The sequence below is a fragment of the Arthrobacter sp. MMS24-T111 genome (genome assembly GCF_054888995.1).
Genome location: NZ_JBTZRO010000001.1, coordinates 1256420 through 1312742, shown reverse-complemented (window position 1 = coordinate 1312742; position 56323 = coordinate 1256420). Strand labels below are relative to the sequence as shown.

Genomic DNA, 56323 nt, shown 5'->3' with positions numbered 1-56323 from the left:
CCCAGGGCATGAAGTACTGCCGCGCCCACACCAGGTCCTCCGCCCGGGCCTGCGTCCACCCGTGGGCCGGCAGCGGCCTTGGCTGCAACGGCTTAAGCGCATGCTCCACTCCCAGCGCATCCAGGGTTGCCACAGCAACCACATGGTGGCCCAGCGGCGACAGATGCAGCCGGTCCGGGTCCCACATTGACGCATGCTGAAGCTCCGGCAGGCACCACAGGTCAACCATGATGGCGTGATGCCGGGCCCCGATGGTGTGCAGGTGCTCGTTGTAGATGGCCACGCGGCCGCGGATTTTGCCGAAGACCGGCGTGTTGCCCCAGTCCGGGCCCGCAAAGAGGAGCACGGTGGCACCGGTGGCCGCGAGCGTGCCGATGGCCTGGTCCAGCTTCCCGGCCAGTTTGTCCGGATCGCCGTGCCTGAAGATGATGTCATTGCCACCGGCGGCAATGGCGACAAGGTCCGGCTTCAGGGACAGCGCTGCGGCCAGTTGCCCGTCGAGGATCTGCCGCAGCAGCATTCCCCGGATGGCAAGGTTGGCGTACGCAAAGTCGGGACGGCCGGACGCCAGTTCCTCGGCCACACGGTCCGCCCAACCCCGGAGGCCGCCCAGGCTGAGCGGTTCCGGATCGCCGATTCCTTCGGTGTAGGAATCTCCCAGCGCAACGAACCGGTGCCAGGGGTGGCTGTCCGGCCCGGCCGCGATGAATCGCGGCTCCTGCTTCTGGATGGTCATGCTGTCCTCCCCTCTGCGGGAGGCGGGGTTTCCGTCTTCACCGCAGCGTTCCTGCGGGGTTGCTTTCCGGTTGGGAAGCCCCGCCCCGCCGCCGACGGACGCGGCAGCTCCGCGACGCCGTCGTACGCTTCCTGCCGCAACGCGGACGGCGGTGCGCCGCTCCGGTCCCGGCCGGTCCCCGGGGCCACGACGTTCAGGGCCGCGTCCCGGAAGCCAAGCTCATGGTGCAGTGCCTGCGTCTGCAGGAAAAGCAGCGCCGCCTCCCTGCTGAGGCCGTATTCGCTGGTGAGGCTGCGCACGGCCAGGTCCACCAGGACCAGGGAGCTTTGGACGACGGCGAGGCCGGCCGTCGCTTCGGCCCGCTCGGCCACGCGGAATACGAGGCGAAGGGCCCGGGCCATCTGGCGCGCAAAGCCCTGAATCCTGACCAGGTCGTCGCTGGCAAACGCATGCGGCACGCCCGCGTAGAAGGTGATGGCGGCGCTCGTCCCGCCTTCAGACATGATGGGCACGGAAAGCATCGACTGCACCCCGTGGCCCGACGCCGCACTCGCGTAACCAGGCCACCGACGGTCACGGCTGAGATCGGATACCAGGACGAAGGACTCGGTGCGCATGGCCTCCATGAGGGGCCCGTCGGCGAACGAGCACTGTTCCCGGTCCGCCTCCTGCGCCTGCTCCGTGCTGGCCGCAAGGGTGTGCCCCTGGCCCAGGTGGAAGAGCGTGGCGGCCCAGCCGATACCGCGGCGTTCACCCTTGATCTCGCTCATGAAGTCATGGGTGACTTCCCGGAGGAAGGTTTCGACATCCTTGCTGTCGAAGACCGGCTCCGGGGTAACTGGAAGCAGCCCCCAGCCAACCTGCCCCGAAGGTTCAGCCGCCATGTTCCAGCCCTGTTCGAAGCGCTTCGGCCTACTACAAAACCTGGTTCCCAGAATACGTCCGAACCGGGCCCTGGCGGGAGTGGCAGCAGGAATAAGCCAAAAAGAGGAAGAAATTGTTCGCTGATAGGGTCCCTGTACGGCAACAGCTGCACCGCAGCACAGGTCCGGCCGGAGAGGAGCCCCGTTTGGACACCCGGAAGCTGAAATATTTCCTGGCGGTGGTGGACCACGGCGGGTTCAACCGCGCGGCCGAACACCTGCTGATCGCCCAGCCCTCACTGTCCCAGACCATCGCGGGCCTGGAAAGGGAACTGGGTGTTCCGCTGTTCCACCGGATTGGCCGCCGCGCCGTCCTCAGCGACGCGGGCAGGGAGCTGGTGGGGCCGGCCCGGCTGGTGATGCGGGACCTGGACGCCGCGCAATCCGCGGTTCAGGCGTTGCGCGGCGTCCGCAGCGGGCAGCTGGACATCGTCACCATGCCCTCGCCCGGAATCGAACCGCTGACCTCCATGATCGCCGCGTTCACCCGGTCCTATCCGTCGGTGAGGCTGAACGTGGAGGCAGCCTTCACGCCGGAGGAGGTCATCGAGTCGGTGCGCAACGGCAGCACCGAGATCGGGCTGGCCGGTTCTGCCACCGCCATCCGCGTGCCCGGGGTGGAAGTGCTTGGGCTGGAGCGCCAGCCGCTGATCCTGATCGTCAATCCGCAGGCAGACACCTTTGGCCCGGGTAAGGCCATCGCGCGGGAGGACCTGAACGGGCACCGGCTCATCGCCAGCCAGCGGGGCTCCCTGATGCGCTGGCTGGTGGATGACGCCCTGGCGCGCGGGGTCAATGCCGAGATCGTCGTGGAAGTGGCCCACCGCACCTCGGTCCTGCCCCTCGTGCTGGCAGGGGTGGGGCACGCGGTGATGCCTTCCTCGTGGGCCCCGACCGCCGGGAAGGCCGGCTTGCGCACGCTCCTCATTGAGCCGGTTTCCCACCTGGAGGTGGCCATCCTGAGCCGCAAGGACGACCTCACGCCAGCGGCGCGCGCCTTCTTGCAGGTGGCCAAGGACCACGCGGAATAGCCACCCATCGTTGATAGGCCCTTCCTATCAGCAGGATCGAATCTTGGTCTTGGACGCCCAACCCGCTGCGCCCGTCTACTTGAAGAGGAAGAAAGCAGTGTGACCGGGGCGACACCCGCACACTGCCCACACTCAACGAGGAGGTAGGCACATGAGCGCCAACCAGACATTCAGCATCGCTTCGATCCCGGCCGACGGCGTGGGCAAGGAAGTGGTGTCCGCAGGCCGCCGAGTCCTGGACGCCCTGGCCGAACACTCGAACGGAAAGTTTGCCTTCGACTGGACCGAGTTCCCTTGGGGCAGCGAGTACTACGCCAGGACCGGCCAGATGATGGACCCCAAGGGCCTGGACGCCCTGAAGGACTTCGACGCCATCTACTTCGGGGCCGTCGGCTGGGAAAACGTCCCGGACCACATCAGCCTCTGGGGCCTGCGCCTGAACATCACCCAGAACTTCGACCAGTGGGCCAACATCCGCCCGGTGAAGTTCCTCCCCGGCGTGCAGTCCCCGCTCCGCAAGGCCGACACCACCGAATTGGACTGGGTGGTGGTCCGCGAGAACAGCGAGGGTGAATACGCCGGCCTCGGCGGCAGGAACCTCAGTGGGCGCGGACCCGGCAATGAGGTGGCGCTGCAGACCGCCCTGTTCACCGAGAAGGGCTGCGAGCGCATCATGCGGTTCGCCTTCGACCTGGCCCGGACCCGGGCCGTCAAGAAGGTTTCCTCGGTCACCAAGTCCAACGCGCAGCAGTACGGGATGGTCCTCTGGGACGAGGTCTTCAACCGCGTCGCCCTGGACTACCCGGACGTCCAGACCGAAAGCGTCCTGGTGGATGCCATGAGCGCCAAGTTCATCCTCAAGCCCGAGGACCTCTCCGTCGTCGTCGCCTCCAACCTGAACGCCGACATCCTCTCCGACCTCGGCTCGGCGCTGGCCGGCAGCCTGGGCCTGGCGGCCAGCGCCAACCTGAACCCGGAGCGCCGCTTCCCGTCCATGTTCGAACCGGTCCATGGCTCTGCCCCGGACATCGCCGGCCAGGGCATCAGCAACCCGATCGGCGCCATCGCCAGCGCCGCCCTGATGCTGGACCACTTCGGCCTGCACGCGGAAGCCCGCCAGGTGGAAGCCGCCATCGAGGCGGCCACCGGCGCCGGCCACCTGACCCGCGACGTGGGGGGCAAGGCAAACACCGGGGACGTCACCGAAGCCATCATCAAGGCCCTGACGCTCACTCCGGCAGCGGTCTAGGCACGCAGTAGCCCCCGGCGCCGCCATTCGGTTGCCGATTCCAAGCACGGGGCGGGCGGTGAAGCAGTACCGCCGGCCGCCCCGCACCAACTTTCTTCAGAACATCCTCCAGCGACATTCCACAATGAGGTAGGAATCATGGACCACACCAGCACCGCCGCGGCTACAACAGCGGCCCCGAAAACCCGGTGGTACCGCCAGCTGTACTTTTGGGTACTGACGGCGATCGTCATCGGCATCCTGGTCGGCTGGCTCGCCCCGGCAACCGGTATCGCGATGGAACCGATCGGCACCACTTTCGTGAACGCGATGAAGATGCTCATCGGGCCCATCGTGTTCCTCACGATCGTCGGCGGCATCGCCAGCGTGGCTGACCTGAAGAAGGTGGGCATGACCGGGCTGAAGGCGCTGACCTACTTCCAGGTCGGCACCATCTGCGCCCTGGCATTCGGCCTGGTAGCCATCAACGTCTTCCGGCTCGGCGAAGGCGTGAACGCCGATCCGGGCGCCATCAAGACCTCGGACTCGGCCGCCAAACTGATCGATGCGGGCCAGCACCAGGAATGGTGGCAGTTCATCACCAACATCGTCCCCACCAGCGTGGTCCAGCCCTTCGTCGTTGGCGACATCCTGCAAATCATCTTCATTGCGGTGGTCTTCGGAATCGCCCTGAACGCCCTGGGCAAGGTGGGCGCCCCGGTCCTTGACGGGGTGCAGCGGCTGACCGGGGTCATGTTCAAGATCCTCGGCTTCATCATGAAGGCCGCGCCCCTGGGAGCCTTCGGCGCCATGGCCTTTGCCGTGGGCAAGTACGGCGTCTCATCGCTCACCAGCATGGGCGGCCTGATCGCCCTGTTCTATGCCACCTCCATCCTCTTCGTCGTGGTGGTCCTCGGCTCGGTCATGGCGTTCCTGAAGCTGAACATCTTCAGCATGATCCGGCACCTCAAGGAGGAATACATGCTCATCCTGGGCACCTCCACCGCCGAGCCCGCCCTTCCAGGCCTGATGCGCAAGCTTGAGAATGCCGGAGTCAAGAAGGAAACGGTCGGCCTGGTGGTCCCCACCGGCTACAGCTTCAACCTGGACGGCGCCGCCATCTACCTGTCTTTGGCCGCCCTCTACATTGCACAGGCCACCAACACCCACCTGAGCATTGGCCAGCAGCTGGGCCTGCTCGCGGTCATGCTGCTCACCTCCAAGGGCGCGGCAGGAGTCGCCGGCGGCGGCTTCATCGCCCTAACCGCCACCCTGGCCACCATCGGGACCATCCCCGCCGCCGGAATCATGCTGATCTTCGGCATCGACAAGTTCATGTCCGAATGCCGGGCCCTGGTCAACTTCACCGGCAACGCCGTAGCCACCCTGTTTATCGCCTGGTGGGACCGCACCCTCGACGCGGACCGTGTGCGCCGCGTCTTCGCCGGCGAAGCCGTGGACCCGCTTCCGGCCCCGGCGCCGGGCCACCTCGAGGCCGCCGACGGTTCAGGCGCCCACCCCCACAAGGAGCCGGCCCTCCAGGAAAGTACCGCCGGCGTCGAACCTTCCCTGCCTGCCCGCAGTCCCGCCTACTCCGAAACCGCCTGACATGCCCGCCAACACCACGGTCCGCGCCCTGATCGCACCTGACAAATTCAAGGGCAGCCTCACCGCAGGCGAGGTGGCACACGCCCTGGCGGCCGGGCTCCGGTCCACCGCCGGGGCCGCCCGGACCATCGAATGCGAGCTGCTTCCGCTGGCCGACGGCGGGGACGGCAGCGTGGACGCGGCCGTCTCGGCCGGCTTCGCCCGGCACGCCTGCACCGTCACGGGCCCCACGGGGCAAACGGTCCGGTCGTCCATCGCTTTCGACGGCGTCACCGCCGTCGTCGAAGTCGCCAACACCTGCGGGATCGCGCTCCTGGCGGACGGCTCCCTGGATGCCCTCAATGCATCCAGCCGCGGTTTCGGTGAGGCGGTCCGGTTCGCCCTGGGCCTGTCGCCCGCGCGGATCGTCCTGGCCTTGGGCGGCAGCGCCAGCACCGACGGCGGCATGGGAATGCTGACCGCCCTGGGATACGCCTTCCTCGCGGCCGACGGCACGGAACTGCCGGGGACCGGCCACGCACTCGGCCGGATCCACGCCGTCCGGGGATCCCTCCTGCCAGGCCTGGCAGGGACGGAACTGGTGGTCGCCAGCGACGTCTCCAATCCCCTCACCGGACCGGCCGGGGCAGCGGCCGTCTTCGGGCCGCAAAAAGGCGCCGGCCCGGCGGATGTCGACGCCCTCGACGCCGGGCTGGAACATTTCGTGGGGAGGATGGCGGACGCGGGGTTCGGCGCCGCGGCCGGCCTGGCACGGCATGACGGAGCCGGCAGCGCCGGGGGAATCGGGTTCGCGTGCCTGCTCCTGGGCGCGCGCCAGGTCTCCGGAGCGGACTTCTTCCTTGACCTGCTGGACTTCGATGCCCGCAAGGACAGCTGCGACGTCGTCATCACGGGCGAAGGCAGCATCGACGCGCAGACCCTCGCCGGCAAGCTGCCCGCCGCGGTGGCCCGGCGCTCCGGCACCCGCACCCTCATCGCCGTTGCCGGCCGCTCCCTGCTCCCCCGGAACGCTGGGCGGACCTGTCCCTGGCGCAGGTCTACGCCCTGGCCGACTACACCAGCCGGGACTCCGCCAAGGACCCCGTGCTGTCCGCCGCCCTGCTCACCCGGATCGGCCGCGACATCGGCCGGCAGATCGGCCAAGGCATCCGCCAGCCCGGCACGTTTGTCCCGTCCACCGGTTGCACCGCCCAGTAGCATCGGGAGAGGGAACACCGAATACTCCCTGTCCGGCTGGGTACCTTTCCACGGGCAAGGGGCTACGGAGCATCCATGCCAGCACGGAGACGAGCAGTGGAAAGAGGAGCTTATGCGGGAGCCGGGGACCAGCGAGCGCGTTTCGGATGCGGATAACACCGCCGGAGTGGGGGAAGGGGAGGCAGCCGCCACGGAGCCGGCAGCGGACCTGGAAGTCACTTTCGACGAACAGTTCTTCGCCGCCCGGCCAAAAGCGCTGCGGCCCGTCGCGAGGCGGCGCCAATTCGTGGGCAACAGGCCCTCCTTCGAATTCGACGGCCGGAACGCTGCGTACGTGGATTGGCTGCGCAACCAGGCCATGCTCGGTGACGCCAACGTCCTGGCCCGGCAATTGTCCGGCCAGGCCAGCATGTGGCAGAACTCGTACGCGCATCCGAACCCCCGGGCCGCCGTCGAACGCGCCCCTGTCTGGTTCACCGCTTACCCGCTGTCCTTCATCACCGAGCCGGGCCGGTCCTTCCTCTCCGCCCTGGGAGACAAGGCCATGTGGGAAGCCTTCCGCGAGATCGGCATCCGCGGCATCCACACCGGGCCGGTGAAACTGGCCGGCGGCATCAGCGGCTGGTCGCACACGCCCAGTGTTGACGGGCACTTCGACCGGATCAGCATGGCGATCGATCCGGTCTTCGGCACCGAAGAAGAGTTCCGCAGCATGTGCGAGGTCGCTGCCGAGCACGGCGGCACGGTCATTGACGACATCGTCCCGGGCCACACCGGCAAGGGCGCCGACTTCCGGCTGGCCGAAATGAACTTCCGCGACTACCCCGGGATCTACCACATGGTGGACATTCCGGAGGAGGACTGGAACCTCCTGCCCGATGTCCCGGAGGGGGCGGATTCGGTCAACCTCAGCCCTGATTCTGAACAGGCGCTGCAGAAAGCCGGGTACATCATCGGCAGGCTCCAGCGCGTCATCTTCTACGAACCCGGGGTGAAGGAAACCAACTGGAGCGCCACCCGGCCCATCGTGGACACCACCGGCAAGACCCGCCGCTGGGTCTACCTGCACTACTTCAAGGCCGGGCAGCCCTCCATCAACTGGCTGGACCCCACCTTCGCGGGCATGCGGCTGGTGGTGGGCGACGCCCTGCACTCCCTGGTGGACTTGGGTACCGGGGCGCTCCGCCTCGACGCCAACGGGTTCCTGGGCGTGGAAAAGAGCGCCGAGGAACAGCCCGGCTGGTCCGAGGGCCACCCGCTGTCCGAGGCAGCCAACCAGCTGATCGGATCCATGATCCGCAAGGTGGGCGGGTTCTCCTTCCAGGAACTGAACCTCACCATCGACGACATCAAGGCAACCTCCGAATCGGGTCCCGACCTGTCGTACGACTTCATCACCCGGCCCGCGTACCACTACGCCCTGGTCACCGCGGACACCGAATTCCTGCGGCTGACGCTGCGCCTGTCCATGGAGATCGGGGTGGACCAGGCGTCCCTGGTCCATGCCCTGCAGAACCATGACGAACTGACCTACGAGCTCCTGCACTTCGCCGCCGGGCACCGGGAGGAGATGTTCGAACTCAACGGTGAGGAACTCACCGGCGCACAGCTCGCCGAGCAGGTCCAGCAGACCCTGCGGGACCGGCTGACCGGTGAGAACGGACCGTACAACGCCGTCTTCACCACCAACGGCATCGCCTGCACCACCGTCAGCTTCATCATGGCCGCCCTGGGCATCCAGGATCCGGACGCCGTGACCCCGGAGCAGGAGGCACAGATCCGGGACGTCCACATCCTCCTGGCCATGTACAACGCGCTGCAGCCGGGAGTCTTCGCCCTCTCCGGCTGGGACCTCACGGGCATCCTGGCCCTGGACCGGAGCAGCGTCCGGGAACTCACCTCCCAGGGCGACACCCGCTGGATCAACCGCGGCGCGCACGACCTCATGGGGACCAGCCCGGACGCCACCACGTCCTCGGCGGGCATGCCGCGGGCGCGCAGCCTGTACGGCACGCTGCCGGAGCAGCTTCAGGATGCGAACTCGTTCGCGCGCAGGCTGCAGCGGATCCTTGCCGTCCGCGAGGACAACGGCATTGCCACGGGCACGTTGCTCGATGTCCCCGAGGTCTCCAACCGCGGGGCACTGGTGCTGGTCAACCGGCTCCAGGACGGCGCCTTGCAGGTCACGGCGCTCAACTTCTCCGGGCAGGACATCGCCGGCAGCATCCAGTCCAACGAGCTGCCCTCCGGGGCCAACGTCAAGGACCTCTTCAGCGGCGAGACGGTGGGGCAGGTGGATGACCTGCACAGCTTCTTCCTCGAACTGCCGGCCTACGGCGGGACGGCACTGCTCCTTACCGAGGCACCGGAGCCGGACGCGGAGGCATAACGGAGGACGCCGGGCGGCGCCGGAGGATTCGTTCCCGGCGCCGCCCGGCGCTGCTTTTTGCTACCCCGCGATCGCGCCCGAAAGCGTGGCTTCGATGATGGCCGGCGAGAGGACGTACTGGGTAACCAGCTGGCTCGCGCCGAGGACGGCCGCCTGGTCGCCTGCCCGGGAGACATTGATGCGCAGGTGCGAGGTGGCCAGCGGCGGGGAGCGCCGGTACACCACCTCACGGATTCCCGCCACCAGGTGCTCACCCGTTTCGCCGAAACTGCCGCCCACCACGATGACGGACGGGTTGAGCAGGTTCACCGCGGTGGCAAGCACCTCACCGATGTCCCGGCCGGCCTGCCGCAGCGCCTGGATGGCCTGCAGGTTGCCGTCGGCGGCGAGCCGGAGCACATCCGCGCCCCTGGCGACGTCCACGCCCTGGTCCCGGAGGGAGCGTGCGACGGCGGGCCCGGACGCGAGTGCCTCAAGGCACCCGTAGTTTCCGCAGGCACACAGGACCTCCGCACCGCGGGCCACCTGGACGTGGCCAAGGTCGCCGGCCGTGCCGTTCGCCCCGCGCTGCAGCTGCCCGTTGCTGATGATGCCGGACCCGATGCCGGTGGCCACCTTCACGAAGAAGAAATTGTTGTGCTCGGGCCAGTGGGCGGACTGCTCCCCCAGCGCCATGATGTTCACGTCGTTGTCCACGAGCACATGGACGGGCAGGGACCGCTGGACGTAGCTGACCACGTCGAACCCGTCCCAGCCAGGCATAATGGGCGGCTTGACCGGTTTTCCGGTGTCGTGTTCCACCGGCCCCGGAAGCCCGATGCCAATCCCGGCAAGTTCGGTGACGCTGCGTCCCGCGGACGCCAGCAGTTCCTTGCCCTGCGCAACCACCTGGTCCAGCACGGCTTCCGGCCCGTCTGCCACCTGCAGGGACAGCCGATGCTCGGCGAGGATTGTCCCGCCAAGGTCGGTGACCGCGACAATCACGTGCGTGGCACCGACGTCGACGGCCAACACCAGGCGGGCGGACGGGTTGAAGGCAAAGCGCGACGGCGGCCTCCCCCCACTGGAGAGTGCCTCACCGGCGGGTCCCACCAGGCCGGAGAGCATGAGCGCGTCAATCCGGGAGGCAACCGTGGACCGGGCGAGGCCCGTGCTCAGGGCCAGCTCGGCACGGGTACGGGCCCTGCCGTCCCGCAGCAGCTGGAACAGGTCCCCCGCGCGCGACAGATTGCCGGCGTCGGATTCCTTCCCGAGCTGTTTCCCGGCGGGTGAAGAAGTCATGCACTAAGTCATAACACTCTTACTTAGCACTGTCATCACGCCAGAAGAATAACGAGAAACAAGCAACTTTTGCTTGACGGGCGGCAAAAGTAGTTCTACCTTGTGACTCGGGGCACATTCGTGAATCCGATGGCTGGTATCCACCACGGTGATCCCAACCACTGCAGAGTCCGCTTACGAAGAGGTAATTGAACTTGTCCCATCACACCGCGCCGACAGACCGGCCCTTGGGGGTTGGCATCCTGGGGGCAGGACCGGTGACCCAGGCTATCCACCTTCCCGCCCTGGCCCGGCTCCGCGATGTCCTCGAGGTACGGCACATCATGGATGTCGACGCAGCAGTTGCGTCTTCCGTGGCGGCGCGCGTCGGGGCAACGTCAAGCTCGAGCATGGACGAGCTGCTGGGCGATCCGGCCGTGGACATCGTCGCGATCTGCAGCCCCCACCAGTTCCACGCGGACCAGGTCATCGCCGCCTGCCGGGCCGGCAAGAAGGCCGTCCTCTGCGAAAAGCCGTTCGCAATGAACGCCGAGGAAGCCACCCGCATCTCCGCGGTCAGCACCGAAACCGGGGTCCCGATCGTCGTCGGCGCCATGCACACCTTCGATCCGGGCTGGCTCGCCGCCGAACAGAACTGGGGCGACCTTCCCGAAACGGCCCACACCATCCGTTCCTCCATCGTCCTGCCACCGAACGCCCGGTTCGAAGACTTCGCCACGGAAATCCTCACCCGCCCCGCCGCCGGCCGGCAGGACTACTCGGACATCGAGGTCCTCAAAGCCGCCCTCCAGGGCGGGATCATGGGCCTGGCCATCCACGACCTTCCGCTGGTGCGCCGGTTCACGCCCGATTTCGAGCACGTCGAAGTCCTGCAGGCACGGCACGTCCGCCCGTTCGGCTACGCCGTCTCCCTCCGGACCCCCTCCCGGGTCATTGAACTGCGGGCCGTCATGAACGGCACCTGGAAGCCCGAGTGGACTTTCGAGGCCATCGCCGACGATTCCGCGCTCCGGATCGACTTCACGCCCTCCTACGTCCAGGCCGGCTCCGCCGTGGCCACCTTCACCCGCAATGACGGCAGCGAGACCTCCAGCTTCGGCCCCTTCGGCCACAACGGCTACGAGGGCGAGTGGCGCGAACTTGCCGGGCTCGCCAATGGAACCCGGCAGGCCCCGCCCGCCCAAACCCTGATCGACGACCTCACGTTTGCCCTGGCCATCGCCGGGGCCACAGTGGAAAGCGCCGCCCGGGACCATGCGGCCGCAACCGACACGGCAGGAGTTTCCGCATGAGCGCCCACTTCACGGTGCAGGCCACGCCCGCAGCCAGGGAGGCAGGCGCGGTCACCGAGACGGTGGCATCGCTGCCTGCAACGTTCGGCCCCATGCCGGCCGGGCATTCCGGCCAGGCCGACGTGCTGGTGGTTGCGGGCAGCCGCGGATGGGCCGCCGAAGCCGCCGGCGCCGTGCAGGCAGGGGCCCGCGGCGTTGTGGTGGCCAACCCCGTGCCCGAGGACACTTCGGAGCTCGCGGCTGCGGCAGACGCGGCGGGGGCCGTCGTCGTCCTCGATCTCCGATGGGCCGCGAACCCGGCCCTGGTTGCCGAAGGTTCCGGCACGGATGCCCGCGGCGCAGTGCGCAGCGGGCTTGGCAGCGCCTCGCTGCTGGACAGCGTGGCGACGGCGGCGCCCGGCACCGATCCACGGCAACTCCTCAGCGACCACCTCGCCGCCCTGCTTGCCGTGGCAGGCCGGCTGGACGGCGTGGCCGTCCTGCGCCTGGACGCCTCCGGTTACACGGCCAGCGGCAGGCTGGCGAATGGCGCGCCGTTCACCGCCCAGGGCGTGCTTACCGCCGCCCGGCCGGCCGGCGTCGACATCCGCCTTTACACCGCCGACGGCGGGGTTGCCGTCCGGGTCCCCGATCCGGACGCCGCCTGGCCTGCGGAGGTCCGGGTCACCGGGCCGCACGGCGACCTCCTGCTTCCCACCCTGTACGAATCCGCCCACCGGTTTGCGTGGCGGCGGCTGAAGGAGCACCTCAGCGCCGGCACCAGGCCGGACGATCTGGCCGGGTTCGCCCGGCTGACCGACCTCTACGCAACCCTGACCGCCACGTAACCAGCCTTCAGATACGCAACCGAACACAGCAGTCCAGTCCCACCTCCACTCTCAACGATGAGCAGGACCGTACCAACGGCACACTGCGCCCGACGGTCCCGAAAGGACACACCATGAATGCATCTTCCGAACCACGCCGCTCCTTCTCCCGCCGCGGCTTCCTGGGCCTGACGGCTGCCGCGGCCTCCGTGCCGCTGCTGGCAGCCTGTGGTGGCGGTTCGGCGTCGCAGGGCGGCGGAGGCGGAGCCGGCGGGACCGTCAAGTTCTGGGACATGCCTTGGGCAACGCCGGCCTACAATGATGCCGCCAAGAGCATCGCCGAGGGCTTCTCCGGTGCCAACGGCAGCAAGGCCAGCTACCAGATCATCCAGTGGAACAACTTCTACCAGACCTTCTCCTCCGCGATTGCTTCCAAGACCGGTCCCGCGGTTTCCACCGGCGGCGGCTTCCAGGCGTTCCAGTTCGAGCAGCAGGGCCAGATCGCCTATGCGGACAAGGTGATTGACAAGCTGAAGGCGAACGGCCAGTTCGACGACTTCCTGCCCGGCGTGCTGGACCCGTTCAAGTCGGACAAGGGCTATGTGGCTGTTCCCTGGCAGCTGGACATGCGCGTCTTCTGGTACCGCAAGTCCCTCTTCGAGAAGGCAAACGTTGCCCTGCCCACGGACTGGCCGTCCCTCCTTGAAGCCGGCAAGGCCCTGAAGAAGGTCGGCGCCTTCGGCTTCACCACCGGCGCAGGTGCCGGCAACAACTACGCCAACCACTCCATGATCATGATGATGGTCAACAACGGCGGCGGCGTGTTCAACAAGGACGGCGAGCTGGACCTGTTGAACGACCGCAACGTCGAGGCTATGGAGTTCGTCCTGGAGCTCGTGTCCAACGGCATCGTGGACCCCGCCGCGGTCAGCTACACCACCGACAACATGTCAGCCCAGTGGAAGGACGGCAAGGCAGGCTACGGCCTCTTCCAGGTGAACGTTCCGCAGCGCGTGGGCGACACCTCAGGCGACCTCCTGGTGGCTGACCCGATCAAGGGCCCGCACGGGGACAAAGCCACCATCGTGTTCCCGAACAACATCATGATGTACACCAACACCCCCTCCCAGGACGCCTCCGAGGAGTTCCTGGTGTACTACCTGGGCCAGCTCAAGCAGCTGTGGCAGAAGAAGCTCATGTCCGCACTGCCGGTCTTCAAATCCATCACGGAGATGCCCGAGTTCGCGGACGACCCCAACAACGTCAAGATCGTCAAGGACTGGCAGCCGATCGCCAAGACCTTCGCCTCCCAGGGCAGCAAGCTGAACGCCAACCTGGCCGCCCTCGACGGCGGCCAGGCCCTGAACCAGTTCAGCCAGACCATCATCACCGGAAAGGCCGACGCCAAGACCGCCCTGCAGACCTTCCAGTCCGGCCTCGAGTCCGTCCTGAAGAAGTAAGCGCCCGCCATGTCCTCCACCACTGCACAATCCGGCCTCGCCCGGGCCCGCCGCGGGCTTGCCCCCGGCGGATCCGGGGCCGCCCCCGGCAAACGCAAGAGCAAACTCTCGGCCCAGGCCACCAGGACCTTCTTCTGGCTCCTGCTCCCCTCTGTGGTCCTCCTGGTCCTGATCCACGGCTACCCGCTGATCTATGCCGCGGTCCAGGCGACGCACGACGGCGACCTGCTCCAGACCGGCAACTTCGTCGGCGTCCAGAACTTCACCACCGTCCTGACCTCGCCGGCGTTCTGGAAAGCCGCCCAGTTCACCCTCTGGTTCACCATCGTCGGCGTGTTCGGATCCTGGCTCGTGGGCCTGGGCCTCGCCCTGCTCCTGCGCACCAAGATCCCCGCCGGCAACACGTTCAAGGTCCTGCTGCTCCTGCCCTGGGTGGTGCCGATCGTGGTGTCCTCCACCGCCTGGAACTGGCTGGTGGCCACCCCGGACAGCCTGATTCCCGCACTGTTCCGGAACCTCGGCCTGGGCACCCCGCTGTTCCTGGCAGACCCCACCCTGGCCTCCATCACCGTGATGGTCTTCAAAGTCTGGGTCAGCTTCCCGTTCATGATGATGATGATCTCGGCCGCCCTGGCGTCCGTGGACACCACCGTCTACGAGGCCGCCAGCATGGACGGCGCCAGCCGCTGGCAGCAATTCACCCAGATCACCCTGCCGCTGATCGCCCGCTCCACCTACATCAGCTGGATCCTGATGACCATCTTCTGCGTCAACGACTTCCCCACCATCTACCTGCTCACCGGCGGCGGACCCGTCAACGCCACCACCTCCCTGGTGGTCCTGGCCTACCGCACCGTGTTCCAGGACTTCGCCACCGGCCCCGGCGTGGCCATCGCCTTCCTCATGACCATGACCCTGGTGGTCATCTCGGTCATCCTGTACCGCCAGATCCGAAAGTCGAGTGTCGAATAATGAGCGCAGCAGTCCACGCCCATCCCCAATCCGGCCCGACCCTCGGCGTCGGCCAGGCAGGCAACACCCGCCGGGTACTCTCCGAAGCCGGCCAACGCGGCCGCTGGTGGCGGTTCATCGCCATCCTCATCATCACCGCGATCGTACTGGTACCCATCATGGTCACCATCGTGCTCGCCTTCACCCCCGGTCCCAACAGCACCGCCACCGGCCTGACCTTCGAGAACCTCAGCAACGTCTTCTCCAAGACCCTTGCCGCCACCTGGCTGAAGAACAGCCTGGTCACCACCCTCTCCACCGTGGTGGTATCGGTGGCGGTGGCCGCACCCGCCGGCTACGTCCTCTCCCGCGGCCGGTCCAAGGCCGTCTCCGGCTACTCCCTGCTCCTGTTCGTCATGCAGTCGCTGCCCATCATCACCTCGGTGGTGCCGCTGTTCATCCTGTTCGCCGGGATGGGCCTGGTGGACAACCTCCTGGGCCTGACCATCATCTACGTCGGTTCCACCATGACGGTGGCCACCTGGATGATGGCCGCGTACTTCGACTCCATCCCCATCAGCCTCGAGGAAGCGTCCTGGATCGACGGCTGCTCCGTCTTCGGATCCTTCACCAAAGTGGTCCTCCGGAACTCCCTCCCCGGCGTCCTCTCCACCGCCATCTTCGCCTTCCTCCTGGCCTGGAACGACTACCTCGTGGCCATCGTCTTCCTCCGCTCCAACGAAATCTTCACCCTTCCCATGGGCGTGCAGTCCTTCTTCCAGCAAAACGCGACAGACTGGACCTCAGTCATGGCCCTGGCCGTGGTCATGATGCTCCCGCCCGTCATCGTGTTCGCCGCCCTGAACAAATACTTCAGCGTCGGTGGCATCGGCGGCTCCCTCGCGGGCCGCTGACCTCCGGCATTCGTCCAACCGCTTCCCAACACCGTTAAGGAAACCCATGTCCTACTCGCTTCAGCTCTACACGCTCCGCAACGCCATCTCCGAGGACCTGCCCGGCACCATCAAGAAGGTTGCCGATATTGGCTTCACCCAGGTGGAGCCCTACAACTTCGTGGCCACGGCCAAGGAACTCGGCGCAGCCCTGAAAGAGAACGGCCTCACCGCACCGTCCGGGCACGCCCCGCTGATGAGCCAGGACCAGGACGAAATCTTCACCGCGGCCAAGGAACTGGGGATCAGCACGGTCATTGACCCGTTCCTGCCTGCCGAGCACTGGCAGAAGGCCGAAGACATCCAAGCCACCGCCGATAAGCTCAACCAGGCTGCCAGGAAGGGGGCCGAATACGGCATCCGGGTGGGCTACCACAACCACGCCTGGGAACTGGAGTCCATCATTGACGGCCGCACCGCGCTGGAATACTTCGAATCCCTGCTGGACCCGGAACTCGTCCTCGAAGTGGACACGTACTGGGTAGCCGTTGGCGGGCAGGACCCGGTGGACATCCTGGCAAAGCTGGGTGACCGGGTGAAGTTCATCCACATCAAGGACGGCCCCCTCACCAGGGACAACAAGGCCCAGCAGCCGGCAGGCCAGGGCAAAGTGCCGGTCATGGACGTGATCGCCGCGGCCACGTCGCTTGAAGTGGGAGTGGTGGAGTTCGACGACTACGCCGGTGACATCTTCGAAGGCATCGCCGAAAGCCTCGCTTTCCTGAACAGCAACTCCGCAGCCGAGGGGGCCAACGCGTGAGCACCCCCGCAGCAAAATCTCCCCGCAAGGGCCCGGTGGGCGTCGGCGTGATCGGCGCCGGCGTGATCAGCAAGCAGTACCTGGACAACCTCACGGCGTTCCCGGACCTGAAGGTCCACGTCATCGCGGACCTCTTCGAGGAAGCCGCCGAGGCGCGTGCCAAGGAGTACGGCGTCCCCGAGTGGGGCGGGGTGGAGAAGGCCCTGAACCATCCCGACGTCGAAATCATCGTCAACCTCACCATCCCGGCAGCACACGTGGAGGTGGCCACCGCCGCCGTCAACGCCGGAAAGCACGTCTGGACCGAAAAGCCCTTTTCCCTGGACCGCGAGTCCGGGCTTGGCCTGCTCAAAACGGCGGACACCGCCGGTATCCGCCTGGGCTGCGCCCCGGACACGTTCCTCGGTGCCGGGATCCAGACCGCCCTGCGCCTGATCCAGGGCGGCGACATCGGCACCCCGCTGACGGCAATGACCACGTTCCAGACCCCCGGCCCGGAGTCCTGGCACCCCAATCCGGCGTTCCTCTTCCAGCACGGTGCCGGCCCGCTGTTCGACATGGGCCCGTACTACCTCACCACCCTGGTCCAGGCGTTCGGCTCCATCCGCAAGGTGGCCGCCGTCGGGTCCAAGGCCAAGGATGTCCGCGTGATCGGTTCCGGCCCCAAGGCGGGCGAGGAATTCACGGTCGAGGTGCCCACGCACGTCTCGGCCATGGCGCAGTTCGAGTCCGGCGCCTCCTCGCACAGCGTCTTCTCCTTCGAGTCCCCCGGACCCGGATGGGCTTCGTGGAGATCACGGGCACCGAAGCGACCCTGTCGCTGCCGGATCCCAACTACTTCACCGGCGACATCAAGCTCTGGCGCGCCGGCGACGAGGACTGGACCACTGTTCCGGCCACCGGGCCTGCCAACGGCCGCGGCATGGGCGTCCTGGACATGGCACGGTCCATCCGCGCCGGCGTCCCGCACCGCGCCACCGGAGACCTGGCGTACCACGTGCTGGACACCATGGTTTCCATCAGTGAGTCCATCGACTCCGGCACGTTCATCGACGTCGAGCAGCCGCCCCGGCATCCTCCGCCATCCCGGAGGACTGGGCTCCGGAAACCGCCACCCTCTGACAGGCAGCAGGAACGCATCATGAGCACACCCGCACACCCCTCCGAATCCACGCCCTCCCGCCCGTTGGGGGTCGCGGCGATCGGTTACGCCTTCATGGGCAAGGCGCACTCCAACGCATGGCGGAACGTGGCCAGCTTCTTCGACGTCCCGGCCTTCGAGCAGAAAGTCCTCGTGGGCCGGGATGCCACCGCCGTGGCCGAGGCCGCGGCCGCGTACGGCTGGGCGGAGTCGGCCACAGACTGGCGCACCGTGATTGAACGGGATGACATCGACATCGTGGACATCTGCGCGCCGGGCTGGATGCATGCCGAGATTGCCATCGCAGCGCTGGAGGCGGGCAAGCACGTGCTGGTGGAAAAACCGCTGGCCAACACGCTGGCCGAGGCCGAACTCATGACGGCCGCGGCCGCGAAGGCACGTGCCCGGGGAGTGCAGTCGATGATCGGATTCAATTACCGGCGCGTCCCGGCGCTGGCCCTGGCCAGGGAACTGATCGCCGAGGGCCGCCTGGGCACGGTCCGGCACGTCCGCGCCGCCTACCTCCAGGACTGGCTCGCCGATGCGCAGGCGCCCATGACCTGGCGGCTGCGGAAGGAAACCGCCGGGTCCGGCGCGCTCGGGGACATCGCCAGCCACGCCATCGACCAGGTCCTCTTCCTCCTTGGCGACCAGGTCAGCGAGGTCAGCGGCCGGCTGCACACCTTCGTGGACCGCCGCCCCGGCACAAGTGGTCCCGCAGGCGGCCTAGAAGAAGTGACGGTCGACGACGCCGCCTGGGCCACGCTGTCCCTCACCTCCGGGGCGGTCGCCTCAGTGGAGGTGTCCCGGGTGGCCACCGGCAGGAAGAACTCCCTCCAGATCGAGGTGTACGGCGAGAAGGGCAGCCTCCTGTTCGACCTGGAAAACCTCAACGAACTCGGCTTCCTGGACGCCACCCTCCCGGTCCGTGAGCAGGGCTTCCGCCGCATCCTGGTCAACGAGCCCGAGCACCCCTACCTGGAAGCGTGGTGGCCGCAGGGCCACATCATCGGCTGGGAACACACCTTCACCCACCAGGTCCGCGACTTCCTGCTCGCGGTCCGGGACGGAACCCAGCCCTCGCCGTCGTTCGAAGAAGGCCTGAACGTCCAGCACATCCTCAGTGCCGTGGAGGAATCCGCAGCCAATAAGAGCACCCTCACCGTCGTGCGCCACTAGCGCCCCACCATCAAGGAGCCCCCATGCCCCGCCCCTTCACCCTGTTCACCGGCCAGTGGGCCGACCTGCCCTTCGAAGAAGTCGCGCGCCTGGCCTCCGGCTGGGGCTACGACGGACTGGAAATCGCCGTGTCCGGCGACCACCTGGACGCCTGGCGCTGGGACGAACCCGGCTACGTCGAGTCCAAACTCGAGATCCTGGACAAGTACAACCTCAAAGTCTGGGCCATCTCCAACCACCTCAAAGGCCAGGCCGTCTGCGATGACCCCATCGACTTCCGGCACCAGGCCATCGTCGGCTCCAAAGTCTGGGGCGACGGCGACCCCGAAGGCGTCCGCACCCGCGCCGCCGAGGAAATGAAACACACCGCCCGGCTCGCCAAAGCACTCGGCGTAGACACCGTCGTCGGGTTCACCGGCTCCGCCATCTGGCAGTACGTGGCCATGTTCCCGCCCGTCCCGGAAAAAGTCATCGACGCCGGCTACCAGGACTTCGCCGACCGCTGGAACCCCATCCTGGACGTCTTCGACGAACAAGGCGTCCGGTTCGCCCACGAAGTCCACCCCTCCGAGATCGCGTACGACTACTGGACCACCGTCCGCACCCTCGAAGCGATCGGCCACCGCGAAGCATTCGGCCTGAACTGGGACCCCTCGCACATGATGTGGCAGGGCATCGACCCCGTCTCCTTCATCTGGGATTTCAAGGACCGGATCTACCACGTGGACTGCAAGGACACCAAGATCCGCCAGACCGGACGCAACACCGTGATGGGCTCCCACCTGCCTTGGGGCGACCCCCGCCGCGGCTGGGACTTCGTCTCCGCCGGACGCGGCGACGTCCCGTGGGAAGCCTCCTTCCGCGCCCTGTCCGCGATTGGCTACAACGGCCCCATCAGCATCGAATGGGAAGACGCCGGCATGGACCGCCTCCACGGAGCCCCCGAAGCCCTCGCCGCCCTGAAGAAGTACGACTTCCCCGCCTCCCAAACCAGCTTCGACGCCGCCTTCAGCAGCAACGACTGACGCCGCATGCGAACCCTCCTACCGGGCCAGCAGTGCCAGGTGTGGATCGCGTCGTTGACCGGGGAATCGACACTGCTGTTCAGCACGGACCGAATCCTCCTTGAGGCGCCCAACTGGTCCCTCGATGGATCATCGCTGATCCTGAACGGGGATGGGAAACTCTGGAGCCTTAACGTTGCCTCCGGCGGGCTTGCCGAGGTCCCGCTCACGGGCATCCCCGAGATCAATAACGACCATGTCCTGGCCCCTGATGGCGAAACCATCTTCCTGTCCGCCAATGACGGCCACATCTACCGGGGCGCACTCACCGGCGGCGCCGTCCAACGCATCACCAGCGACGACGGCTCACTCCACTTCCTGCACGGGGTGAGCCCGGACGGCAAGGATCTGGCCTACGTGGGAATCGAGGCGGGAGACTTTACCCGGGCCGGCCGGCTGATGACCATGCCGTCTGCCGGCGGTGCCGCCACCGGCGTGGACGTCGGGCCGGGCCACTGCGACGGGCCCGAATACTCGCCGGACGGGAAATGGCTCTACTTCAACACGGAGTCTTTCTCGACCACGCACGGTCATGCCCAGCTCGCCCGCATCCGTGCAGATGGCACCGGCTTCGAACAACTCCTCGAAAGCCGCACCGTCGACTGGTTTCCGCACCTCTCCCCCGACGGGCGCTGCGCCACGTATGTCCGGTTCCCGGGCGGCACGGAAGGCCATCCTGCAGACCGGCCGGTCGCCGTCGTCCTTGTCTCGACAGATGACTGGACCACTCCGCTGCACACCTGGCCGCTGTCCGGCGGCCAAGGAACCCTCAACGTCAACAGCTGGTCCCCGGACTCGACGCGCTTCGCGTTCGTTGCCTACCCGCTTGCCAGCCCCACGGAGGCCGATACAGCATGACCGAATCCCAGCGGCTCACCGAATTTCGCCGGCAGGAAGAGGAACTCGTCTTCGAAAGCTTTGACCACCATGCCGCCTGGCGGCTGGGATCGTTGATAGCCGGCCATAACGGAAGGCTTCGGCGTGGCCATTGATATCCGCCGCCACAACGTGGTCCTCTTTCGCTGCATCCTCCCCGGCGCTACGGCAGACCAGGAGGAGTGGATCAGGCGAAAGTCCAACTCCGTGCTGCGGTTTGAACACAGCACCGCTTTACTCGCGGAGCAATTTCCGGACCGCAACCCGCTTGGAGGCGGCTGGCTGGACCCCGCCGACTACACCCTGGCCGGCGGCTCTTTCCCCTGCGGGTGCGTGGAGCCGGCGTCATCGGCGCGGTTACTGTGTCCGGGCTGGCCTCCGATAAGGACCACCAGTTGGTGGTTGGCGGGATCCGGAACTACCTCAAAACGGTGGCCCCTGGAACCAGTATCTGATCCAGGGGCCACCGTCTTAGGTCCCTTTATCCGGCGTCGAAGCTCTCGTCGTCGTCATTGGGCGATTCCTCCTGCGGGAGGTCGTTTCCGCTGCCGTCCGGAAGGCCCGCGGCTTCCTCGCCGGATTCGGAGGAAACCGGCGACGAGCCCTGGGAATCGTCATTCGACTCATCGATTTCCGCGGCGCTGGAGGGGAGGTCCATGTCGTGCGGAACGGGTTCCTGGCCCGCTTCCTGTTGGGGTGAGTTGGTGTCTGCCCCGGCGGAAGACCCGCCGCCGGACTGCTGGCCCTGCGTACCGGCCGCTTCCTGCTCGGCCGTGGGGGTGCCGTAACCGCCCGGGGCGGACTCGGGTTCAGCCTGCTGGTTTTCCTGCGTCATGCTTCCTCCTGCGTGCCAACTTCGGGTGATAATCAGCAAACTTATCAAATATGGGTGCAAGTGCAACGGGGGCGCCTTGTTTCCGGGTACGGGAGGAGTAGAAAGAAGACCTGGGACGTGGCCTGCGAGGAAGGAGGACCGGTGTCCGATGTGGAGGACTATACGGGCCGTACGGGACGGAATGAGACCCGCGAGGAGCAGCTGGACCGCAACTGGGCAGAACTCCTGCAGGAGCTTCGTGTGCTCCAGACCGGGGTGCAGATCCTGGCCGGCTTCCTGCTGACGCTGCCGTTCCAGCAGCGGTTTGCAACGCTTGATGACGTGGAGGTGGGCCTCTACCTCGCGAACGTCGCGGTGGCGGCCCTGACCACCGCCTTCATCCTCCTGCCGGTCAGCGTGCACCGCAGGCTGTTCCGGAAACGACTGAAGGAAACACTGGTATCCAGCGCGGACACCATCACCAAGATTGCCCTTGGCGGCATCGCCCTTCTCAGCGCGGGCACGGCAGCCCTCGTCTTCGACGTCGCGGCCGGACGTTCGGCCGGAGTCACCGCCGGTGGAGCTTTGCTGGGCGTCATGGTGGTGCTGCTGGTATTCGTTCCGCTCCGACTCAACAGGCGGGCTTCGGCGAAGCCCGCCCCGCTCCCTCCCGGCGAGGCGCAGTAAGGCGGACTTGGGCCCCCGTAACCCCTGGCCGGTTAGGCGCCTTCGAGCACCTGGCTTGTTGCCCAGGCGAGGTACTTGCCCGCGTTGGCGACGGCGTCGTCCGGGCTCGCTGCGACGTCCAGCAACTGCGCCGCTGCCACCACGCCATGCCCGGCGAGGTCTTCCAGGGTGACCAGGATCCGGCCGGCCACCACGATTACCGGAATCCCGCGCTCCCGGGCTGCATCCGCGAGCGCGATCGGCGCTTTGCCGGTCAGCGACTGCGAGTCCATGGACCCCTCGCCCGTGATCACCAGGTCCGCGCTGTCCAGCTGGCCGGCCAGGCCGGTCAGGCCGGCCACCAGTGCGAAGCCGCCCTCCAGCGTGGCGTCGGTGAAGGCAAGGAACGACGCCGGGAAGCCGCCGGCGGCGCCCGCCCCGGGGACGTTCACGTCCCGGCCCGTCACTTCCCGCAGTATGGACGCCCAGTTGCGCAGGCCGGCGTCGAGCAGTTCCGCGGCCTCCGGGTCCGCACCTTTCTGGGGGCCGAAGACGTGGGCCGCGCCGGACGGGCCATACAGCGGGTTGCGGACGTCCACGGCGATCCGGAACGTGGTGGCCGCGAGCCTGGGGTCCAGCCCGGACGTGTCCAGGGATACGACGTCGGCCAGCGACCCGCCGCCCAGCGGCACCACATTCCCGGCCGTATCCAGCGGCTTCAACCCCAGAGCGCGCAGGGCACCGCTGCCGCCGTCGGTCATTGCCGAACCGCCCAGGCCCAGGACGATCTCGGTGGCGCCTGCATCCAGGGCAGCGGCGATGAGCTGGCCGCAACCGTAGCTGTGGGCTCGCAGGGCGTTGGGAGGGGTTGGTTCCATGTCGGCCAGCCCGGACGCCTGCGCCGTCTCGATCACTGCCGTGACCTTGCCGTCGGCCCTTTTGTGGATGGCCCAGGCGGCGCCGACGGGAGCAAGGATCGGTCCCACCACGGCGTTGAGCCGCTCCTCGTACCCGGCCGCTACGGCGGCCTCCAAGGTCCCCTCCCCGCCGTCGGCGATGGGGAACTGGGTGGCCACGGCATCCGGGTAGACCCGCAGCGCCCCCTCAGCGATGGCGGCGGCCGCTTCCGCCGCCGTGAGGGACCCCTTGAACTTGTCCGGAGCAATAAGAATGCGCATGCGCTCCATCATGCCAGCATGCGCCGGGAAAGCGCTTGCCGTAGCGTAATACGGACGCCCCGGATGCCGGAAATGCGGCCCGCCAGGCGGGGCGGCAGGTCAGGCGGGTCGGCGGAGTTCCGGCTTGTAGGACCCGTCGGTGGCGCCGGAGCGCCCACGTGGTCCGGCGGCGAGGCCGGGCCGGTTCTCGGGCACGGCCATCAACGGGACGGCGAATGTCACCACGGGCCGGCTGGCGTCATCCTCGGACCTGACGGTCAGGCTCCTGGTGCCGGGAGGCACCGACGGGGTAAAGACCTGCAGGTTGCGGGCGCCCACCGTGGCCGAATCCTGCAGGGTGTATTCGGTCCCGAAGTGGTCCTGGAGAATGAGCCGCGGCTCGGGCGCACCGTCCGCGGGCAGATGGATGTTGACCACCAGCCCGGCCCCCCACACCTCCACGGACAGGATGGTGAATTCGGCAGCGGCGGTGACGTGCCGCCCGTAGGTGGGCGGCAGCAGCAGCCTGCGGAGCGCCCCGGACGGAATGAACTTACGGGTGCTGTTGCCTTGGTCCCCTGCCACAGCTGCTTTCCTTTCGTGCGGCCCAATTGATAAGCGCACTTACCATGGAGCCCCCGGATCCGCCCCATGTCAAGGACCCGGGCGAGTACTGTGTGGTGGACTGCGGAGATGCGCACAGGCCTGCGGAAACGTGCGGAAAAGCAGGGCCAGCGCGCTACCGCCGGGGCCGGACCACTGCGTAATATCCGGGCACCCGGTCCTGCCCGGGGACGCCCGTCACCGGATTGGTTTCGATGGCAACCTGGCCGTCTTCCAGGACATCCCAGTCCGACGGCGGGAACGCCCGTTCGCGTTCTTCGGGGCCAAAGTGGCCGGGCATCGGCAACCCGCGGATGGCCAGTTCCAGCGGCGCCGGGATGCCGCGCGTGGTGGCACCAAGGTGGGACACGTACTCCACCGGGTTCCCGTGGAAGTTGGTTTCCGCCATGAAGACGGTGCCGCGGTTGCCGGCAAGGGTCCCCAGGTTCCTGACGAGCGCCTTCTGGTGGGCGGGATCGAGGACGTGCAGGACTCCGCGAATGAAGACATTGGCGCCATCAGCACCCGCCTGGATGGACTCTGCCAGGGCAGCGCCGGCGCCGGGAGCTGTCATATCGCGCGCTTCGAAAGCGGGGTTGGCAGTTCCCGCGGACTGCCGCCGCGCCATATCAACCGCGTGCGGTGAAACATCTACGCCAATAACCCGCGGAAAGACACCCGCGAGCGCCCGGGTGAAACCGCCGTGGCCGCAACCGGCGTCCACCACCGGGAGGGCCGGGTCCAGATAGCGCAGGAGATTGTCCTGGTAGCCGAGGAACTCGTGGTCGCTGCCCGAATCCCACAGGACCTCGCCGCCAGGGCCCGTGGCGGTGATACCAGCCCAATACTGGTCCCACGCCTTGTGCCGGTCCTTGGGAGCGCTCCGCGACAACCTGACGAGCTTGGGGATCATCAGGTACTTCCGCCAGGCGGACGGCGTCGATTTAGTTCGGGAGGACACGGCTCAAATATATGTTCCCGCCCCCGCAGGCGGCGCACCTTGCGCTACATTACGGCGCGCCCCGGCCCTGGGCGGCCGATTCGGCCATGGAACGGCCATGGTGGCCCCCGGCACACCGCATCCCCCTACAATGTACTCAACTGGGAGGGAAGGGAGCACTGTGACGGCTGTCCCGAGTGACGCGCGCCTGCCCCGCACCGCCGTCGTCGCCGATCCCGACGCCGGGCGCCTGGCCCTTAACGCACAGGCACTGCGGGAGGCCGGCTACACCGTTCTTGAAGCCGCCGACTCCGCGTCCCTGAACCGGCTGCTAGATGCCGGCGAGCCTTCCATCATCGTCGCCGACGCGCCGCTGTCAGCGGTCCGGACGAATGCCCCGGTCCTGGTGATGGTGGACCTGGACGATCCCGCGGACATCGAGGCGGCGAACCCCGCCGGCATCCACGACTGCATCACCAAGCCGCCCGCACCCCGGGAGCTGGTCCACCGCGCGTCGGTCCTCATCGAGCAGGTATCCCGCCGCCGCGCGTCACGGCAGGAGGCGGAGGGGCTCCGCGAGCAGCTGCGGGAAGTTTCCGCGGCAGTGCGCGCCACCAACGATCCCCAGGAAATTGCCAACCACGTCGTGGCCGGATTCGGCCGGACCTTCAAGGCCGACTACGTTGTCCTGGCCACCTTCGAGGACCACAGGGTCCCGGTGATCACGGCCACCTGGCGCCGGCGCGGGCTGGTGGAGCTGCGCCCCGAAGCCCTGCCTGGCGAGGACGAAGCCCGAGCCACGGCAGATGCCCTCTGGGCGGGCACGGAAACGCTGTCTGCCGACGGAAGCGAGGCCGCCGCGGATCCCGCCGCCAGGCCGGCACCCGCCGTAGCCGGCGCCGCCTCCACCCTGGCGGTTCCCATCGGTGAAGGTAACTCGTCCCTGGGCATCATCTGGATCGCCACGATGGAGCGGCCCAGGACCTGGTCAAGCGCCGAGCTCGGGCTGATCCAGCACGTCGCGGGCAACGCCGCGTACGGACTGATCCAAAGCCACCTGATTAACAGCCAGCAGCAGGTGGTCAAACAGCTGCGGGAACTCGACAAGGCAAAGACGGACTTCCTAGCCACCGTGAACCACGAGCTGAGGACGCCGCTGACCTCGATCATGGCGTACCTGGACATGATCCAGGAAAGCACTGAGCACCCGGTATCCAAGGAAGTCCACCAGATGCTGGACATCGTGGTCCGCAACACCGAACGGCTGCGGACGCTCATCGAAGACATGCTCAGCGTCTCGCGTGGCGGACTCGATGACACCATGATGCACTTGGCGCCAGTACGCCTTGGGCAAACCCTTGACCTGGTGGCCGCCGCGCTGCGGCCGCTGGCCACGCTGCAGAACGTCACCATCGACGTCGACCCCGTTCCAGAGGATCCGGAGATCCTGGCTGACGAGGTGCAGCTCCAGCAGGTCTTCACCAACCTGGTGTCCAACGCCATCAAGTTCACGCCCAGCGGCGGACGCATCGAGGTGGGCAGTGAGTCCCACGCCGGTGCCGACGGATCCAAATGGGCCACCGTCCGGATCGCCGATACCGGCATCGGCATTTCCAGCGACGAGATCAACCACGTGTTCACGCGCTTCTACCGGGCTTCCAATGCCATGAGCGGGGCCATCCCGGGCACGGGCCTGGGCCTGGCCATCTCCAAGGACATCGTGGACCGCCACGGCGGCAGCATCGAGGTGGCCTCCACCCTGGGTGCCGGGACCACTGTGACAGTCAGCCTTCCCCTTGGCACCGACCACGTCCAGGTCAACTAAGCGGGAAGGAGGACTGGCGATGTTTGCCGACGACGACCCCCGGCTTTCCCAGCTGCTGGAAGGCATTGTCCGGCTCGCTTCCGGCGACCTCACCTCCCGGATTGAGGTCTCCCCCGCCCGGGACGAACTCGACGCCATCATCATGGGCACCAACCTGCTCGCCGAGGATTTGGAGATCATCTACCAGGAACTCGAACAGCGGGTCCAGGTCCGGACCCAACTGCTGCACGAGGCCCACCTGGAAATGCAGAAAATGGCGATGCAGGACCCCCTGACCGGCCTGGCAAACCGGTCCGCCCTCATCGAAGCCCTTCGGACCGCCCTGCTGGCTGTGGACGGAAGGGGCCTGGAACCGGCCGGGGAGTGCCCGGCGATCCTGCTGATGGACCTGGACTCGTTCAAGTCGATCAACGACAGCCTTGGACATACCGCCGGCGACCAGGTGCTGGTGACCGTGGGCGAACGGCTGCGGGGCGCGGTGCGCGTTTCCGACGTCGTTGCCCGCCTGGGCGGCGACGAATTCGCCATCGTGATGCCCACGGCATCGCCGGACCAGGCCGCCATCGTGGCACACCGCATCCTGGCGGCGCTCAGCGAACCCATCGAGCTTCCCCGGCCGCAGCGTGCGCTGCGGTGCCAGCATCGGGCTCAGCCTGGGCAGCGAGGGCCAGAGCCCGGAGGACATGCTGATGGAGGCCGACGTCGCCATGTACGCCTCCAAGGCGGAGGGCCAGAACAAGCTGCACCGGTTCGAACCCGCGCTGCTGCTGATGCGGCGCCTCCGCAGCCAGCTGGTGGATGACCTGCGCGCAGCCATCAAGGAGGATGGCCTGACCCTCTACTACCAGCCGGTGGTTGAGCTCAACACCGGACGCGTCGAGGGCGTGGAGGCGCTGGTCCGCTGGAACCATCCCACCCGGGGCTTCATCATGCCGGACGAGTTCATCCCGCTGGCGGAGGAGGCGGGGCTGATCTCCGAGCTGGGCCTGTGGGTCCTCAGGACCGCTGTGTGGCAGCTGCGGGAATGGATCGACAGCTCGCTGGTGGACAGCGATTTCTCGGTGCGGATCAACATCTCCGCCACGGACCTCCAAAGCCTGCAGTTCATCGAGGACGTGCGCAACGTCCTGAAGGAAACCCGCGTCCGGCCCGACCAGGTGGTCCTGGAACTGACGGAAGTGGCAATCGTCAAGGGCAATGAGCTGGACCGATACTCGCTGGGCGGCCTGCGGGGCCTGGGCGTAGGCATTGAAATCGACGACTTTGGCACCGGCTACTCATCCATCAGCTACCTCCGCCGCTTGCCGGTGGACCGGGTCAAAGTTGACCGGTCGCTGATCACCGGGCTGGAGAGCGACCCCAGCCAGCCTGCCCTGGTGGCAGCAGTCCTCCAGCTGGTGCGTGCCTGCGGGCTGGAAGCTGTCTGGGAGGGGGTGGAAACGGCGGAGCAGGCGGAAATCCTTCGCAGCCTGGACTGCCGCAGCGCCCAGGGCTACTACTTCGGCCGGCCGGTCCCACCCGACCAGATTCCAGGTTTATTGAAAGAGCGGGCGGAAAGCGCTAACCAGTAGTGCGCAAACTACTGCGCTTTTGTGGCCGCCGTTATACGATCAGCGTGCGGTGTCCGGCTTTTTCGTCGCCGCGGAATTTCAGGTCTCACAGCAGCACCGGACTCTAAAAGGCGTTTTTGAAATTGAACATTAATGGGCCAATGGGTCATTACTTCGTCAACTGGGGGCGTAGCTAATGTCGGTTCGTGTACAAGCATGGGGAATTATCGCCGCAGTACTCTCGGATACGGATCCCGCGGGGGCCGCTGTCCGGCAGCGGCTGAGCGACAGCCTCGACGAGAATCCCGGCGTGCCCGAGCGGGCCCTGCTGGAATATCTCCTGGAGGCCCGGAAGAGCGACGCCAACACGGCGGAAACCATTGAATCCGTACGGCAGATGCGCCTGGCGCCGCCCGTACTGCCACCGAAGCTGGCCGAACAGCTGGACGCCATCCGCAGCGCCTCCCGGATCAGCGCCCTGCTGGAAAACCACATGCTGATGACCGCCTTCCAGCCCATCTACGGGCTGGAGGGAAAGGCCGTGGTGGGTGTGGAGGCGCTCTCGCGCTTCGTCAGCGACGACGGCGCCACCGCCGAACTCTGGTTTGCCGAGGCAGAGGCCGTGGGCCTGGGCGCGAACCTTGAGTTCTCCGCCCTGGGCTCGGCTGCAGCAGCTGCCCGTGACCTGCCCGGTTCCCTCTACGTGTCCCTCAACATCTCCCCCACGTCCTGCATGGACCCGCGGCTGCCCGAACTGTTCGAGCACATCGAGCTCCCCATCGACCGGGTGGTGCTCGAATTGACGGAAGACATTCCGGAAGAGGAATACCTTCAGTTCATCTCCGCACTCAATCCCCTCCGCGAAAAGGGCCTCCGGATCGCCGTGGACGACACCCACACCGGAGCCGGCGCCCTGAGCCGCATGATCCACCTGCGCCCGGACTTCCTCAAGGTGGGCCGCAACGTGATCGGTGACGTGGACAAAGACGGCGTCCAGCGCGCCCTCGCCGCTTGCCTGGTGGACTTCACGGACCAGATCGGCATCACCCTGGTGGCCGAAGGCATTGAGACAGTGGGCGAGCTGAAGGTCCTGACGGAACTCGGCATCAGCGCCGGCCAGGGCTACCTGCTGGGCCGCCCCTCGGTACGGCCTGAGGACTGGGCCAACTGGAACACCCGCCTGGACGTGGACGGCCTGGAACGCCACCTGGCCAGCCCCGGCGAGTAGCCGGCACGGAACCTACCGGGGTTCCTGCGCCGGCGGCCACTGGCCGCGTGCACTGAGCACCTCGCGCAGCAGGTCCGCACGGTCCGTGACGATGCCGTCCACTCCGAGCTCGAGGAGGCGGTGCATCTCAGCGGCCTCGTTGATGGTCCAGACATGCACCACCAGGCCAAGGTCGTGGGCGCGGCGGATGAAGCCTGCGGTGACCACGGGGACCCGTCCGTACCGCACGGGAACCTGCAATGCCTGGATATCGCGGAGCGGCCGGCGCATGATCCGGCGGAAGGCCGCCCGCGGAAGGACAGGTCCCAGGAGGGTGAAGAGGGCATTCGAGGCCACGCCGGCGGAGGAGGCCACCGGCCGGCTGAGCAGCTTCAGCACCGCCCGCCGCCGCCGGTCCGAAAAGCTGGTGACCAGCACCCGGTGGTGCACCTGGTGCCGCTCGATCGCGGCGGCAGTGCTCCGCACCGAATCCCAGTCCTTGACGTCGAGGTTCAGCCTGGCCTCCGGCAGGCCGGTGACCAGCTCGTCGAACGTGGGAATGGGTTCACGGCCGTCGATCCGCGCCTTCGCCACCTCTGCGGCGGCAAGGTCCCCGACCCTTCCTTTGCCGTCGGTCACCCGGTTCAGGAATTCATCGTGGAACAGCAGCAGCACGCCGTCCGCCGTGGTGTGGACATCCGTTTCGAGATAGCGGAAGCCGAGTTCGATGCCGGCGCGGAACGCGGCCATGGAGTTTTCCAGCCCGTCCACCGAGAAGCCCCGGTGGGCCATGGCGATGGGAAGCTGCCGCCCGGCGTCGTCGGGGTGTTGAAAAAGGGCAGGGTCACCCTGCGAGCGTACCCGAGGCCCGCACCGTCAGTCCCGGCAGTCGGTCTCGCCGCAGGGCAGGATGTCCACGCCGTCGCCGCAGTGCAGCAGGACGCGTCCGCGGCCGCCATCCAGGTGGACCCAGACGGCGCTGTGGTCTGCGGTGATGGTGTCCACTACCCCGCTCGCTTGGAAGCCGGGTGACAGCAGGACGCGGACTCTGTCGCCCTGGCGCAACTGCTTCCAGTGCGGATCAGGCGTTGCCTTGCGCAGCGGCGCGTCTGCTGCGCGCTGTTTGACGCTTCGTGCCATCGGAACCCCCTGTGAGCCGGCCGGTGAGGGGCGAACCCTCCACGCTTGACGCTACAGGCGAAAGGTAAACGCCAGGTGAGCGCCAGCTGGAAGTATGGGGCGGGAGTCAGGAAAACTGGACGCCCAGGGCTGCCAGCCTGGCCTCGAGGACCTGGGCCACGCCGTCGTCGTCGAAGTGCGGTGCCTGCCGGCCCGCCGCTCTGATGGCCTCGGGGTGGCCGCTGGCCATCGCGTAACCGTGCCCGGCCCAGCGGAGCATCTCGATGTCGTTGGGCATGTCGCCGAAGGCGACCACGTCGGCGGCATCGATGCCCAGTGCGGCCGCGTACTCGGCCAGGGTGACGGCCTTGTTCACGCCCGGAAGGGACAGTTCCAGCATGGCGACGCCGGGCGAGGAGTGGGTGGCGGCGGCCAGGTGTTCGACGGCGGGCGCCACCTCGGCGAGGAAGTCATCCGGGGTGCCCTCCCGGACAATGGCCAGGAATTTGACCACGGAATCGTCCCCCGTGAGCGTTTCATGGAGCGGCGCCGGAGTGAATTCGGCGAGGAGTTCGCTGGATTCGTTTTCGATGAAGCCCGGCTCAAGGTGGAACCCGGTGAGCGTTTCCGCTGCGAACAGCGCGGCGGGCCGGAGTTCCTTGATGATGCGCCGGATGTCCAGGACGGAAGCGGTGGCCAGCGCGCGGGCGGATACCAGTCGGTCCGCTTCCAAGTCCCAGACGACGGCACCGTTGGAGCAGATCACCCGTCCGGCGTGGCCCAGCTGCTCCTCGAGCGGGTGCAGCCAGCGCGGGGGGCGCCCGGTGACGAAGACCAGTTCGACGCCGGCATCCCGGCAGGCGTGGAAGGCGCGTATGGTGCGCGGGCTGATTTTTCCGTCGTGCCCAAGGATCGTTCCGTCAATATCGCTTGCAACCAGCCGCATCCTGCAAGTCTACGTTGGCCGCCGGGTCCCGTTGTCGGCCTCCGGCGCTACACTGAAGTATCGAACATATTTTCGAATAAGGGTGTGTTGTGGGCGTTGTTATCGGTCCCCGCGTGATAGACGCGGGCGCCTCCTTGTTGTCCGTGCTGATCGCGCCCGTGGCAGTGGCGGCGGGGTTTCCGTCGCCCGCACAGGACTATTTCGATGGCCGGATCGACCTGAACGCCCACCTGATCAAGGACATCACCAGCACGTTCGTGGTCCGGGTAACCGGGGACTCCATGGAAGGCGCGGGCATCAGCGACGGCGATGAACTCATTGTGAACCGGGCCCTGGAACCGCGGGACGGGTCTGTGGTGATCGCCGTCCTGGACGGAGAACTGACGGTCAAGCGCCTTCGCATCACCGTCAACGGAGTGGTGCTACAGGCGGAAAACCCGCGGTATCCGGACATTCGGGTACCGGCCTTGTCCGAGCTGACCATCTGGGGCGTTGCCACCCGGTGCCTGCATCATGTGTGAGGTGCCTCGTGGCTAAACCGGCTCCCATGCGGCGCATGCCGCAGATCGCCCACGTGGACGTCAACTGCTTCTACGCGTCGGCGGAGCGCGCCTTCGATCCCTCCCTGGAAGGCCGGCCGCTCGTCGTCCTGTCCAACAATGACGGCTGCGCGGTTACCCGGTCCCCCGAGGCGAAAGCCCTCGGCATCTCCACCGGGGAACCCTGGTTCAAGCTCGCGCCGCGGGCCAAAGAATGGGGCCTGGTGGCCAGGTCCAGCAATTATGAGCTGTACGGGGACATCAGTGCCCGCGTCATGGAGCTGCTGGGCCGCTACTCGGCGTGGCTGGAGGTGTACAGCATTGACGAGGCGTTCCTCGGCGTCAAGGGCGGCCCGGACCAGTTGCTGGTCCTTGGCCGCGGGATCAAGGAGGCCGTGCTGCGGCATGTCGGGGTTCCTGTGTGCGTAGGGATAGCTCCCACCAAAACACTGGCCAAGCTGTGCAACAAGTGGGCCAAGAACAATCCCGCATTTGGCGGAGTGTGCCTCTGGGAGTCAGTGCCGCCGCCGGTGCGGGAGGGTTTGATGGGCCGGTTGCCCGTGGACGAGATCTGGGGCGTCGCCGGGCGCCTGGCCAAGCGCCTGAATGCCATGGGGGTCTTCACCGTGCTGGACCTGATGCACGCCGACCCGGTGGTGATCAGGGGAAAGTTTTCGGTGGTGCTGATGCGTACGGTCCTCGAACTGCGCGGCACTCCCTGCATTCCCATGGAGGAGGAGCGCGTTGGCCGCGACCAGTTGATCTTTTCCCGCTCCTTCGCCACCCCGGTGACCACGCCTGCCGGTTTGCGGGAGGTGCTGGGTATTTACAGCCAGCAGGCGAGCGCACGCCTGTCCAAACATGGGCTCCAGGCAAAGGTGCTGACGGCGTTCGCAGCCACCTCGCCGTTCCGGAACCAGGAGCAGGCGTACCCTTCGGTGTGCGTCCGGCTTCCCGTGCCCACCGCGGATCCGCTCCTGCTCACCAAGGCCGCGCACGCGCTGCTGCCGAAAATCCGGGAAGGGCTCAAATACGCGAAAGCAGGCCTGATGCTGACCGATCTTCGGCCCACGGGCAACCAGCCGCCGCTGGAGCCTTTCGAGAACAGGCACGAGGAACGCGGCATCGGGCCGCTGCTGGAGGATGTCAGCCGCCGCTTTGGGCGGGGTTCCATCGGATTGGGGTACGCAGGGGTCAAGTCCGGCCTTGACTGGACCATGAAGCGCAATATGCGTTCACCCCGGTACACAACGCATTGGGACGAACTGCCGCTGGTGAAGGCCGCCTGACCCTTGGGGTCCCCGCCGGCGGCACCACGGCCGGCGGCAGGGACCCTTGTGCCCATCAGGCGCGGGACCTGCCGCGGACGAAATGGAAGATCAGGACTACCACGGCAACAACCAAAAGGATGTGAATGAGCCCGCCGCCAATGTTGGCGAGCAGTCCGAGGAGCCAGAGAACGGCGATGATAATAGCGATCCAAAGCAACATGATTTTCTCCTGCATTGTTATTCGTTGGAACTGGTGCACGTGCAGTACGGCGCCTTAGCCGGGCCTACTGCAAGGAATACTCCCCTACCTCCCACTCCAGGCCCCCATGCCGCTTCCATTCATCAGCACGGCCGGTAAAACATCGCAGTGACCTGCTGAATCCCCACACCTAAATTGCGTGGCAAATCCCAGACTATTTCAGGATGCCCCTGCTGGAAATGGCAGGGCATCAAAAAATAAACGTGTCCCCTTTGCGCGGGATTTCGCGCCAGGATGCAGTATCCCAACAGTTCGCAGCGAACACGCCGGGGCCGGGGCAGGATCAGGCGGTGGTGAACCGGGCAGTTGCCCCGCCGGCGAGGGCACCGTTGGGCAGCCGGCGGTCCATGAGCACCATCAGGAGATGATGAGCGGCGCCGCGGAGGGGTTCGCCATCTCCGAAGGCCCAGTCCAGATCGGTGGCTTCGAGCCGGACGCCGGACAGGTCAAGGCGGAAATGCTTCCGGCTGAGCGGGCTGGTCGCGTGGTCGAGGACCGTGAGGAGGCTTGCGTCGCTGACCGGATGTTTGAGGCCGAGCGGGATGGTGATGTCCAGGCCATGGACGATGTCGTGGGTAAGGGCTCCCTGGAGTCCACCGCCTGGCGGCTTCCACAGCGTGTCCTCGTTCGCGCGCCAGCGGTGAAGCAAGGTGCTGACCGCCTCCTGGGCGTCGTGGCGCGCGACCCGATCCGCCATGCGGGCGAAGTTGGCGCGGGAGCGGAGCAACTCGCCGATGAACCGCGGGGTGGAGAAGCGCAGGGGCATGGCCATGTGCGCGACGACTTCCCGGACACGCCAGCCGGCGCAGAGCGAGGGGGCGTCCCACGCCTGCTGGGGCAGCAGTTCCAGGATCTTGGTAAAGGCCCGCCGCTCGGCTGCTATGTTCGCCATGGGCCGGCCGTCCGCACTCATCGGTGGGCTCCGGCGTGCTGGGCCAGGTAGGTCTCGAAGCGGTCCAGTGAGGTGAGGAATCCGGCCTGGGCTGCGGGATCCAGCATTGGTGCCGGAACGTTCGTTTGTTCGATGTCGACTTGGGTGCGGCGCGTGCCGAGCTCGGTGAAGGTGATGGTCACGGTCATCCCCGAGTGGTCCTCTATCCACGACAGGCGCTCTGGCGGGTTCACCTCAACGTACCGTGCGCTGGTCGGGTAGGTGCTGCCGTCGACGTCGTTGACCATGACGGTGGTGAAGGCACCTCCGACCCGGGCATCCACGGTGATTGTGTCCAAGGGCGTGGTGACGCCAGTCGGACCCCAGAAATGGGTCAGGTGCTCGGGTTCGACCATGCAGCTGAAGACCAGCTGCCGTGGCGCCTCGAAGATGCGGGTGAAGCGGAGGGTGTTCTCATTCATGGCGGTCTCCATTCGGGGGTTCCTGCAGGTTGCGGAGGTGTTGGTCGAGCTTGTCGAAGCGCTCAGACCAGAGGCGCCGGCTCTCCTCGATCCAGCCGGCAGCGACGTCGAGGGCCTGCAACTCCAGGTGGCAGGGTCGGAACTGGGCTTTCCGGCCTCGACTGATCAATCCCGATCTTTCGAGAACCTTCAGGTGCTTGGAGATGCCCGGAAGGCTCAAGTTGAACGGTTCCGCCAGTTCGTTGACGGTGGCGTCGCCGGCGGCGAGCCGGACCACGATGGCCCGGCGCGTCGGGTCGGAAAGCGCGCTGAACATCGCGTCGAGCCGCTGATCTTCCACAACTGTCATGTGGGCCTCCAAAATTTCTCCATCTCAGTATTTTACTTACTGGCTAATTAACCGTCAAGCAAAATACTGTCCTGGCATCCGCCGCTGCGGGGCCGGCGGGGCCGCACGCAAAGAGACGCTTCACGACGTTTTTTGACGCCGCGCGACGCCGCGTTGCGCCTTCGCGTCGCCGGGTGAACCAGTGCGACACGAACGATTGTGGCCCCGGGGGCGCTCCGTAACCTCGTCTCAGCATCCGCCCCAGCAAAGGAATCCCCATGACCAACCCGCAGGACAACGGTCCGCAGAACCCGCAGAAGTCCACGCGCATCGTGGCCGGCCAGTCAGCCAAACCCAAGCGCCCTTTGGGCCTGAAAATCGGCATCACGGCGGCAATCCTGGCCCTGGTTGGCGGTGGCGCCGCCGTCGCCTCCGCCGTCAACAGTGGCGCCCCGGCCGCAACCCAGGAGAGCGCCCCGTCCGGCAACCCGGCAGCCGAGCTGAAACTGGGCTACTTCGGCAACGTCACGCACGCCCCGGCCCTGGTGGGCGTCAGCAAAGGCTTTATCGCCGGGGAACTGGGCAGCACCAAACTCAGCACCCAGGTTTTCAATGCCGGTCCGGCCGCCATCGAAGCCCTGAACGCGGGCGCCATCGATGCCACCTATATCGGCCCCAACCCGGCCATCAACTCATTCGTCAAGAGCCAGGGCCAATCGGTGAGCATCATCGCCGGAGCTTGCCGCCGGCGGAGCGCAGCTCGTGGTCAAGCCGGAGATCACCTCCGCCGCAGACCTCAAGGGCAAGACCCTGGCATCGCCGCAGCTGGGCGGCACCCAGGACGTCGCCCTTCGGGCCTGGCTCTCATCGCAGGGCTACAAAACGAATGTCGACGGCAGCGGCGACGTCGCCATCAACCCCACCGAGAACGCCCAGACGCTCAAGCTGTTCCAGGACGGAAAGCTCGACGGCGCGTGGTTGCCGGAGCCCTGGGCCTCCCGCCTGGTGCTGAACGCCGGCGCCAAGGTGCTGGTGGATGAAAAGGACCTGTGGGACGGCTCCCTCTCAGGCAAGCCGGGCGAGTTCCCCACCACCATCCTGATCGTCAACCAGAAGTTCGCGGCGGACCACCCGGACACCGTCAAGGCGCTGCTGAAGGGCCACGTGAAATCGGTTGAGTGGCTGAACAGCGCTTCTGCCGCCGACAAGGCCACAGTGATCAATTCCGCCTTGAAGGAAGCCGCCGGCGCGGAGCTGAAACCGGATGTCATTGACCGGTCCCTGAAGAACATCGTCTTCACCGTGGACCCGCTTGCCGGAACCTACCAAAAGCTCCTGGCCGACGGCGTGACCGCCGGCACCACCAAGCAGGCCGACATCAACGGGCTCTTCGACCTGCGGGCGCTCAACAGCGTGTCCGGTGAGAAGACCTCGGCCGCCGGGCTCGGCAAGGAATAGTTTCGCCGCACGCCCGCTCACTTATTACCTCTTTTAGGTCAACGCCCGCTCACTCCCTTCAGGAAAGTGAGCGGGCGTCGCCGTTTTGGGAGCAAGAAGTGAGCGGGCGTTGCCGTTTTGGGAGCAAGAAGTGAGCGGGCGTCGCAGGGGAGGGAGTATCAGCGTGGCGGATATCTGATATCGAAAACCTGCCATTCCCCGAATATATGAAGTGCCTCACAGTGGTAACAGGACCTGCACCAAACCGCAGCCGGTAAAACCCAGAAGGACTTCAACGTGGAAACTCCCCTCTCCCATCTTGCCCACCTCGAGATCACCAGCCCGGACGTCGAAGCGTCCGCACGGTTCTACGAGGAAAAGTTCGGCATGCGCATCGTCGACCGCGTGGACGGCAACGTCTACCTCCGCTGCTGGGGCGACTACTACCGCTACAGCCTGGTGGTCACCGAAGGACCGGAAGCATCGCTGGGCCGGATGGCCTGGCGCACCAACTCGCAGGCCGCCCTCGAAGCAGCCGCCCAGCGCATCGAAGCGACCGGAGTGCAGGGCACCTGGACCGCAGGCGGCCATGGCTACGGCAAGGCCTACGAATTCACCGGCCCCTACGGCCACCACATGCGCCTCTTCTACGACGTGGAAAAGTTCGTCGCCGAGCCCGGGTTCGAATCCACCTACCCGGACCGGCCGGAGCGCCGCAGCAGCCACGCCGCAGCACCGCGCTTCCTGGACCACGTCACCGTCGCCGCCTCCGACGTCCGCGGCTTCGCCAAGTGGTACGGCGACGCCCTGGGCTTCCGCGTGATGGCCTTCGTGGACCTGGACGAAGCCCCCATCACCGTGTTCTCGGTCCTGACCACCAACGAGAAGTCCCACGACCTCGGCGTCGTCAAGGACACGTCCCAGCGTGCCGGCCGCGTCAACCACATCGCCTTCTGGGTGGACACCACAGAGGACCTGCTCCGCACCGCGGACGTCATGATGGAAAACGGCACCGCCATGGAATATGGCCCCTCCATCCACGGCGTGGGCGAGCAGAACTTCCTCTACTTCCGCGAACCGTCCGGCCTGCGCGTCGAGCTGAACTCCGGCGGCTACCGCAACTACGTCCCGGACTGGGAGGCCAACACCTGGAAGCCGTCGGAGGGCTCCAACAACTTCTACAAGAACGGCGCCATGCCGCACTCCATGACCGAGTCGTTCCCGCCGGCTGAAGGCTTCACGGCCACCGAGGAAGGCGCGTCGCCGGAGATGAAGGAAGCCCTCCTGAACCCGTACGCCAAGCAGGGACGGGGCTAACGGCACCATGGCCGAAGCACCTTACGCACTCATCCGGTTCCAGGAGCCTGGCGGCGGGAAGGCCCGCGCGGGCCTGCTGGTTGATGACAGGGTCCTGCCCCTGGACGGGGACATCAACTCCCTGATCGAGCACTGGGACACCACGGAAGGACAGCTGGAGGCCCTGGCCGCCTCTGCGGGCAAGGGCACCGGCCTGGCGCTGGCCGACGTCGAGGTTCTGGCCCCCGTGGAGCCGGTCCAGATCCTGCAGACCGGCGCCAACTACCGCAAGCACGTGGTCGACCTGGCCGTGGCGCACCGCGAGCCGGGCGAAGACGCGGAAGAGGTGCGCGCCAAGACTGCCGCGATGATGGACAAGCGCGCGGGGCAGGGCACACCGTACTTCTTCATCGGGCTTCCGACGGCAGTCGCGTCCGCCACGGACGACCTCACCCTGCCCGCCTACAGCAAGTCCCACGACTGGGAGCTGGAACTGGCCGCGGTGATCGGGAAGACGGCGTTCCGGGTCACCCCCGCAGAAGCCCTGGAGCACGTCTTCGGGTACACCATGGTCAATGACATCACCACGCGCGAGTACGTCTTCCGCAAGGACATGCCCGCCATCGGATCGGACTGGTACCGCGCCAAGAACGCCCCCGGCTTCCTGCCCACGGGACCGCTGCTGGTGCCGGCCAAATTCTTCGGCGACCCGCAGGACGTCCAGGTGACCCTGAAGCTCAACGGCAAGGCCATGCAGGACGAATCCACGCAGGACATGATCTTCGGCGTTGCCAAACTGGTCAGCGAAGCCTCGCAGATCATGCCGCTGCGCCCCGGCGACCTTGTCCTCACCGGCAGCCCGGCCGGTAACGGCCAGCACTGGGGACGGCTGCTCCAGGACGGCGACGTCATGGAAGGCACCATCACCGGGCTGGGCACCCAGCGCATCCTCTGCAAGGACGAAACTCCAACCGAAAGCAGCAAGCCGTGACCACCCAGGACACAGCAACCGGCGCCGGGGAATCCATTGATTCCCCGGTTATCCGGCGTGAGGATCCGCTCGGCAGCATCCGCGCCATGGCCCGGGAACACAGCAACTGGGGCCGTTGGGGCCAGGACGACGTCCTGGGCACCCTGAACTTCATCGACGCCGCCAAACGGGTCGAGGCCGCCGCGCTGGTCAGCACCGGGGAGGCGTTCTCGCTCTCCCAACCGTTCGACACCAACGGCCCGCAAAAAGGCTGGCGCCGCCGCACCAACCCGGTCCACACCATGACGGACACGGGCGTTGACGCCGAACGCGGCAACCAGGGCTTCCCGCACGGCTTCGGCGGCGCTGACGACGTGATCGCCATGCCCCTGCAATGCTCCACGCAGTGGGACGGCCTGGGCCATATCTTCGACCAGGGCAAGGCCTGGAACGGCCGGGCCGCCGGCGACGTCGTCACCTCCGAAGGCGACCTGGTCACCGGCATCGAAACAGCCGCGGCGAAGATCGTCACCCGGGGCGTCCTGCTCGACGTCGGCCGGGCGCTTGGTCCCGACCTGGGACGGAACGACGGCGAGCTGCCGGACGGGTTCGCCATCACCCCCGAGCACCTCGAGCGGACCATCGCACTCCAGGGGCCCAGTTCCGAGGTGCGGCGCGGCGACATCGTGGTGATCCGCACCGGGCAATACACCCGGGTGAGCCGCGACGGCTGGGGCGACTATGCCGGCGGCTCGGCCCCGGGGCTGTCCTTCACCACCGCGCCTTGGCTGCACCGCAGCGAGATCGCCGGCATCGCCACCGACACCTGGGGTTTCGAGGTCCGGCCCAACGAGTTCGACGGCGCCTTCCAGCCCCTCCACCAGATCGCCATCCCCAACCTGGGCCTGTTCCTCGGCGAGATGTGGGATCCGGACGCCCTGGCGGAGGCGTGCGCGGCGGACGGCAGGTACGACTTCCTGTTGACGGCCGCTCCCCTCCCCATCACCGGGGCCGTGGGATCACCGGTCAACCCGATCGCCGTCCGGTAGCTTTCAGTACAACAAACCACCAGCAGTAACGCCGTCAATACAAAGGAGTCAGCGATGGCAGCAGTACAGAACGTCGGAATCGTGGGGGCGGGAGCCGCGGGGCTGGCCGCCGCCATCCTCCTGGCCGACGCCGGAATCCGGGTGGAAGTCCTCGAGAAGGCAGACGCACCGCAAACCCTCGGGTCCGGCATCACACTGCAGGGGAACGCCTTGCGCGTCCTCCGCCAGCTCGGCGCCTGGGACCAGGTGGAGGCCAAGGGCTACGCCTTCAGCACGCTCGGCCTGCGGGCCCCGGACCCGGCCGGCACGGTGCTCGCCGTCCTGGAGGACATCCGCACCGGCGGCGACGACCTCCCGGCCACCATGGGCATGTACCGGCCGGACCTCACGGCCATCCTCCGTGAACGGGCGGAACAGGCGGGGGCCCGGATCAGCTACGGCCGGACGGTCACCAGCATCACGGACGACGGCGGTTCGGTCACCGTGGGCACCGCCGATGGCGGCACGGCCACCTACGACCTCCTGATCGGCGCCGACGGCCTCCACTCGGCCGTCCGCAAGGCTATTGGCATCGAGATGGAACCCCAGCCAACCGGCATGGGCATCTGGCGGGCGTTCGTGGAGCGGCCGGCGGAAGTGGTCCGGACCGACCTCACCTACGGCGGCCCCTGCTTCATCGCCGGCTACTGCCCCACCGGCCCGGACACCATCTACGCCTACCTGGTGGAGAAGGCCCAGGAACGCAAGCACGAGGACGGCCCCCGCATCATGGCCGAACTTGCAGCAGCCTACGGCGGGCCCTGGAACGAGATCCGCGCCAACCTGGACCACAGTGCCCGCATCAACTACACGTGGTTCACCACCCACCTGGTGGACGGACCCTGGAACCGCGGCCGCACGGTGATCATCGGCGACGCCGCGCACAGCTGCCCCCCAACGGTGGCACAAGGTGCCGCCATGGCCCTGGAGGACGCCGCCGTCCTGGCCGAGCTGCTGATCAAGGCCGACGACGTCACCGAAACCCTGTTCAAGGAGTTCAGCGACCGCCGGCTGGACCGCGCCACGGCAGTGGTGAACGCCTCGGTCCAGCTGGGCCAGTGGATGCTCGACGGCGTCCGCGACGCCGATGTGCCCGGCCTGATGCACGGCCTGTCCGTCATGCTGAAGGAGCCGGCATGAGCACCCTTCCCGGCCCGAACCCCACGGTGGATGTGCACGCACACATCCTGCTGCCGGCCCTCCAGCAGCTGGTGGCCGAAGCGGATCCTGACGGCTTCGGCGCCCAGCAAGCCCTGGAGGTGCGCCGCAACGGCCCGGAGTCCATGGCCGCCTCGGGCCGGATGATCAAGGAACGCTGGCCGCAGCTGACCGACCTGGACCGCCGGCTGGCGGACATGGATGCCCAGGGCGTGGACGTGCAGCTGGTCTCGCCGTCGCCGTCGCACTTCTACTACTTTGCGGGCGAACAGCTGGCGCTGGACGTGGCACAGGAGGCCAACCGGGCGGTGCGCGGGTTCGTGGACCGCGCGCCGGTGAGACTGAACGGGTTGGGCCTGGTCCCGCTCCAGCACCCGGGCCTGATGGTGGATGCCTTGGAACACGCCGTCCTGGAGTGCGGCCTGCTGGGAGTCGAAATCGGGTCCTTCGCCGCCACTCCCGGTGACCCGGAACGGAGCACCGTTGAACTCTCGGACCCCCGGCTGGAACCGTTCTGGACCCGCGCCGAAGAGCTGGGCGCCGTGGTGTTCCTGCACCCGTTCGGCTGCTCGCTGGATGAGCGGCTGGACCGCTTCTACCTGGCCAACACCGTGTCCCAGCCGGCCGAGAACGCGGTGGCCCTGTCCCACCTGATTTTCAGCGGTGTCCTGGACCGGCACCCCGCCTTGAAGGTCCTGGCCGCCCACGGCGGCGGCTACCTGCCCACGACGCTGGGCCGGTCGGACCGTGCCTGGAAAGTGCGTCCGGAGGCTCATGGGTGCGCCGCGCCGCCGTCGTCCTACCTGCGGAAGCTGTACTTCGACTCGCTCGTCCACAGCCCGGCTGAACTGCGGGCCCTTGTTGCCGCCGCCGGGCCGGAGCAGGTGCTGCTCGGCTCGGACTACCCGTTCGACATGGGGTCCGACCTTCCGGTGGACGAGGTGGAAGCCGCCGCACTCCCGGCCGACGACGCGGCCCGGGTCTTGGGCGGCAACGCACGTGCCCTGGGCATCACCGCGGCAGCCGCCCTGGCCACCCACCCCAACGCTTAAGGAAACCCCCACATGGTCAAGATTGCCCGTTGGAACCACGACGGCGGGACGTGGTCCGGCTTCGTGGACGGCGAACACTGCTATGCGCTGCCGGCAGGCCAGTCCATACAGACACTGCTCGATGCCGGCCTGCAGGAGACACTCGACCTTGCCCGGAAAGTTACCGCATCCGCCGCACCCGTACCGCTGGCGGAGGTGCGGCTGCTGGCCCCACTGGAACCGGCCACCATCCGGGACTTCGTGGCGTTTGAGGAACACGTGGAGGGAGTGCGGAAAAGCATCGACGGCGTGGCCGGCGTAGTGCCCGAATGGTACGAGGCACCCACGTTCTACTTCACCAACCCGCACACCGTCACCGGTACGGGCGAGGTGATTGGGATTCCCGCAGGCTGCACGGACCTGGACTTCGAAACAGAGGTTGCCGCCGTCGTCGGGCGCGTCCCTGGCAGCGACGGACGGAACCTGGACGCCGAGCAAGCCCACCGGCACATCTTCGGCTACACGGTGCTCAATGACTGGTCCGCCCGGGACCTCCAGCGCCGGGAGATGAAAGTCAGCCTGGGTCCGTGCAAAGGCAAGGACTTCGCCAACACGCTGGGGCCCTGGATCGTCACCGCCGACGAATTCGAGGCCCTGCGCGACGCCGAGGGCTTCCTGCCCATCTCCATGTCCGTCGAAGTCAACGGGCAGCTGATCGGGCAGGACCTGCTCTCCAACATGGGCTGGCCGTTCGCCGAACTGGTGGCCTATGCGTCGCAGGATTCCGTGGTGCGGCCCGGGGACGTGCTGGGCTCCGGCACCTGCGGCAGCGGCTGCCTGGCCGAGCTCTGGGGCCGGAACGAGGCACAGACTCCCCCGCCGCTGAAAACCGGTGACGTGGTCCGGATGACCGTGGAAGGCATCGGCAGCGTCGAGAACAGGGTGGGTGACCGCCGCGAGGCCGTGACCCGGGTACCGGCCCGGACCCGGCCGCGGAACCGCGTTGCAACCGCGGTTCCCACCGGTACCTAGGGTGGTTGGCCTCGACCTGGAGGGCCGGACGGTGGCGGTCACCGGCGCCGGCCAGGGCCAGGGTGCCGCCGAGGCGTGGCTCCTGGTGGAAGCCGGGGCCCGCGTCATCGCCACCGACCTTGCGCCGGAGCCGCCGCCTGGGCTCGGCGCGGTGTCCTCAGGCGGGCAACTGACCTACCGGCAGCTGGACGTCACCGACGGCCCGGGCTGGGCGAAACTCGCAGAGTGGATCCGGTCCCGGGACTGGCGGGTGGACGGGCTGGTCAACAATGCCGGCATCACCCGGCGCAGCCGTTTGCTGGACGCGCCGGTGGCCGACCTGCAGGAGGTCTATGAGGTGAATGTCGCCGGCAGCCTCCTGGGCATCCAGGCCCTCGCTCCCCTGATGGGCAGCGGGGCCTCGATCGTGAATGTCGGGTCCGTTGCAGGACTGACGGCGCACTATCCGGTGGCCTACACAGCGAGCAAGTGGGCGCTGCGTGGGCTCTCCCAGGTTGCCGCCATGGAGCTGGGCCCGAGCGGGATCAGGGTCAACACGGTCCACCCCGGCTTCATCGAAACGCCCATGACCGCGGGCGCCAAGCCGGAATTCCGGAAAGCCACCCTGGCCGAGACTCCGCTGGGGCGGACGGGCAGCGTGCAGGAGGTGGCCGGAGTCGTGCTCTTTCTCCTGAGTCCGCTGTCCTCGTTCGTGACCGGCGCGGAAATCCCCGTCGACTGCGGGCAGGCAGGCCACGGCGGGGCCAAGTCGGTCTCCGACGCCCTGCGCTGACCGTCCCCGCCCGAACGGACTGGTCAGCCCGGCAGCACAGCCGACCAGCCGCCGTCCACCATCAGGTTCGCTCCCGTCACATAGGACGCTTCGTCGGACGCCAGGAACAGCGCGCAGGCGGCCACTTCCTCCGGCGCGCCAATCCTGCCCAAGGGAATGCTGCCGGCGATGGTCCGCATGGGGTGGTCGGGAGCGAGGAGGTTGCCCTCGGTGGCGGCCGTGCGGATCATGCCTGGGCTGACGGCATTAACACGCAGCCCGTGCGGCGCTCCTTCGGCCGCCAGCTGTTTGGTCATGGCCACCACGGCTCCCTTGGTGGCGGTGTGCGCCAACCGGCCATTGGTCATGGAGCCCGTCACACCGGCGGTGGAACCCGCCAAAACGATGGCGGCGTTCCGCGCTGCGATCAGCTGCGGCCAGAAGTACTTCACGGGCAGGAACACCACGTCCATCTCGTGCTCCACGTTCCACTTCCAGTCCGCGAACGTCAGCCGCTCCACCGGCGCGAACCGCGTGATGGCCGCATTGGCATAGAGGATATGGACCTGCCCGTGGGCTTCCGCGACCTCCCGGGCCCAGGCGGCCACGGCGGCCTCGTCCGTCAGGTCCACCCGGCTGCTGCCCATCCGACCCCCGGCAGCGGTGACCGCCGCGACCGTGGCTGCCGCGCCGTCGTCGTCCATGTCGCAGCCCACCACCACGGCACCCGCCGCAGCGAACGCGAGCGCCGCGGCCCTGCCCTGGCCGCTGGCCGTTCCGGTGATGACGGCGGTCTTGCCGGCCAGGCGCTGGCTGGAAACGGGCATGGGGTTCCTTCCGAAAGCATGTTTCTTCGACTTTCGCAGGAACCGGCCCGGCGCAGAACGCCGTCTTGGGTCTAGATGGTATCCGCCTCGTGGATGGTCAGGGGGTGGGCTGCGGCGGGAAAGAGTTCGTGCAGCCGGGCGCAGGAGCGCTGCACCACCGAACGCAGCCAGACACCGGCAGGGTCCTCCGCCTGCGAGGGGTGCCAGTACATGGCCTCTACCAGGGACGCTTCTGCGTCGTCGTCGAACTGCAGCACCGCAATGTTGGCGCCCCGCTGGGCCCGGGCCGCCAGCATCCCGGGCACCAGCGCCACCAGGTCCGTGCCTTCCACCAGCAGGGGCAGCGACAGGAACCCGCCCACCACGGCAGCCACCCGGCGCTGGATGCCGCGCGATTCGAACAGCTTGTCCGCGGGAGTGCTGATGCCTTCCCCGAAGTAGCCGACGGCGTGGGGCACCTTGGCCAGGTCGGCAAGGGTAAGGCGGGGCTGCTGGAGCAAAGGGTTGCCGGCATCCGCAACGGCCATGAAGCTGTCCCTGAAGAGTTGCCGGCTGGCCCCCTGCATCTGGTACCCGGTGGGCCCGACGAGCAGGTCGATCTTGGAGTAGTCAGCCATCTGGCCCTGGATCCCGGACTTTGACGTGGGAACGAAATCCACGGAGACCCCGGGCGCCTCCTCCCGCAGGATGCCCCGGAGCGGGCCCACGATCAGCGCCGCCGCATAGTCGGAGGCGGCAATCACGAACTCCCGCTCGCTGGACGCAGGATCGAACCCGGAGCGAACGCGCGTGGCCCGCTGGATGTGGAGCATGGCTTCATCAACCAGCGGGACCAGGGACTGGGCGAAGGGCGTCAGGTCGTAGGTGCGGCCATTGCGGACCAGGAGCTCGTCGTCGAAATGGCGCCGAAGCCTTGCCATTGCCGCGCTGGTGGCAGGTTGGCTGAGCTGGAGGCGCTCAGCAGCCCGGGTGATGTTCCTCAGCTCCAGCAGGACCTGCAGGTGGGGCAGCAGGTTCAGGTCCAGGTTCTTCATACCCACAGGTTAGCCGCGCCCGGACGCCCGGAACCGCCGCCGGACCGCCGGCGCTTCAGGATCCCAGTTCTTGGGCGACCCGCCGGGCACCGCGGACGGCGATGGCCACGCTCATCAGCGTGGGGTTCATGGCCGTGGCCGTCGGTATGAGCGCGTTCCCGCCCACCACCAGGTTCTCGTAGCCCCACACCCGGGACCATGGATCGGCAACGGAGCTGCCGTCGTCGGCCGCTCCCATGCGCATGGTGCCCTGGTAGTGCAGGCTGGAGCCGTTGGGCATCAGCCGGGGTTCGGCCACAAAGACGCCCAAGGCCTTGCCAGCACGCCGCAGCCGGTCGGTGGCCTGGGCAATTTCCGCCTCCTCGCGTTCGGTGAGTGCGTACTCGATGGTCATGTTGGGGAAACCGCGGTAGTCGGGCTCATGGTCGTCGAAGCTGACGGCGTCCTCGTAGCGGGGATGCTTGCGCATGCCGTAGCCCATGTTCACGTAGCCCCACCGGTTGTCCGAGTACGGGGTGCCCGGTTCCATTGGGAACGGGGTGGACTCCGAGTACATGACCTGCACGGAGAAGGGGTGTTCGGGTTCGGAGAAGGGGATGCGGTTGACTGCGGCCACGGGGTCGGCGGGATTTTGGGCGCGCCGGGCCAGTTCCGCGTCAAGGTCACCCTCGGCGGCAAAACGGAGCATCTTGTCGGCGTCAAGAGCCACGGTGGAGATCACCACCGGGTGTTCGGTCAGGTAGTGGCCCAGCGCTTGGGGGCGGATGCCCGAGGCCCACAGGAGCTGCGGCGAGCGGAAGGCATCTGCCGCTACCACCACCACGTCCGCCGGAACAAAGGACTCCGTACCCGTGCGGAGATCCTGCACGGTGACCCCGGCGGCCCGGTTTCCATCGAGGTCAACCCGGCGGACCAGGGTGAGGTCGCGGAGTTCGAACCGCTGTGAGAGCGCGTTGCCGGGGTCGATCAACGGCCCGAGGACGACGTCGGCCCCCGCCCAGCGGACGGACCCGTCGGGTTGCGGGTCACCGGCCACCGGAAGGGTTCCCACCCCGTAGCCGTCGGGCAGCTCCGCGCCGAACTCTTCGTCCAGGAGGGAGCGGATGGCTTCGCCGACTTTGGAGTCCGCGAAGGCTGCACTGTGGACGTGCAGGAGGCCCTTGGCCGCTTCAATCAGGCCGTCCCACTCGTCGTCGGCGATGAAGGGGATCTTTTCGCTGAACGCGGGCGACGGCGTCGCGCAGGTCCAGTGCGCGCCCTGGCCGCCAACGTTGGTGGCGGCAGCCGCCGCCGGGAACGAGGGGGCGTGCGCTGACCCTTCTCCGCCGAAGTCCAGGAGGTGCGTGCCCTGGCGCGCGGTGAACATGCCCTCGGTGACTGTTGCTGCCGGGATGCCGAGGGACTCCCGGAACGCCCCGGCCTGCGGTCCCTGCGACATTTCCCGGGCGCGTGCTTTCTCGGCTGGGTCCGGGATGTTCCGGACGCTCTCGCCGGGAACGGCTGTCAGTTGCGGCCCGGCTTCGAACATCACCACCCGGGCGGTGGGGACTTGCTCCAGCAGCAGGCGGGCGTAAGTGGAACCGATGGGTCCGCTGCCGACGACGGCAATGGTGGGGTTGGACATGATGTCTCCTTTGAGATCAGGCCGGGAGGGTTTCGGAAGGTGCGTGGGCAGGGACGGGTTCGTCGGACAGGCGGCCGTGCGGGAGCAGGACTGCCGCCAGGATGCCCAGGGCGTAGGCGCAGGCAAGGGCGATGAAGATGGGTGTGAAGACGGATGAGTAGATCTGGGCGACGTCGGCTTGGACCGCCGGTGCCGCTTGGTGTACCTGCTGCGGGGTGAGGGTGGAGGCGTCCAGCCCCGCCGGCAGGAGGGCCGCGACCCCGGAGCCGATGACGCCGCCGATGACCGCCGTCGCCACGGTTGATCCCACCTGCCGGACCAGGTTGATGGTTGCGGTGATGGTGCCGGTCTGGCCTGCGGGGACGGCGCCCTGGACCACGGCCACGATGAGGCTCATGAACGCCCCGGTGCCCAGGCCCACGGCACCCATCACGATCATGGGCGCCCACAGCGGGAGGCCGGCCGGGAGCAGCGCCATCACCAGCAGGGCCACGGCTCCCAGCACCGTTCCGCCGACCGGGAAGATCCGGTAACGCCCGGTGCGGCTGGCCAGCCAGCCCGTGAGGAGGTTGCTGATCAGCATGCCGAAGACGGTGGCGATGGGAACCAGCCCGGACACCGTAGCCGAGGTCCGGTAGGCCATCTGGAAGTAGGTGGGCAGGTAGGCGGTGATGGAGAAGAAGCCGACGCCGATGATCGCCGAGAGTGCCGTACCGGCAGCAATGGTGCGGTTGGCGAAGAAGTGCAGCGGAATGATGGGCTCAGGTGCCCGCCGCTCGATCAGGAAAAAGGCGATAAAGCCCGCGATGCTGGCCGCGAGCGCGCTTCCGGCCGCAGGACCGCCGTCCCTTTCCGCGGCCCAGGAGGCGGCAAGGACGAGCGCCACCAGCGCGGAGGTAAAGACGGCGGAGCCGGCGATGTCGAAGTGCCGGGGCGCCGGGCCCGGTTCCAGGTGGGGAACGGCCACCAGTGCCAGGGCGAACGCAGCGGCGCCCACCGGGATGTTGATCCAGAAGACCCACTGCCAGCCCCAGTAATCGGTGATGGCACCGCCCACCACCGGGCCCACCAGGATGGCGATGGGAAAAGCCGCCCCGATGATGGCCATGTAGCGGGGCCGTTCCCGCTGCGTGGTCACGCGGGCGATGATGGTCTGCGACATGAGCTGCAGGCCCGCCGAGCTCATGCCCTGGAGGACACGGGCGGCAATGAGCCACGCGATGTCCGTGGCAAAACCGCAGGCCAGGGATGCGGCCAGGAACATCACCAGGGAAACAAGGAAGATCCGCCGGGCGCCGAGGACATCGCCGAGCCTGCCGAGCACGGGCAGCAGCACCGTGCTGGCCAGGGTGTAGCCCACCACCACCCAGCTCATCAGCTGCAGGGCACCCAGCTCTCCGGAAATGGTGGCAAGGGATGTGGAGACCACCGTGTGGTCCAGTGCCCCGAGGAACGAGACAGTGAGCAGGGAGGTGGTGAGGAGGCGAAGTTTTACAGGTGATAGTTGCATAGTGGTCTGTCCGAACGATCGGACCGTCGACGCGACGTGGTGTGCCCCCGGCGCACCAACACGACGGGGAACGGGTCCGGATGGGACCCCGGCGCCACTCCCCACCCTACAACCACTTACGTCTAAAAACAACAAAAGATTGCACGTAATCGACGGAGTCACTGGGCGGCCCGCGCGCTCGCCACGTCGTGCGCCAGCCGTTGGTCTTCCACCAGTTCTTCCAGGTCAGCCACCTCCCTGCCGCTCGAGGCGGCTTCGATGGCGCGGCGCAAGGCCAGCCGGGCCGGAGCCTCGTAGCGCTCCGGCGCCGTCAGCGCACCCTCCACCGTCGAGGCCTCCAGCTTGACCCGACCGGCAGCGTGGTCAATGGCAACCTCCGTCCTGACCTCGCCCAAGCCCAGGACCTGGAGCAAGCCGCCCGCGGCGGGCCCTTCGAGGACGGTGCCCACCAGGGTGGACGAAAGGCGGCTTCCGCCGGCCACCGGCGAGTCCAGCAGTGCCATGGTGCCCTGCGCGGCCGCCATACCCGCCCGGAAGGTCAGCCGGGAACCTGCCAGGAACCGGGCCCAGCCGAGGCCGTCACGGATCACGGCATCCAGGAGGGCGGCGGGGGCGGCGCACTCCACGGTGACCACCCTCGGCAGGGTCCCGCGCCGCGCCCGGACCGCGTCCGCCACCATGTCGGTGCGGAGGCCGGGGCGGTCGACGACCACCGGAATACCTCCGGACCAGGCGCCCGCGGCGAAGACCTCCCGGGGCAGGGCCGCGGGATCCGCGATCACCACCGCCGCCGCTCCCCGGTCCCGGGCATCCAGCAGCCCGGCCCACCAGTTGCCGGAGCCGGGTATGACGGCAACAGCACCGCGCACGTCCTCCGCCAGCCTGGCACTGGCGGGAAGCCCGGCCGCGGCCGCCACGTAGGCGGGCAACCGGGTAAAGACGCCGGCACGGCGCCCTTGCAGCGTCACTGCCGGCCCGCTTCGAGGATCTTTGCGGCGGCAGCATCAGCCAGGTCGATTGCGTAGTGCGCGTCAGCCAGCAGTTCGTCGTACTCCACCGGGACCCCCTCCTCAAGGCGCGAGGCCAGGGCGCGCCACTCAGCCACATAGCCGTCCACGGGATCCCTCCCGTATCCGGTCCACTGTCCATCGTCCGCGCGTACATTGATGACGGCGCTTCCCGCATGGACGAAGGCCGACGGGAAGGTGACCTCGATCCGGTCACGGGAGGTGGCGATGGCCATGCGCCAATAGGCGTCGGGGCCTTCCGGAAGCATGGTGAGGGCGAGTTGGACCAGGACACTGCCTGCCCGGTACCCCACCAGGTAGCCGATGGGCGGGGCGAGCCGTGCATAGACGACCTCGTCAATGCACGGTGCGACGTCCCTGACCGCAGGCAGGTCATGGATGGCCAGCCCGGTCAGCAGCTGCCGCAGGACTCCTGCAGCCACCGCCGGATCGCCCAGGTCCGGGCGGGCGTGGGCTGCGGCCTGGAACGGGCCGCCTTCCGCCACGAGCCGGTGGTACCTTTCGTTGGGCGGAAGCGCCAAAGTGACCAATACGGCCCGCACCCCGCCGCCGAGCGAAGCAAGGTGGCGCCTGGCGCGGTCCCAAGCGGCATCAAACACGTGGTTTGTGCCGACCAGGAGGATGGCGCCGGCCGCCCGGCAGGCATCGATGGCGCGGCCGGCATCTTGCTTGGTGGTGGCCAGGGGCTTTTCGCAGAAGATGGCCCGCTTGCCGGCCGCCACTGCCGCCAGGATATGGCGGGCGTGTTCTGACGGCGGGCTGCAGACAGCCACCACCTGCACCTCCGGGTCAGCCAGCAGCTCCGCTCCCCGCTGGACCAGTGCGCACCACACGGTTCAGCAAGATCCCGGGAACGGCCACTTCCGGCTTCGGCGATATGCACCACATCGAACAGGTCCGGGAGTCCGCGCAACACCGGCAAATGAAGGGCCGCAACGCCGGGTCCGGCTCCGAGTATCCCTATCCTCCAAGGCATCGCCACCTCCTTCTTATGTCTCTATTATTCATAAGTCGGCGAATTTTTAGCCATAGTGGATCTGATTTCGCGCCTTAGTCGCGTGCAATGTGTGAGAATTGGTGCCATGACGACAGACTCCACCCTCCGTTTCGGAGCACAAACGGACGAAGTGACCAGCCTGCTGCGGATCGTCAACCTGGTGCGGACAGGCGAGGCGACCACCCGGCCGGAAATCGGCAAGGTTACCGGGCTGGGCCGGGGCGTCGTGAGCCAGCGGGTTGACCAGGCCATCGCGATTGGATTCCTGGGTGACGGCGACTTCGGAGCCTCGTCCGGAGGCCGCGCGCCGCGGACCCTCCGTTTTCGCTCAGAACAGGGGCGGATTGTCATATGCGCCCTCGGCGCGGCACACATCAGGGTGGGCTTCGCGGCGCTCGACGGCGACATCATTGACCACGCACACCGCAGCTGGGACATCGCCCAGGGACCGGAGAAGACGATCGATGCTGTCATGTCCCTTGTTGAGGATGTGCTCAAGAATCATCCTCCCGTGCCGGTATGGGGCGTCGTGGTTGGCCTGCCGGGACCGGTGGACTTCGCTACGGGACAGCCCGTGGCTCCGCCGATCATGCCCGGGTGGAACGGCTACGACGTCCGGACGCCCTTCGAGGAACGCTTCAACGCGCCGGTATGGGTGGATAACGACTCCAACCTTCTGGCGCTTGGTGAGCGGGCCCGCCGTCGCGACATGCTCACGGACCTGATCTACTGCAAGATCGGCTCAGGCGTCGGCTCCGGCCTGCTGTCCAAGGGCCGGATCCACCGTGGTGCCAACGGCGCTGCCGGGGACATTGGCCACGTCCGGGTCTCTGATTCCAACGAGCAGTGCCGCTGCGGCAAGGTCGGATGCCTCGAAGCCGTGGCCGGCGGATGGGCCCTGGTACGGGACGCGGAGCAGGCCATCAAGGAAGGCGCCACCACTTCCCTTGCCGGCCGGGCAAAGGAGCGGGCACTGACGCTGGAGGACATCACGCTCGCGGCACAGGCCGGTGATTCGCTCGCCATCTCGCTCGTCCAGAAGTCCGCCCATGTAGCCGGCGAGACCATTTCAGCCCTGGTCAATATGTTCAACCCGGGAGTCATTGTCATCGGCGGCGCCATTGCTTCTGCCGGCGAGGTATTCCTGGCCGAGGTTCGGCAACGCGTGTATGAGCTGTCACTGCCCCTGGCCACCCGCGACCTCACCATCACGTTGTCCGTGAACGACGAGCGCGAACCTCTGCGCGGCGGAGCCGAACTTGCGCGCGAGCAGCTGTTCGACGTCACCTTCCCGCGGTGGTTTGCCGACGGCCGGCCATCCCCCGAACGCACGGCAGTGCCGGCCTGACTTGGCATTCCGGCCTGGCGGCGCCACTCACGCGACGTCCCGGGAGATGCCCGGCACCACGGCAGGACGTACAGCCAGCCGGGCCTCAACGTGAAACGGGAGTACCAGCGCCGACCCTGATGGGGCCTGGAGGTAAGGCACCATCAGGGTGAAATCGACGGCGACGGCATGCGTACCGGCGGAGATTTCCTGCGGGACCGCCAGGACAAGCCTGTCCTGAATGAACCACCAGCCGGGCTCGGCCCGCAAGGCCTCGGCAGGCACGCGCCTGGCACCGAGCCCCACCGACACCCGGTCCGCCGCCACCGGCACTGAATCCACTTCCACAGCCAGGCCGGCCACACTGGAGAGCGGCATCGAACGGATCCACGGCAAACCGAGCCGGAGCTCGAAACCAGCGGGAACGGCGGTCAGCGCATCGTCACGCAAAGCGGTTTCCAATCCAACACCCTTCCTTTATCCTAAAACTGACATAAGTTTGTCAGTTAAGTGCATAAAAGGAAAGGGAGCCATGGCTAACGAAATTCCCGGCGGCTGGACCCTCTGCGCCAGCTCATTCAACTGGGCGCCCGACATCGTGGCCGCCCGGCGCCCGGCCAGGGACATCGTTTCCGGCATCGCGGACTCGGTGCGGACGGTGGAGTCGAACCGGGGCTCGTATGGCGGTCCTTTCCCGCTCCCCAGGACGATGAGGCGGACGCCCTGCGGGAATCCCTGGCGGCGAAAGGGGCCCGCATCAGCATTGTCGGGGCGAGCCTGGACGACTTCACCTCCCCCGGCACCAGACGTTCCCAGAAGGAGCGGCTGGACTTCCTGGTGCCCCAACTGCACGCTGCGCACCGGGTGGGAGCCCACGGCGTGCGCCTGCCGATCGGCCAGTCAGGGCCGGAACTGCTCACCCTGCTGCAACCACTGCTGCACCGGCTGGACCTGGTGTTGTACGAGGAAATCCAAGGGCAGCAGGCCCCGGGGAGCCCCGGCGTCGACCCTGCACTGGAGGCGATCGCCACGCTGGCGGATGACCACGTGCGGGTGCTCGTGGACATCAGCATGCTCATGCCCGCCCTTCCCCCACCTACCTCGAGGAACTTCGCCAAGGCGGCATTCCCGCGGACCTCCTGGCACGCCTAGAACACGACTGGCAGGATCCCGCCACCCTCGACGCCGTCACGGCCCTGCTCCGGTCGGGGGAGGTGCCGCCGCGGATCCACACCCTCTACATGAACCTGTTGATCCGTTTCGGCCGCAGCCAAGCAGGAGACCTGCAGGCCATCATGCCCCTGGTGGGGGCCTTCCACCTGAAGTTCTGGGACCTGAACGACGACGGCGGGCGGGTATCGCAGCCGCTGCGGGACCTTGCCGGCCTGCTCAGCCGGACCAGCTTCACCGGCACGCTGACCAGCGAGTGGGGCGGCCACGAGTGGCTGCAGGAGGACCCCACCGAGATGACGCAGCGTCATCTGGCCCTGGCGGAGGCAGCCCTTTCCACGGGTGGTTGAGCCTGGGAACAAAACACAACGGCCGGCCCGGAAGATTCCGGGCCGGCCGTTGTGTTGGCGGTGCTATTTGGTGCTGAAGGCGGCGTCGAAGGCGACCGCAGATGGCTCGTAGCCGGAAAGCCTGCGGACAAACTCAAGCGCTTCAGGAGCGCCGTCCAACCGGTCCATGCCTGCGTCCTCCCATTCCACTGAGAGCGGTCCGCGGTAGCCGATCGAATTGAGCATCCGGAACGCGTCCTCCCAGGGCACATCGCCGTGGCCGGTGGAGATGAAATCCCAGCCCCGGCGCGGGTCGGCCCACGGCAGGTGGGACGACAGCCTGCCGTTGCGCCCGTTGACCAGCCGCTTCTTCGTGTCCTTGCAGTGCACATGGTAAATGCGGTCCTGGAAGTCCCACAGGAATCCCACGGGATCAATGTCCTGCCAGACCATGTGGCTCGGGTCCCAGTTCAACCCGAAGGCTTCCCGGTGCCCGATCGCCTCCAGGGTGCGCCGGGTGGTCCAGTAGTCGTAGGCAATCTCGGACGGGTGCACCTCATGGGCAAACCGGACGCCCACCTCGTCAAAAACGTCGAGGATCGGGTTCCACCGGTCGGCAAAGTCCTGGTAGCCGGCGTCGACCATCTTCTCCGTGGCCGGCGGGAACATGGCAACGTACTTCCAGATGGACGATCCCGTAAAGCCCGTCACCGTCTTCACGCCAAGCTTCGCAGCCAGCCGTGCGGTGTTCTTCAACTCCTCGGCGGCGCGCCGGCGGACGCCCTCCGGATCGCCGTCGCCCCACACCACGTCGGGCAGGATGCCCCGGTGCCGTTCGTCGATCGGGTCGTCGCACACTGCCTGGCCCTTGAGATGGTTGGAAATGGTCCACACCTTCAGGCCGTTGCGTTCCAGGATGTCCAGCTTGCCCTGCACGTAGGCGTCGTCGTCCCAGCGCCACGGATCCAGGTGGTCGCCCCAGCAGGCGATCTCCAGGCCGTCATAGCCCCATTCGCCGGCGAGGCGGGCCACTTCTTCGAAGGGCAGGTCGGCCCACTGGCCGGTGAACAAAGTGATCGGTCGTGCCACGGTTGTCTCCTCCCTACACTGCCGGGGCGGGTACGCCGGCGGCGACCCGTGTCCAGGCGGAATCATTGTCGGAACTGCGTTCAACTGCCTCCAGTACCTGTTGCACCTGCAGCCCGTCGGCGAAGGTCGGTTGCGGGTGGGCGCCGTTGGCGATGCCCTCCACCAGGTCCTTCACCTGGTGCGAGAACCCGTGCTCGTAGCCGAGCATGTGGCCGGCGGGCCACCACCCGGACAGGTACGGGTGCTCCGGCTCGGTGACCAGGATCTTCCGGAACCCTTGGCGGTCCGGGGAAGCGGTCCGGTCGTAGAACTGGACGCTGTTGAGGTCTTCGAGGTCGAAGGCAAGGGCCCCCTTGTCCCCGGAAACCTCAATTTGCAGCGCGTTCTTCCTGCCGGTCGCGAACCTGGAAGCCTCGAAGGAGGCCAGGGCGCCGGATTCGAAGCGGCCGGTGAAAATGGCGATGTCATCCACCGTTACCTTGCCGAATCCCGCACCCGCGGTTCCGGACAGCCCCGCGCCCGATTCGAGCAGGGGCCGTTCCTTCACGATGGTCTCGATTACACCGGAGACCGTGCGGAGGGTGAGGCCGGTGACGAACTGGGCGAGGTCGATGGCGTGGGCTCCGATGTCGCCCAGCGCACCGGATCCGGCGTGTTCCTTCTGCAGGCGCCACGCGAGCGGCATGTCCGGGTCAACCAGCCAGTCCTGCCGGTAGGAGGCCCGGACCTGGCGGACTGTTCCCACCGCACCTTCGGCAATGAGATTGCGCATGAGGGTTGCCCCGGGGACGCGGCGGTAGGTGAACCCCACCATCGCACGAAGGCCGCGGGCGGCGGCCCTTTCCGCAGCTTCGGCCATTGCTTCGGCTTCGGCCACGGTGTTAGCCAGCGGCTTCTCGCACAGGACGTGCTTTCCCGCCTCCAGGGCAGCAATGGCGATCTCGGCGTGGGAGTCGCCTGGGGTGACAATGTCGACGACGTCGATGTCTTCCCGCGCGATCACGTCGCGCCAGTCGGTGGTCGCCTCAGCCCACCCCCACTTCCGCGCCGCCTCATTCACCGCTTGGGCGTTCCGGCCGACAATGACCGCCATGTCCGGCTCGGCGGGAAGGTCGAACACCCGCGGAGCCGTGCGCCAGCCCTGGGAATGCGCGGCGCCCATGAACCCGTACC

At 67.3% G+C, this 56323-nt stretch carries 52 protein-coding genes and 5 pseudogenes (2 of these 57 cut by a window edge); 34 read left to right on the top strand and 23 right to left on the bottom strand.

Features of this window, described 5'->3' with window-relative positions; translation table 11 throughout:
- Both ACX5I6_RS06070 and ACX5I6_RS06065 read right to left on the bottom strand, forming a co-directional pair.
- Nucleotides 1–736 carry the 5' portion of an SGNH/GDSL hydrolase family protein gene (locus ACX5I6_RS06070; protein ID WP_461839848.1) on the bottom strand. The gene continues 170 nt to the left of window position 1, outside the view, so only the first 736 of its 906 coding nucleotides appear in the window; it begins with the start codon at nt 734–736; its stop codon lies beyond the left edge, outside the window.
- The gene (locus ACX5I6_RS06065) at nt 733–1620 is read right to left on the bottom strand and encodes a GAF domain-containing protein (protein ID WP_461839847.1); all 888 of its coding nucleotides are present in this window, start codon (nt 1618–1620) and stop codon (nt 733–735) included. The genes ACX5I6_RS06070 and ACX5I6_RS06065 overlap by 4 nt, the downstream gene beginning before the upstream one ends.
- 185 nt (nt 1621–1805) lie before the next feature.
- On the opposite strand from ACX5I6_RS06065, the gene ACX5I6_RS06060 reads away from it, so the two are divergent.
- From ACX5I6_RS06060 to treS, 5 genes and pseudogenes are all read left to right on the top strand, one after another.
- The gene (locus ACX5I6_RS06060) at nt 1806–2690 is read left to right on the top strand and encodes a LysR family transcriptional regulator (protein WP_109044091.1); all 885 of its coding nucleotides are present in this window, start codon (nt 1806–1808) and stop codon (nt 2688–2690) included.
- A gap of 151 nt (nt 2691–2841) precedes the next feature.
- Nucleotides 2842–3939, top strand: a complete 1098-nt coding sequence (locus ACX5I6_RS06055) for a tartrate dehydrogenase (RefSeq protein WP_285318777.1) — start codon at nt 2842–2844, stop codon at nt 3937–3939.
- Between the two features lie 138 nt (nt 3940–4077).
- The gene (gene dctA, locus ACX5I6_RS06050) at nt 4078–5526 is read left to right on the top strand and encodes a C4-dicarboxylate transporter DctA (RefSeq protein WP_461839846.1); all 1449 of its coding nucleotides are present in this window, start codon (nt 4078–4080) and stop codon (nt 5524–5526) included.
- A gap of 1 nt (nt 5527) precedes the next feature.
- A pseudogene (locus tag ACX5I6_RS06045) lies at nt 5528–6457 on the top strand (glycerate kinase); the annotation flags it as partial.
- 378 nt (nt 6458–6835) lie between these two features.
- Nucleotides 6836–9112, top strand: coding sequence for a maltose alpha-D-glucosyltransferase (gene treS / locus ACX5I6_RS06040; protein WP_285246729.1), 2277 nt, complete (start codon nt 6836–6838; stop codon nt 9110–9112).
- A gap of 60 nt (nt 9113–9172) precedes the next feature.
- Here treS and ACX5I6_RS06035 read toward each other — a convergent pair whose 3' ends face one another.
- The gene (locus tag ACX5I6_RS06035; protein WP_461839845.1) at nt 9173–10393 is read right to left on the bottom strand and encodes an ROK family transcriptional regulator; all 1221 of its coding nucleotides are present in this window, start codon (nt 10391–10393) and stop codon (nt 9173–9175) included.
- A gap of 227 nt (nt 10394–10620) precedes the next feature.
- Between ACX5I6_RS06035 and ACX5I6_RS06030 the strand changes: the two genes are divergently transcribed.
- From ACX5I6_RS06030 to ACX5I6_RS05975, 12 genes and pseudogenes are all read left to right on the top strand, one after another.
- On the top strand, nt 10621–11685 hold the full coding sequence (locus tag ACX5I6_RS06030; RefSeq protein WP_461841678.1) for a Gfo/Idh/MocA family protein: 1065 nt from the start codon (nt 10621–10623) through the stop codon (nt 11683–11685).
- On the top strand, nt 11682–12512 hold the full coding sequence (locus ACX5I6_RS06025) for a hypothetical protein (RefSeq protein WP_461839844.1): 831 nt from the start codon (nt 11682–11684) through the stop codon (nt 12510–12512). Before ACX5I6_RS06030 ends, ACX5I6_RS06025 begins: the two co-directional genes overlap by 4 nt.
- Nucleotides 12513–12625: 113 nt before the next feature.
- Nucleotides 12626–13951 (top strand): ABC transporter substrate-binding protein, encoded by a 1326-nt coding sequence (locus ACX5I6_RS06020; protein WP_018762697.1) that lies wholly within the window; start codon nt 12626–12628, stop codon nt 13949–13951.
- A 9-nt stretch (nt 13952–13960) separates the two neighbouring features.
- The gene (locus ACX5I6_RS06015; protein ID WP_285246725.1) at nt 13961–14923 is read left to right on the top strand and encodes a carbohydrate ABC transporter permease; all 963 of its coding nucleotides are present in this window, start codon (nt 13961–13963) and stop codon (nt 14921–14923) included.
- The gene (locus ACX5I6_RS06010) at nt 14923–15816 is read left to right on the top strand and encodes a carbohydrate ABC transporter permease (RefSeq protein WP_461839843.1); all 894 of its coding nucleotides are present in this window, start codon (nt 14923–14925) and stop codon (nt 15814–15816) included. Before ACX5I6_RS06015 ends, ACX5I6_RS06010 begins: the two co-directional genes overlap by 1 nt.
- Before the next feature lie 46 nt (nt 15817–15862).
- Nucleotides 15863–16615, top strand: a complete 753-nt coding sequence (locus tag ACX5I6_RS06005; RefSeq protein WP_461839842.1) for a sugar phosphate isomerase/epimerase family protein — start codon at nt 15863–15865, stop codon at nt 16613–16615.
- Nucleotides 16612–17737 (top strand): annotated as a pseudogene (locus ACX5I6_RS06000) (Gfo/Idh/MocA family protein). Before ACX5I6_RS06005 ends, ACX5I6_RS06000 begins: the two are co-directional and overlap by 4 nt.
- A gap of 19 nt (nt 17738–17756) precedes the next feature.
- Complete coding sequence (locus ACX5I6_RS05995) at nt 17757–18935, top strand: Gfo/Idh/MocA family protein (RefSeq protein ID WP_461839841.1); 1179 nt, start codon at nt 17757–17759, stop codon at nt 18933–18935.
- Nucleotides 18936–18958: 23 nt separating this feature from the next.
- The gene (locus tag ACX5I6_RS05990; protein ID WP_018762703.1) at nt 18959–19960 is read left to right on the top strand and encodes a sugar phosphate isomerase/epimerase family protein; all 1002 of its coding nucleotides are present in this window, start codon (nt 18959–18961) and stop codon (nt 19958–19960) included.
- Between the two features lie 6 nt (nt 19961–19966).
- Complete coding sequence (locus ACX5I6_RS05985; protein WP_461839840.1) at nt 19967–20857, top strand: TolB family protein; 891 nt, start codon at nt 19967–19969, stop codon at nt 20855–20857.
- Nucleotides 20854–20991, top strand: a complete 138-nt coding sequence (locus ACX5I6_RS05980) for a hypothetical protein (RefSeq protein WP_461839839.1) — start codon at nt 20854–20856, stop codon at nt 20989–20991. The genes ACX5I6_RS05985 and ACX5I6_RS05980 overlap by 4 nt, the downstream gene beginning before the upstream one ends.
- Nucleotides 20981–21330: pseudogene (locus tag ACX5I6_RS05975) on the top strand (heme-binding protein). Before ACX5I6_RS05980 ends, ACX5I6_RS05975 begins: the two are co-directional and overlap by 11 nt.
- A 26-nt stretch (nt 21331–21356) precedes the next feature.
- Here the strand turns inward: ACX5I6_RS05975 and ACX5I6_RS05970 are convergent.
- Nucleotides 21357–21710, bottom strand: a complete 354-nt coding sequence (locus ACX5I6_RS05970) for a hypothetical protein (protein ID WP_461839838.1) — start codon at nt 21708–21710, stop codon at nt 21357–21359.
- A gap of 141 nt (nt 21711–21851) precedes the next feature.
- Here ACX5I6_RS05970 and ACX5I6_RS05965 point away from each other — a divergent pair, with 141 nt between their 5' ends.
- The gene (locus tag ACX5I6_RS05965; RefSeq protein ID WP_461839837.1) at nt 21852–22376 is read left to right on the top strand and encodes a DUF6328 family protein; all 525 of its coding nucleotides are present in this window, start codon (nt 21852–21854) and stop codon (nt 22374–22376) included.
- Nucleotides 22377–22408: 32 nt separating this feature from the next.
- Here the strand turns inward: ACX5I6_RS05965 and ACX5I6_RS05960 are convergent, their stop codons facing one another.
- From ACX5I6_RS05960 to ACX5I6_RS05950, 3 genes are all read right to left on the bottom strand, one after another.
- Nucleotides 22409–23533, bottom strand: coding sequence for a glycerate kinase (locus ACX5I6_RS05960; protein WP_461839836.1), 1125 nt, complete (start codon nt 23531–23533; stop codon nt 22409–22411).
- 99 nt (nt 23534–23632) lie between these two features.
- The gene (locus ACX5I6_RS05955) at nt 23633–24097 is read right to left on the bottom strand and encodes a hypothetical protein (RefSeq protein ID WP_461839835.1); all 465 of its coding nucleotides are present in this window, start codon (nt 24095–24097) and stop codon (nt 23633–23635) included.
- A gap of 154 nt (nt 24098–24251) precedes the next feature.
- Nucleotides 24252–25028: a class I SAM-dependent methyltransferase gene (locus ACX5I6_RS05950; RefSeq protein ID WP_285246942.1), complete on the bottom strand. Its 777-nt coding sequence runs from the start codon at nt 25026–25028 to the stop codon at nt 24252–24254.
- 208 nt (nt 25029–25236) lie between these two features.
- Between ACX5I6_RS05950 and ACX5I6_RS05945 the strand changes: the two genes are divergently transcribed.
- The 3 genes and pseudogenes from ACX5I6_RS05945 (at nt 25237) to ACX5I6_RS05935 (ending at nt 29658) form a co-directional block, all read left to right on the top strand.
- Nucleotides 25237–26880 (top strand): sensor histidine kinase, encoded by a 1644-nt coding sequence (locus ACX5I6_RS05945; RefSeq protein WP_461839834.1) that lies wholly within the window; start codon nt 25237–25239, stop codon nt 26878–26880.
- 19 nt (nt 26881–26899) lie between these two features.
- A pseudogene (locus ACX5I6_RS05940) lies at nt 26900–28451 on the top strand (putative bifunctional diguanylate cyclase/phosphodiesterase).
- Between the two features lie 175 nt (nt 28452–28626).
- Nucleotides 28627–29658: an EAL domain-containing protein gene (locus ACX5I6_RS05935; RefSeq protein WP_285246711.1), complete on the top strand. Its 1032-nt coding sequence runs from the start codon at nt 28627–28629 to the stop codon at nt 29656–29658.
- A gap of 12 nt (nt 29659–29670) precedes the next feature.
- Here the strand turns inward: ACX5I6_RS05935 and ACX5I6_RS05930 are convergent, their stop codons facing one another.
- From ACX5I6_RS05930 to ACX5I6_RS05920, 3 genes are all read right to left on the bottom strand, one after another.
- Complete coding sequence (locus ACX5I6_RS05930) at nt 29671–30429, bottom strand: glycerophosphodiester phosphodiesterase (protein ID WP_461839833.1); 759 nt, start codon at nt 30427–30429, stop codon at nt 29671–29673.
- Between the two features lie 84 nt (nt 30430–30513).
- The gene (locus tag ACX5I6_RS05925; protein ID WP_285246709.1) at nt 30514–30777 is read right to left on the bottom strand and encodes a hypothetical protein; all 264 of its coding nucleotides are present in this window, start codon (nt 30775–30777) and stop codon (nt 30514–30516) included.
- 106 nt (nt 30778–30883) lie between these two features.
- A complete protein-coding gene (locus ACX5I6_RS05920; RefSeq protein WP_285246708.1) occupies nt 30884–31702 on the bottom strand; it encodes an HAD family hydrolase in 819 nt (272 codons plus the stop codon).
- Nucleotides 31703–31791: 89 nt separating this feature from the next.
- Between ACX5I6_RS05920 and ACX5I6_RS05915 the strand changes: the two genes are divergently transcribed.
- Together ACX5I6_RS05915 and ACX5I6_RS05910 are read left to right on the top strand one after the other, a co-directional pair.
- Entirely contained in the window at nt 31792–32223 is a 432-nt protein-coding gene (locus ACX5I6_RS05915) for a LexA family protein (protein WP_461839832.1), read from the top strand.
- 26 nt (nt 32224–32249) lie between these two features.
- Nucleotides 32250–33530, top strand: a complete 1281-nt coding sequence (locus tag ACX5I6_RS05910; RefSeq protein ID WP_285246941.1) for a Y-family DNA polymerase — start codon at nt 32250–32252, stop codon at nt 33528–33530.
- 55 nt (nt 33531–33585) lie between these two features.
- Here ACX5I6_RS05910 and ACX5I6_RS05905 read toward each other — a convergent pair whose 3' ends face one another.
- The 4 genes from ACX5I6_RS05905 to ACX5I6_RS05890 all read right to left on the bottom strand — a co-directional run bounded on the left by ACX5I6_RS05905 (nt 33586) and on the right by ACX5I6_RS05890 (nt 35473).
- Nucleotides 33586–33732, bottom strand: coding sequence for a lmo0937 family membrane protein (locus ACX5I6_RS05905; RefSeq protein ID WP_109044233.1), 147 nt, complete (start codon nt 33730–33732; stop codon nt 33586–33588).
- Nucleotides 33733–34054: 322 nt separating this feature from the next.
- Nucleotides 34055–34663, bottom strand: coding sequence for a maleylpyruvate isomerase family mycothiol-dependent enzyme (locus ACX5I6_RS05900; RefSeq protein WP_461839831.1), 609 nt, complete (start codon nt 34661–34663; stop codon nt 34055–34057).
- 17 nt (nt 34664–34680) lie between these two features.
- Complete coding sequence (locus ACX5I6_RS05895; protein ID WP_461839830.1) at nt 34681–35124, bottom strand: SRPBCC family protein; 444 nt, start codon at nt 35122–35124, stop codon at nt 34681–34683.
- On the bottom strand, nt 35117–35473 hold the full coding sequence (locus ACX5I6_RS05890) for an ArsR/SmtB family transcription factor (RefSeq protein WP_285246704.1): 357 nt from the start codon (nt 35471–35473) through the stop codon (nt 35117–35119). The genes ACX5I6_RS05895 and ACX5I6_RS05890 overlap by 8 nt, the downstream gene beginning before the upstream one ends.
- 257 nt (nt 35474–35730) lie before the next feature.
- On the opposite strand from ACX5I6_RS05890, the pseudogene ACX5I6_RS05885 reads away from it, so the two are divergent.
- From ACX5I6_RS05885 to ACX5I6_RS05850, 8 genes and pseudogenes are all read left to right on the top strand, one after another.
- Nucleotides 35731–36910 (top strand): annotated as a pseudogene (locus tag ACX5I6_RS05885) (ABC transporter substrate-binding protein).
- Between the two features lie 276 nt (nt 36911–37186).
- On the top strand, nt 37187–38206 hold the full coding sequence (locus ACX5I6_RS05880; protein ID WP_285246702.1) for a VOC family protein: 1020 nt from the start codon (nt 37187–37189) through the stop codon (nt 38204–38206).
- A gap of 7 nt (nt 38207–38213) precedes the next feature.
- On the top strand, nt 38214–39176 hold the full coding sequence (locus ACX5I6_RS05875; RefSeq protein ID WP_461839829.1) for a fumarylacetoacetate hydrolase family protein: 963 nt from the start codon (nt 38214–38216) through the stop codon (nt 39174–39176).
- Nucleotides 39173–40204, top strand: coding sequence for a cyclase family protein (locus ACX5I6_RS05870; protein WP_461839828.1), 1032 nt, complete (start codon nt 39173–39175; stop codon nt 40202–40204). The genes ACX5I6_RS05875 and ACX5I6_RS05870 overlap by 4 nt, the downstream gene beginning before the upstream one ends.
- A 54-nt stretch (nt 40205–40258) precedes the next feature.
- The gene (locus ACX5I6_RS05865) at nt 40259–41383 is read left to right on the top strand and encodes an FAD-dependent monooxygenase (RefSeq protein WP_461839827.1); all 1125 of its coding nucleotides are present in this window, start codon (nt 40259–40261) and stop codon (nt 41381–41383) included.
- Complete coding sequence (locus ACX5I6_RS05860) at nt 41380–42453, top strand: amidohydrolase family protein (protein ID WP_461839826.1); 1074 nt, start codon at nt 41380–41382, stop codon at nt 42451–42453. The genes ACX5I6_RS05865 and ACX5I6_RS05860 overlap by 4 nt, the downstream gene beginning before the upstream one ends.
- Nucleotides 42454–42465: 12 nt before the next feature.
- On the top strand, nt 42466–43464 hold the full coding sequence (locus ACX5I6_RS05855; RefSeq protein WP_461839825.1) for a fumarylacetoacetate hydrolase family protein: 999 nt from the start codon (nt 42466–42468) through the stop codon (nt 43462–43464).
- A gap of 1 nt (nt 43465) precedes the next feature.
- On the top strand, nt 43466–44236 hold the full coding sequence (locus ACX5I6_RS05850; protein ID WP_461839824.1) for an SDR family NAD(P)-dependent oxidoreductase: 771 nt from the start codon (nt 43466–43468) through the stop codon (nt 44234–44236).
- A 23-nt stretch (nt 44237–44259) separates the two neighbouring features.
- Here ACX5I6_RS05850 and ACX5I6_RS05845 read toward each other — a convergent pair whose 3' ends face one another.
- From ACX5I6_RS05845 to ACX5I6_RS05820, 6 genes are all read right to left on the bottom strand, one after another.
- Nucleotides 44260–45042 carry an SDR family NAD(P)-dependent oxidoreductase gene (locus ACX5I6_RS05845; protein WP_461839823.1) on the bottom strand — a complete coding sequence of 261 codons (783 nt, stop codon included), beginning with the start codon at nt 45040–45042 and terminating at the stop codon, nt 44260–44262.
- A gap of 71 nt (nt 45043–45113) precedes the next feature.
- Nucleotides 45114–46076, bottom strand: a complete 963-nt coding sequence (locus tag ACX5I6_RS05840) for a LysR family transcriptional regulator (protein WP_109044121.1) — start codon at nt 46074–46076, stop codon at nt 45114–45116.
- Nucleotides 46077–46131: 55 nt separating this feature from the next.
- On the bottom strand, nt 46132–47700 hold the full coding sequence (locus tag ACX5I6_RS05835) for a GMC oxidoreductase (RefSeq protein ID WP_461839822.1): 1569 nt from the start codon (nt 47698–47700) through the stop codon (nt 46132–46134).
- Between the two features lie 16 nt (nt 47701–47716).
- The gene (locus ACX5I6_RS05830) at nt 47717–49210 is read right to left on the bottom strand and encodes an MFS transporter (protein WP_461839821.1); all 1494 of its coding nucleotides are present in this window, start codon (nt 49208–49210) and stop codon (nt 47717–47719) included.
- A 158-nt stretch (nt 49211–49368) separates the two neighbouring features.
- Complete coding sequence (locus tag ACX5I6_RS05825) at nt 49369–50178, bottom strand: hypothetical protein (RefSeq protein ID WP_461839820.1); 810 nt, start codon at nt 50176–50178, stop codon at nt 49369–49371.
- On the bottom strand, nt 50175–51071 hold the full coding sequence (locus tag ACX5I6_RS05820; RefSeq protein WP_461839819.1) for a Gfo/Idh/MocA family protein: 897 nt from the start codon (nt 51069–51071) through the stop codon (nt 50175–50177). Before ACX5I6_RS05820 ends, ACX5I6_RS05825 begins: the two co-directional genes overlap by 4 nt.
- A gap of 249 nt (nt 51072–51320) precedes the next feature.
- Here ACX5I6_RS05820 and ACX5I6_RS05815 point away from each other — a divergent pair, with 249 nt between their 5' ends.
- Nucleotides 51321–52583, top strand: coding sequence for an ROK family protein (locus ACX5I6_RS05815; protein ID WP_461839818.1), 1263 nt, complete (start codon nt 51321–51323; stop codon nt 52581–52583).
- A gap of 27 nt (nt 52584–52610) precedes the next feature.
- Here ACX5I6_RS05815 and ACX5I6_RS05810 read toward each other — a convergent pair whose 3' ends face one another.
- Nucleotides 52611–53024 (bottom strand): C-glycoside deglycosidase beta subunit domain-containing protein, encoded by a 414-nt coding sequence (locus ACX5I6_RS05810; RefSeq protein ID WP_461839817.1) that lies wholly within the window; start codon nt 53022–53024, stop codon nt 52611–52613.
- 375 nt (nt 53025–53399) lie between these two features.
- Here ACX5I6_RS05810 and ACX5I6_RS05805 point away from each other — a divergent pair, with 375 nt between their 5' ends.
- The gene (locus ACX5I6_RS05805) at nt 53400–53714 is read left to right on the top strand and encodes a hypothetical protein (protein ID WP_461839816.1); all 315 of its coding nucleotides are present in this window, start codon (nt 53400–53402) and stop codon (nt 53712–53714) included.
- Nucleotides 53715–53803: 89 nt separating this feature from the next.
- Nucleotides 53804–54082 carry a hypothetical protein gene (locus ACX5I6_RS05800; protein WP_461839815.1) on the top strand — a complete coding sequence of 93 codons (279 nt, stop codon included), beginning with the start codon at nt 53804–53806 and terminating at the stop codon, nt 54080–54082.
- 63 nt (nt 54083–54145) lie between these two features.
- On the opposite strand, the gene ACX5I6_RS05795 is transcribed toward ACX5I6_RS05800, so the two are convergent.
- Together ACX5I6_RS05795 and ACX5I6_RS05790 are read right to left on the bottom strand one after the other, a co-directional pair.
- Nucleotides 54146–55150 carry a sugar phosphate isomerase/epimerase family protein gene (locus ACX5I6_RS05795; RefSeq protein ID WP_461839814.1) on the bottom strand — a complete coding sequence of 335 codons (1005 nt, stop codon included), beginning with the start codon at nt 55148–55150 and terminating at the stop codon, nt 54146–54148.
- A gap of 13 nt (nt 55151–55163) precedes the next feature.
- Nucleotides 55164–56323, bottom strand: partial view of a Gfo/Idh/MocA family protein gene (locus ACX5I6_RS05790; protein WP_461839813.1) — the 3' portion only. Its footprint extends 28 nt past the window's final position; 1160 of the gene's 1188 nt are visible here — the last part of the coding sequence; its start codon lies beyond the right edge, outside the window; it ends in the stop codon at nt 55164–55166.

Bases quoted from the DNA above. Each gene is read 5' to 3' on its own strand.
- ACX5I6_RS06065 (WP_461839847.1), bottom strand. From the start codon at position 1,620: ATGGCGGCTGAACCTTCGGGGCAGGTTGGCTGGGGGCTGCTTCCAGTT.
- ACX5I6_RS06055 (WP_285318777.1), top strand. From the start codon at position 2,842: ATGAGCGCCAACCAGACATTCAGCATCGCTTCGATCCCGGCCGACGGC.
- dctA (WP_461839846.1), top strand. From the start codon at position 4,078: ATGGACCACACCAGCACCGCCGCGGCTACAACAGCGGCCCCGAAAACC.
- treS (WP_285246729.1), top strand. From the start codon at position 6,836: ATGCGGGAGCCGGGGACCAGCGAGCGCGTTTCGGATGCGGATAACACC.
- ACX5I6_RS06035 (WP_461839845.1), bottom strand. From the start codon at position 10,393: ATGACTTCTTCACCCGCCGGGAAACAGCTCGGGAAGGAATCCGACGCC.
- ACX5I6_RS06025 (WP_461839844.1), top strand. From the start codon at position 11,682: ATGAGCGCCCACTTCACGGTGCAGGCCACGCCCGCAGCCAGGGAGGCA.
- ACX5I6_RS06020 (WP_018762697.1), top strand. From the start codon at position 12,626: ATGAATGCATCTTCCGAACCACGCCGCTCCTTCTCCCGCCGCGGCTTC.
- ACX5I6_RS06015 (WP_285246725.1), top strand. From the start codon at position 13,961: ATGTCCTCCACCACTGCACAATCCGGCCTCGCCCGGGCCCGCCGCGGG.
- ACX5I6_RS06010 (WP_461839843.1), top strand. From the start codon at position 14,923: ATGAGCGCAGCAGTCCACGCCCATCCCCAATCCGGCCCGACCCTCGGC.
- ACX5I6_RS06005 (WP_461839842.1), top strand. From the start codon at position 15,863: ATGTCCTACTCGCTTCAGCTCTACACGCTCCGCAACGCCATCTCCGAG.
- ACX5I6_RS05995 (WP_461839841.1), top strand. From the start codon at position 17,757: ATGAGCACACCCGCACACCCCTCCGAATCCACGCCCTCCCGCCCGTTG.
- ACX5I6_RS05990 (WP_018762703.1), top strand. From the start codon at position 18,959: ATGCCCCGCCCCTTCACCCTGTTCACCGGCCAGTGGGCCGACCTGCCC.
- ACX5I6_RS05985 (WP_461839840.1), top strand. From the start codon at position 19,967: ATGCGAACCCTCCTACCGGGCCAGCAGTGCCAGGTGTGGATCGCGTCG.
- ACX5I6_RS05980 (WP_461839839.1), top strand. From the start codon at position 20,854: ATGACCGAATCCCAGCGGCTCACCGAATTTCGCCGGCAGGAAGAGGAA.
- ACX5I6_RS05970 (WP_461839838.1), bottom strand. From the start codon at position 21,710: ATGACGCAGGAAAACCAGCAGGCTGAACCCGAGTCCGCCCCGGGCGGT.
- ACX5I6_RS05960 (WP_461839836.1), bottom strand. From the start codon at position 23,533: ATGCGCATTCTTATTGCTCCGGACAAGTTCAAGGGGTCCCTCACGGCG.
- ACX5I6_RS05950 (WP_285246942.1), bottom strand. From the start codon at position 25,028: ATGATCCCCAAGCTCGTCAGGTTGTCGCGGAGCGCTCCCAAGGACCGG.
- ACX5I6_RS05935 (WP_285246711.1), top strand. From the start codon at position 28,627: ATGTCGGTTCGTGTACAAGCATGGGGAATTATCGCCGCAGTACTCTCG.
- ACX5I6_RS05930 (WP_461839833.1), bottom strand. From the start codon at position 30,429: ATGGCCCACCGGGGCTTCTCGGTGGACGGGCTGGAAAACTCCATGGCC.
- ACX5I6_RS05925 (WP_285246709.1), bottom strand. From the start codon at position 30,777: ATGGCACGAAGCGTCAAACAGCGCGCAGCAGACGCGCCGCTGCGCAAG.
- ACX5I6_RS05920 (WP_285246708.1), bottom strand. From the start codon at position 31,702: ATGCGGCTGGTTGCAAGCGATATTGACGGAACGATCCTTGGGCACGAC.
- ACX5I6_RS05910 (WP_285246941.1), top strand. From the start codon at position 32,250: ATGCGGCGCATGCCGCAGATCGCCCACGTGGACGTCAACTGCTTCTAC.
- ACX5I6_RS05905 (WP_109044233.1), bottom strand. From the start codon at position 33,732: ATGTTGCTTTGGATCGCTATTATCATCGCCGTTCTCTGGCTCCTCGGA.
- ACX5I6_RS05900 (WP_461839831.1), bottom strand. From the start codon at position 34,663: ATGGCGAACATAGCAGCCGAGCGGCGGGCCTTTACCAAGATCCTGGAA.
- ACX5I6_RS05895 (WP_461839830.1), bottom strand. From the start codon at position 35,124: ATGAATGAGAACACCCTCCGCTTCACCCGCATCTTCGAGGCGCCACGG.
- ACX5I6_RS05890 (WP_285246704.1), bottom strand. From the start codon at position 35,473: ATGACAGTTGTGGAAGATCAGCGGCTCGACGCGATGTTCAGCGCGCTT.
- ACX5I6_RS05875 (WP_461839829.1), top strand. From the start codon at position 38,214: ATGGCCGAAGCACCTTACGCACTCATCCGGTTCCAGGAGCCTGGCGGC.
- ACX5I6_RS05865 (WP_461839827.1), top strand. From the start codon at position 40,259: ATGGCAGCAGTACAGAACGTCGGAATCGTGGGGGCGGGAGCCGCGGGG.
- ACX5I6_RS05860 (WP_461839826.1), top strand. From the start codon at position 41,380: ATGAGCACCCTTCCCGGCCCGAACCCCACGGTGGATGTGCACGCACAC.
- ACX5I6_RS05855 (WP_461839825.1), top strand. From the start codon at position 42,466: ATGGTCAAGATTGCCCGTTGGAACCACGACGGCGGGACGTGGTCCGGC.
- ACX5I6_RS05845 (WP_461839823.1), bottom strand. From the start codon at position 45,042: ATGCCCGTTTCCAGCCAGCGCCTGGCCGGCAAGACCGCCGTCATCACC.
- ACX5I6_RS05840 (WP_109044121.1), bottom strand. From the start codon at position 46,076: ATGAAGAACCTGGACCTGAACCTGCTGCCCCACCTGCAGGTCCTGCTG.
- ACX5I6_RS05835 (WP_461839822.1), bottom strand. From the start codon at position 47,700: ATGTCCAACCCCACCATTGCCGTCGTCGGCAGCGGACCCATCGGTTCC.
- ACX5I6_RS05830 (WP_461839821.1), bottom strand. From the start codon at position 49,210: ATGCAACTATCACCTGTAAAACTTCGCCTCCTCACCACCTCCCTGCTC.
- ACX5I6_RS05815 (WP_461839818.1), top strand. From the start codon at position 51,321: ATGACGACAGACTCCACCCTCCGTTTCGGAGCACAAACGGACGAAGTG.
- ACX5I6_RS05800 (WP_461839815.1), top strand. From the start codon at position 53,804: ATGAACCTGTTGATCCGTTTCGGCCGCAGCCAAGCAGGAGACCTGCAG.